This window comes from uncultured Rummeliibacillus sp. (genome assembly GCF_934216135.1).
Taxonomy (GTDB): domain Bacteria; phylum Bacillota; class Bacilli; order Bacillales_A; family Planococcaceae; genus Rummeliibacillus.
The window spans coordinates 1-57,671 of record NZ_CAKQBI010000020.1 but is presented as its reverse complement, the minus strand read 5'-3'; the positions used below and the strand labels follow the sequence as shown (position 1 = coordinate 57,671).

At 34.4% G+C, this 57,671-nt stretch carries 46 protein-coding genes, 1 CRISPR repeat array and 2 riboswitches (1 of these 49 running past the window's edge); of the genes, 35 read left to right on the top strand and 11 right to left on the bottom strand.

Annotated elements, in window-relative coordinates; genetic code table 11:
* A CRISPR array of direct repeats spans positions 1-241; the repeat unit is 29 nt; unit sequence GTTTTATCTGAACATAGAGGGATTTAAAG (it extends 116 nt beyond the left edge of the window).
* A gap of 157 nt (positions 242-398) precedes the next feature.
* Entirely contained in the window at positions 399-848 is a 450-nt protein-coding gene (locus Q0977_RS12665; RefSeq protein WP_299514534.1) for a hypothetical protein, read from the bottom strand.
* 191 nt (positions 849-1,039) lie between these two features.
* On the opposite strand from Q0977_RS12665, the gene Q0977_RS18270 reads away from it, so the two are divergent.
* Entirely contained in the window at positions 1,040-1,126 is an 87-nt protein-coding gene (locus tag Q0977_RS18270; protein WP_367269477.1) for a putative holin-like toxin, read from the top strand.
* A 371-nt stretch (positions 1,127-1,497) separates the two neighbouring features.
* On the opposite strand, the gene Q0977_RS12660 is transcribed toward Q0977_RS18270, so the two are convergent.
* Positions 1,498-3,117 carry an SWIM zinc finger domain-containing protein gene (locus Q0977_RS12660; RefSeq protein ID WP_299514531.1) on the bottom strand — a complete coding sequence of 540 codons (1,620 nt, stop codon included), beginning with the start codon at positions 3,115-3,117 and terminating at the stop codon, positions 1,498-1,500.
* Between the two features lie 271 nt (positions 3,118-3,388).
* On the opposite strand from Q0977_RS12660, the gene Q0977_RS12655 reads away from it, so the two are divergent.
* From Q0977_RS12655 to Q0977_RS12635, 5 genes are all read left to right on the top strand, one after another.
* On the top strand, positions 3,389-6,544 hold the full coding sequence (locus Q0977_RS12655; RefSeq protein WP_299514528.1) for a DUF3427 domain-containing protein: 3,156 nt from the start codon (positions 3,389-3,391) through the stop codon (positions 6,542-6,544).
* Positions 6,545-7,002: 458 nt separating this feature from the next.
* Complete coding sequence (locus tag Q0977_RS12650) at positions 7,003-8,988, top strand: hypothetical protein (RefSeq protein WP_299514525.1); 1,986 nt, start codon at positions 7,003-7,005, stop codon at positions 8,986-8,988.
* Positions 8,988-9,854: an ATP-binding cassette domain-containing protein gene (locus Q0977_RS12645; protein WP_299514522.1), complete on the top strand. Its 867-nt coding sequence runs from the start codon at positions 8,988-8,990 to the stop codon at positions 9,852-9,854. The genes Q0977_RS12650 and Q0977_RS12645 overlap by 1 nt, the downstream gene beginning before the upstream one ends.
* A complete protein-coding gene (locus Q0977_RS12640; protein WP_124217650.1) occupies positions 9,851-10,462 on the top strand; it encodes a hypothetical protein in 612 nt (203 codons plus the stop codon). Before Q0977_RS12645 ends, Q0977_RS12640 begins: the two co-directional genes overlap by 4 nt.
* A gap of 223 nt (positions 10,463-10,685) precedes the next feature.
* Entirely contained in the window at positions 10,686-12,710 is a 2,025-nt protein-coding gene (locus tag Q0977_RS12635; protein WP_299514515.1) for a UvrD-helicase domain-containing protein, read from the top strand.
* Here the strand turns inward: Q0977_RS12635 and Q0977_RS12630 are convergent.
* Positions 12,702-13,424 carry a MerR family transcriptional regulator gene (locus tag Q0977_RS12630; RefSeq protein WP_299514512.1) on the bottom strand — a complete coding sequence of 241 codons (723 nt, stop codon included), beginning with the start codon at positions 13,422-13,424 and terminating at the stop codon, positions 12,702-12,704. The two genes, Q0977_RS12635 and Q0977_RS12630, sit on opposite strands and share 9 nt — an antisense overlap.
* 226 nt (positions 13,425-13,650) lie before the next feature.
* Between Q0977_RS12630 and Q0977_RS12625 the strand changes: the two genes are divergently transcribed.
* Positions 13,651-14,835: an iron-containing alcohol dehydrogenase gene (locus tag Q0977_RS12625; RefSeq protein WP_299514509.1), complete on the top strand. Its 1,185-nt coding sequence runs from the start codon at positions 13,651-13,653 to the stop codon at positions 14,833-14,835.
* A gap of 373 nt (positions 14,836-15,208) precedes the next feature.
* Here the strand turns inward: Q0977_RS12625 and Q0977_RS12620 are convergent, their stop codons facing one another.
* A complete protein-coding gene (locus tag Q0977_RS12620; RefSeq protein WP_164489613.1) occupies positions 15,209-15,610 on the bottom strand; it encodes a hypothetical protein in 402 nt (133 codons plus the stop codon).
* Between the two features lie 417 nt (positions 15,611-16,027).
* Here Q0977_RS12620 and sstT point away from each other — a divergent pair, with 417 nt between their 5' ends.
* From sstT to Q0977_RS12600, 4 genes are all read left to right on the top strand, one after another.
* Positions 16,028-17,236: a serine/threonine transporter SstT gene (sstT, locus tag Q0977_RS12615; RefSeq protein ID WP_299514506.1), complete on the top strand. Its 1,209-nt coding sequence runs from the start codon at positions 16,028-16,030 to the stop codon at positions 17,234-17,236.
* 245 nt (positions 17,237-17,481) lie between these two features.
* Positions 17,482-18,939 carry an aldehyde dehydrogenase family protein gene (locus Q0977_RS12610; RefSeq protein WP_299514502.1) on the top strand — a complete coding sequence of 486 codons (1,458 nt, stop codon included), beginning with the start codon at positions 17,482-17,484 and terminating at the stop codon, positions 18,937-18,939.
* 23 nt (positions 18,940-18,962) lie between these two features.
* On the top strand, positions 18,963-19,832 hold the full coding sequence (locus Q0977_RS12605; protein WP_299514499.1) for a methyl-accepting chemotaxis protein: 870 nt from the start codon (positions 18,963-18,965) through the stop codon (positions 19,830-19,832).
* Between the two features lie 284 nt (positions 19,833-20,116).
* Entirely contained in the window at positions 20,117-20,773 is a 657-nt protein-coding gene (locus Q0977_RS12600) for an AAA family ATPase (RefSeq protein ID WP_299514545.1), read from the top strand.
* A 93-nt stretch (positions 20,774-20,866) separates the two neighbouring features.
* Here Q0977_RS12600 and Q0977_RS12595 read toward each other — a convergent pair whose 3' ends face one another.
* Positions 20,867-21,070 (bottom strand): zinc ribbon domain-containing protein, encoded by a 204-nt coding sequence (locus tag Q0977_RS12595; RefSeq protein ID WP_299514496.1) that lies wholly within the window; start codon positions 21,068-21,070, stop codon positions 20,867-20,869.
* A gap of 723 nt (positions 21,071-21,793) precedes the next feature.
* On the opposite strand from Q0977_RS12595, the gene Q0977_RS12590 reads away from it, so the two are divergent.
* On the top strand, positions 21,794-22,687 hold the full coding sequence (locus Q0977_RS12590) for a TauD/TfdA family dioxygenase (RefSeq protein ID WP_299514493.1): 894 nt from the start codon (positions 21,794-21,796) through the stop codon (positions 22,685-22,687).
* 147 nt (positions 22,688-22,834) lie between these two features.
* On the top strand, positions 22,835-23,005 hold the full coding sequence (locus Q0977_RS12585; protein WP_299514490.1) for a hypothetical protein: 171 nt from the start codon (positions 22,835-22,837) through the stop codon (positions 23,003-23,005).
* Between the two features lie 69 nt (positions 23,006-23,074).
* Here the strand turns inward: Q0977_RS12585 and Q0977_RS12580 are convergent, their stop codons facing one another.
* The gene (locus Q0977_RS12580; RefSeq protein ID WP_299514487.1) at positions 23,075-23,731 is read right to left on the bottom strand and encodes an MBL fold metallo-hydrolase; all 657 of its coding nucleotides are present in this window, start codon (positions 23,729-23,731) and stop codon (positions 23,075-23,077) included.
* Between the two features lie 225 nt (positions 23,732-23,956).
* Here Q0977_RS12580 and adhP point away from each other — a divergent pair, with 225 nt between their 5' ends.
* The 11 genes from adhP to cobT all read left to right on the top strand — a co-directional run bounded on the left by adhP (position 23,957) and on the right by cobT (position 41,022).
* Positions 23,957-24,979, top strand: coding sequence for an alcohol dehydrogenase AdhP (adhP, locus tag Q0977_RS12575; RefSeq protein WP_299514484.1), 1,023 nt, complete (start codon positions 23,957-23,959; stop codon positions 24,977-24,979).
* An 814-nt stretch (positions 24,980-25,793) separates the two neighbouring features.
* Complete coding sequence (locus Q0977_RS12570) at positions 25,794-27,434, top strand: (2,3-dihydroxybenzoyl)adenylate synthase (RefSeq protein WP_299514481.1); 1,641 nt, start codon at positions 25,794-25,796, stop codon at positions 27,432-27,434.
* Positions 27,435-27,441: 7 nt separating this feature from the next.
* The gene (locus tag Q0977_RS12565) at positions 27,442-27,666 is read left to right on the top strand and encodes a phosphopantetheine-binding protein (protein WP_299514478.1); all 225 of its coding nucleotides are present in this window, start codon (positions 27,442-27,444) and stop codon (positions 27,664-27,666) included.
* 14 nt (positions 27,667-27,680) lie between these two features.
* Positions 27,681-34,700, top strand: a complete 7,020-nt coding sequence (locus Q0977_RS12560) for a non-ribosomal peptide synthetase (protein WP_299514476.1) — start codon at positions 27,681-27,683, stop codon at positions 34,698-34,700.
* Positions 34,684-34,890 carry an MbtH family NRPS accessory protein gene (locus Q0977_RS12555; protein ID WP_299514473.1) on the top strand — a complete coding sequence of 69 codons (207 nt, stop codon included), beginning with the start codon at positions 34,684-34,686 and terminating at the stop codon, positions 34,888-34,890. Before Q0977_RS12560 ends, Q0977_RS12555 begins: the two co-directional genes overlap by 17 nt.
* Before the next feature lie 7 nt (positions 34,891-34,897).
* Positions 34,898-35,575, top strand: a complete 678-nt coding sequence (locus tag Q0977_RS12550; protein ID WP_299514471.1) for a 4'-phosphopantetheinyl transferase superfamily protein — start codon at positions 34,898-34,900, stop codon at positions 35,573-35,575.
* Positions 35,572-36,906, top strand: coding sequence for an MFS transporter (locus Q0977_RS12545; RefSeq protein ID WP_299514469.1), 1,335 nt, complete (start codon positions 35,572-35,574; stop codon positions 36,904-36,906). Before Q0977_RS12550 ends, Q0977_RS12545 begins: the two co-directional genes overlap by 4 nt.
* A 26-nt stretch (positions 36,907-36,932) precedes the next feature.
* Complete coding sequence (locus Q0977_RS12540; RefSeq protein ID WP_367269476.1) at positions 36,933-37,715, top strand: 2,3-dihydro-2,3-dihydroxybenzoate dehydrogenase; 783 nt, start codon at positions 36,933-36,935, stop codon at positions 37,713-37,715.
* Between the two features lie 13 nt (positions 37,716-37,728).
* Positions 37,729-38,913 (top strand): isochorismate synthase, encoded by a 1,185-nt coding sequence (locus Q0977_RS12535; protein ID WP_299514466.1) that lies wholly within the window; start codon positions 37,729-37,731, stop codon positions 38,911-38,913.
* 42 nt (positions 38,914-38,955) lie between these two features.
* On the top strand, positions 38,956-39,591 hold the full coding sequence (locus Q0977_RS12530; RefSeq protein WP_299514463.1) for an isochorismatase family protein: 636 nt from the start codon (positions 38,956-38,958) through the stop codon (positions 39,589-39,591).
* Positions 39,592-39,714: 123 nt separating this feature from the next.
* Positions 39,715-39,895, top strand: a riboswitch (cobalamin riboswitch).
* Positions 39,896-39,972: 77 nt separating this feature from the next.
* The gene (gene cobT, locus Q0977_RS12525) at positions 39,973-41,022 is read left to right on the top strand and encodes a nicotinate-nucleotide--dimethylbenzimidazole phosphoribosyltransferase (protein ID WP_299514460.1); all 1,050 of its coding nucleotides are present in this window, start codon (positions 39,973-39,975) and stop codon (positions 41,020-41,022) included.
* A 168-nt stretch (positions 41,023-41,190) separates the two neighbouring features.
* Here the strand turns inward: cobT and Q0977_RS12520 are convergent, their stop codons facing one another.
* The gene (locus Q0977_RS12520; RefSeq protein ID WP_299514457.1) at positions 41,191-44,715 is read right to left on the bottom strand and encodes a bifunctional 2',3'-cyclic-nucleotide 2'-phosphodiesterase/3'-nucleotidase; all 3,525 of its coding nucleotides are present in this window, start codon (positions 44,713-44,715) and stop codon (positions 41,191-41,193) included.
* A 292-nt stretch (positions 44,716-45,007) separates the two neighbouring features.
* Complete coding sequence (locus Q0977_RS12515; RefSeq protein ID WP_119417194.1) at positions 45,008-45,643, bottom strand: hypothetical protein; 636 nt, start codon at positions 45,641-45,643, stop codon at positions 45,008-45,010.
* A gap of 475 nt (positions 45,644-46,118) precedes the next feature.
* On the opposite strand from Q0977_RS12515, the gene Q0977_RS12510 reads away from it, so the two are divergent.
* Genes Q0977_RS12510 through Q0977_RS12500 form a run of 3 tightly spaced genes read left to right on the top strand, consistent with a single transcriptional unit; the run spans position 46,119 to position 48,384 of the window.
* Positions 46,119-46,910, top strand: a complete 792-nt coding sequence (locus Q0977_RS12510; RefSeq protein WP_299514450.1) for a basic amino acid ABC transporter substrate-binding protein — start codon at positions 46,119-46,121, stop codon at positions 46,908-46,910.
* 14 nt (positions 46,911-46,924) lie between these two features.
* Complete coding sequence (locus tag Q0977_RS12505; RefSeq protein ID WP_299514447.1) at positions 46,925-47,665, top strand: amino acid ABC transporter permease; 741 nt, start codon at positions 46,925-46,927, stop codon at positions 47,663-47,665.
* Complete coding sequence (locus tag Q0977_RS12500; protein WP_299514444.1) at positions 47,662-48,384, top strand: amino acid ABC transporter ATP-binding protein; 723 nt, start codon at positions 47,662-47,664, stop codon at positions 48,382-48,384. The genes Q0977_RS12505 and Q0977_RS12500 overlap by 4 nt, the downstream gene beginning before the upstream one ends.
* Before the next feature lie 64 nt (positions 48,385-48,448).
* On the opposite strand, the gene Q0977_RS12495 is transcribed toward Q0977_RS12500, so the two are convergent.
* Complete coding sequence (locus Q0977_RS12495; RefSeq protein ID WP_299514441.1) at positions 48,449-48,982, bottom strand: ribonuclease H-like YkuK family protein; 534 nt, start codon at positions 48,980-48,982, stop codon at positions 48,449-48,451.
* 314 nt (positions 48,983-49,296) lie between these two features.
* Here Q0977_RS12495 and purU point away from each other — a divergent pair, with 314 nt between their 5' ends.
* Positions 49,297-50,175, top strand: a complete 879-nt coding sequence (gene purU / locus Q0977_RS12490; RefSeq protein WP_299514438.1) for a formyltetrahydrofolate deformylase — start codon at positions 49,297-49,299, stop codon at positions 50,173-50,175.
* An 83-nt stretch (positions 50,176-50,258) separates the two neighbouring features.
* On the top strand, positions 50,259-50,618 hold the full coding sequence (locus tag Q0977_RS12485; protein WP_299514435.1) for a DUF4181 domain-containing protein: 360 nt from the start codon (positions 50,259-50,261) through the stop codon (positions 50,616-50,618).
* Positions 50,619-50,681: 63 nt separating this feature from the next.
* Here Q0977_RS12485 and queC read toward each other — a convergent pair whose 3' ends face one another.
* The gene (gene queC / locus Q0977_RS12480) at positions 50,682-51,335 is read right to left on the bottom strand and encodes a 7-cyano-7-deazaguanine synthase QueC (RefSeq protein ID WP_119417179.1); all 654 of its coding nucleotides are present in this window, start codon (positions 51,333-51,335) and stop codon (positions 50,682-50,684) included.
* A gap of 17 nt (positions 51,336-51,352) precedes the next feature.
* Complete coding sequence (locus tag Q0977_RS12475) at positions 51,353-51,886, bottom strand: VUT family protein (RefSeq protein ID WP_119417178.1); 534 nt, start codon at positions 51,884-51,886, stop codon at positions 51,353-51,355.
* 166 nt (positions 51,887-52,052) lie between these two features.
* A riboswitch (PreQ1 riboswitch) is annotated at positions 52,053-52,097 on the bottom strand.
* 704 nt (positions 52,098-52,801) lie between these two features.
* Here Q0977_RS12475 and Q0977_RS12470 point away from each other — a divergent pair.
* The 6 genes from Q0977_RS12470 to Q0977_RS12445 form a co-directional block, all read left to right on the top strand.
* Complete coding sequence (locus Q0977_RS12470) at positions 52,802-54,283, top strand: aldehyde dehydrogenase family protein (protein ID WP_124218398.1); 1,482 nt, start codon at positions 52,802-52,804, stop codon at positions 54,281-54,283.
* Between the two features lie 68 nt (positions 54,284-54,351).
* Positions 54,352-55,200 (top strand): 3-hydroxyacyl-CoA dehydrogenase, encoded by an 849-nt coding sequence (locus Q0977_RS12465; protein ID WP_299514427.1) that lies wholly within the window; start codon positions 54,352-54,354, stop codon positions 55,198-55,200.
* 24 nt (positions 55,201-55,224) lie between these two features.
* Positions 55,225-55,929, top strand: coding sequence for a CoA transferase subunit A (locus Q0977_RS12460; protein ID WP_255416331.1), 705 nt, complete (start codon positions 55,225-55,227; stop codon positions 55,927-55,929).
* Positions 55,913-56,590 (top strand): 3-oxoacid CoA-transferase subunit B, encoded by a 678-nt coding sequence (locus Q0977_RS12455; RefSeq protein WP_299514424.1) that lies wholly within the window; start codon positions 55,913-55,915, stop codon positions 56,588-56,590. The genes Q0977_RS12460 and Q0977_RS12455 overlap by 17 nt, the downstream gene beginning before the upstream one ends.
* Before the next feature lie 12 nt (positions 56,591-56,602).
* A complete protein-coding gene (locus Q0977_RS12450; protein ID WP_299514421.1) occupies positions 56,603-57,379 on the top strand; it encodes an enoyl-CoA hydratase/isomerase family protein in 777 nt (258 codons plus the stop codon).
* A 10-nt stretch (positions 57,380-57,389) separates the two neighbouring features.
* On the top strand, positions 57,390-57,671 hold a 282-nt coding region (locus Q0977_RS12445), incomplete at its 3' end, for an acyl-CoA dehydrogenase family protein (RefSeq protein ID WP_299514418.1).

Genomic DNA, 57,671 nt, shown 5'->3' with positions numbered 1-57,671 from the left:
CTCAACAAAGAAAGCGTTTTATCTGAACATAGAGGGATTTAAAGCATCGTCGGACTCAATTAGTTTTTTGCGTCTTCGATTGTATTATCTGAACATAGAGGGATTTAAAGCATGATCGCAATTTAAAGATTACGAAGATAGCGAATGGTTTTATCTGAACATAGAGGGATTTAAAGTTAGTTAGCGTGAAAGAGCCATATGATACGTTATAAGTTTTATCTGAACGTAGAGGGATTTAAAGATTAATTCAATCAAGAGTGGCAATTTGCACATTGATTGAATTAATACTTTTATTTAAAAAACATAAAAAAATAACCCATCCTTGAGTTAGATGCTCGAATGTGAGGCACCTCATATCTGAAGTCATATACTAAAAAGACTTAAATTGCGTTGGATGCCTAGCATTTTTCACTACACCGTGAATCATTAAAAAGACTTAGTATTAAAGATAAACCTGCAACTATTCCAAAAATATTTGAAGAAGACCTAACATTTATAAGCCAATACAAAATAGAGGAATTAGCGATAACCTCAGGTAAATTATTAAAAGATGCGAGTGTTGCAGTGATTGGATATGTAAAAGATAGTAGTAAGGATGGAATTGATACACACCATATTAAAGATGGATTTATTTTAAATGACCATTTCTTCACTAATATAAGAGAAAGATAGAGACCAAATAGAATGGAGATAATTACTTTAAACCAAATTAAAGGAATTAAATTAAATGTTGCATCCGCAGATTGTTTTGATTGAATTTCATAACTGAAACTGAGTCTAGCTAATATGATTAGCCCGATAATCCATAAAATTTTCCAAAAATAAGATAGCCATTTGTTTCTTATCATGCAAATCCCTCCTTTTCTACTATACGTTAAAAGAGGAGATAAAGTTTCAAAATTCTATAATAAATCCGATATATGGAACTTATAGAATTAGAGATTTTGCTTTTTAAGAATGTATGTTTGGTATTATCTATTTAAGATAGTTGGAACTCAAGGGTGGTTGGCTCACTCCCGTTAGAAAGGGGGTGGTGCCTATGACAGTATATGAAGCATTAATGTTTGCAATTGCATTTGCTGTATTGATGTTGTCGATACTTTCATTTAAAAACCATAAAAAATAACCCATCCTTGAGTTAGCGGCTCAGATGGGTTATTCCCTCATTTAGCCAATCCCCTTAAGGGAACCAACTATCTACTTGACCGTTCGATGCCACAACATCGGCGGTCTTTTTAAGTTATGCTCTTACTAATTTTAGTATACGTAGAGATTATATAATTTTCAAGAAAAGCAAATTCCGAGTAGTTGCGGACACATTTCAATAATTTTCAAGAATATAGTTTAATGTCATGTCCAATCCTATATTTTAATAAAGAATTGGATATCCACGAATTTTATCCGAACTCCCGCGGTTTTGAGTGAAACTCCCGCGATTTCCATCCAAACTCCCGCGATTTCAAAATCTCACATTCTAGGATACCCTGTCACTTAATCTCATTTTATCTTCCGAAGCTCTTCATGTAATGCTGTCCTTCTCGGATACATATCCTTTAATTGCTCGATAATTTCTGTTACATCAGTTCTAAATCCAGCATCACAGAATTGTTGTAGAGCATTCCGCAATATTTGGTAATCACTACGATTGGCTATAGTTATCGCTTGTTTTTTGATGTCTTGATAGAATAATGCTTTAACTTCTTCCGAAAAATCCTCTTTTAGATAAGTGGAATAAGTATAAATGCGACTCGGAGATTGTTGACAATAGATGAGCAGTTTTGCAAATTTCTTCTCATCAATAAGAAGATCTGGGTACCAAGAAGGAAAGTTAGCTAGTTCATCAAATGCAACGATTAAATCTTGGACGATGTTGTTCCATTCTGCATGATTATATAATTTTTTTAGTTCTTGATAAAAATACAAGTCTCCTTCAGCAGCAAGCATAAAGGCTATTCCACGCATAGCTTCTTGATTTCCTAACTTTTGATGTGCATTATAAGCATATTGCTCCCATTTTGAGCGTAGTTTTACTTTTCCAAAATCACTGTCAATTCCTTCTGATGCTAGTTTAAGTGCTTTTTCGAAATCTTCATCCTCAAATGCAATGTGGATTAATGTTTCGCGAACGTGCGGATTTTGTTGATGCTTATCTATAAATAATTGAATCTGTTCTTCATCTTGTGAAATAATGAGCGCACGGAGTATTAAAGCTTCTGCTTGTTCTCCAAAATCTTCACTATTGAAAGATATCTTTGGAATAGTTGTGCAATAAGCGTTTGAAAATACTGGGTCTTCACAAAATGGTAATGCCTGTTTCAAAAGTTCAAGCTTCCAATAATCCTCTTCTGTTTCAATGGCAACGTCGAAAAGTTTTCTTAAGATATCTTCTTGCTGTTCGATGGAACAACTAGTAACTCCAGGAATAACCTCATCTAAAAGGCTAACGCACAATTCTAACACTTCATCTATCATCAATGTATGATTTGAAATGTCATAAAGTTTAGCTGTTTTTGAAAAGCAGAGTAGCGTAAGCTCACTGGCTAAATGAAGTTCTCCTTGTTTGATCAAATCATGCACTTGGTTAATCACTTCTTCTACACCAATTAATACTAAGTCCTCTTCATTTGATGAGATATACCCTTTTTTTATTGCATTTTTCATTGGTTTTAATATAGTCTTTTCTGCTTTTTTTAATAGATTTGTTTGCGAAATAGTATCATTCATAAAAGATTTAAAAATTCTTTGCTGGAAATGTGAATCCTCATGAGCTACATCTAGTAGAAAGTGAACAAGTGAATCTTTTGTTTGTTCATTAAGAATCGTTTCTAGTGGTGGATGGTTGAGCACCATTTTTGGTTCGTCTTGCAATGCGTAGAAAACAGCAACTTCGTGTTTGCAATAAGTACCATCATAAGGACAGTTGCATCTTGAAGATGTAATCTCTTCTTCAGATGATAATTTCACATGAACTGTATAATCATCCGTTCCTTCTACGGTTGCTTCCCAATCTGTGTTTGTCAATTGAGTAAGTTCAACTATATGCCCATTCTTAAAATAATTTTTCCCTCGTTTCACGATTGTACTGGAAATATAATTTTGGAAATTCGTTAAATTCATGTACAGTATATCCTTTCAGTTTTATTCATTTTCATAATATAAAAAATTAGTCGTAAAGAAGGCAATCGATTGAAATTTATAAATATATAATACACTATTCAAATTAGAAGGTTTTACTTTACGTGCAAGTCCAGGTTTAGAACTAGTAGATCTTGAGGCTTTTTCATATTATTGCTAAGATATTTTTAAGTAATATCGCCAAAATACATATTTCTAAAAACAAAAGTAAATAAAAATTCTAAATCTAACGCCAAGAAATCGGGGTCTGACAATGCTAAAACAAGGAATCTACGAGGAAATTATAAATCAAAAACTAAAACAAGAAATGCAAGTTTTAGATATAACAACCTTTGATATTGGAAAGGAAAAATTAGATGTAGAAGAAGCTAGAAAATTACTTTCTTCCTATATTTCACTAGTTACGAGAAAAGCACTTCGTTTTGTACGAGACAACGAAAAGAATGACCCAAAGCAAGCACTTATTAATCAGATTCGTACATGTAATGACATTATTAGAACGTTGAGTGAGCGTTTGGATGATGAGGAGTTCCGTCAGTTGCAAATCGAAGAAGAAGGGGAGGTCCTTACTTCCATCTATTCACGACTTAACTCTGCAAGAAGCTTGAAAAAGCGTGATGTCATACGTCCTGTTACGCCACTTTCACAAAGTTCTTTATTTACTGGTTCTAAATATGAACCCAATATGTTGGAAGAAATGAAGAAGGAAATTGTAACAGCTAATTCCATTGATATGTTGGTTTCGTTTATTAAATGGAGTGGTCTTCGCTGTATTATGGAGGATCTTCGAACGTTTACCTCAAATCCGAAAAATAGACTTAGGATTATCACAACTTCTTATATGGAAGCAACAGATTTTAAAGCTATCCAAGAATTAAGTAAATTGCCTAATACCGAGATCAAAATATCATACGACGTGGATCGCACAAGACTTCATGCAAAAGCATATTTATTTGAAAGAGAAACAGGATTTAGTACGGCGTATATTGGATCGTCCAATTTATCTAATCCTGCTTTAACATCAGGATTAGAGTGGAATATGAAAGTAACGGAAAAGGATTCTTTTGATATTCTTGAAAAATTTAGAGCGACTTTTGAAAGCTATTGGAATGACAATGAGTTCAAACTGTACAGTGCTGAAAGTCAGGAAGATCAGCTTATATTAAAAAGGGCATTATCAAAAGCTAAAGTAAAAGAGGAAGAGGAACGCTATTACTTATTTGATATTCAACCTTATTTTTATCAAAAAGAAATATTAGAGAAGTTACAAGTAGAAAGAGAAGTATATGGGCGAAATAAAAATCTACTAGTTGCTGCAACTGGTGTAGGGAAAACAGTTATTTCGGCTTTTGATTTCAAACAATTTAGAAAAACGCATCCGTCTGCAAAATTATTATTTGTTGCCCATCGAGAAGAAATTTTGAAACAAAGTTTAGAAACCTTCCGCGTTATTTTAAAAGATCCGAACTTTGGAGACTTACTGGTACGGAATTATCAACCAGACTCATTTGACCATCTATTTGTTTCAATCCAAAGTTTTAATAGTAAAAAGATGTATGAACGAATTACTCCGGATTATTATGATTTTATCATCGTGGATGAGTTTCATCATGCAGCTGCGAACTCGTACCAGAAATTATTAGAACATTATCAACCTAAAATTCTACTAGGTTTAACAGCAACACCAGAACGTATGGATGGAAAAAGTATATTATCTTACTTTGATGAAAGAATATCTGCTGAGATGCGATTAACAGAAGCGATTGATCGAAAGTTACTAAGTCCATTTCAGTATTTTTGTGTGAGTGACACTGTCGATTTGGACCAATTAAAATGGAGTCGAAGAGGTTACGACATTAAAGAACTTGAAAATGTTTATATTTCAAATGATTTACGAAGTCGTCATATTATCAAAAGTATCTATAAATATGTAACGGATATCAATGAGGTAAAGGGACTTGGATTTTGTGTTTCTATTGACCACGCCAAATATATGGCGAAATTCTTTTGCGATGCGGGGATTCCGGCCGAGGCTCTATATGGGAATGTTGACTCGAAAATTCGAAATGAAGTACAAAATCGACTAGTTAGTGGAGAGATAAGCTTTATCTTTGTTGTCGATCTATATAACGAAGGGGTAGACATTCCGGAAATCAATACTATTTTGTTTTTACGGCCTACAGAGAGCTTGACGGTGTTTTTACAACAGCTTGGTCGAGGACTACGGTTAGCGGATGAAAAAGAATGTTTAACGGTTTTAGATTTTGTAGGACAAGCTCACAAAAACTATAACTTTGAGGATAAATTTAAAGCGTTAATAGGGAAAACAAAACATTCCGTACGTCATTATGTTGAGAATGGATTTTCACAACTACCGAAAGGATGCTTTATTCAATTAGAAAAACAAGCTAAAGAATATATCTTAAGGAATGTAAAGAGTAGCCAAAATACGCGTAACAATCTAATGGCGAAGATGAAATATTTTGAAGCAAATACGGAGCAAGAATTGACACTGGCTAATTTTTTAAATTATTACCATCTTTCTCTTTATGATTTTTACGGAAAAAGTGGAGATCGTAGTTTTTGTCGTATGAAAGTACAAGCTAGTTTAGCTGATGATTTTGAATTTCCGAATGAAAAGACATTAACTAAACGACTTTCAAAATTATTTCATCTGAACTCAAGAAAGTTTTTACAATTTATCATTAACTATATAAAAAACTCGACGATCCAATCATCTGAAGAACAATTAATGCTTGCAATGTTGTATTACACTTTCTATCAAAAACATCCAAAAGATGAAGGTTTCGAATCAATTGAAGCAGGTATGGACAGTATCTTATCCATTGAACAATTTAAACGAGAAATTTTAGAAATTGTTGAATATCTATATGAATCTATTGATTTGATGGAAAAAGAAAATGATTTGCATTTTGAATGTCCGTTAGGTGTCCATAGTAAGTATACGACTGCTCAAGTACTTGCAGCTTTAGGGTATTATAACGAAGAGAAAAGTCCAACATTCCGAGAAGGTGTAAAACATTTTGCAGATCATCATCTAGATATCTTTTTCATCACATTAAACAAGTCTGAAAAAGAATTTTCTCCTTCCACTTTGTATGAAGATTATGCGATTAACGAACGACTTTTCCATTGGCAAACACAAAGTGGTGTGAAAGCTGATAGTAAAACTGCGAAACGTTATATCACACATAAAAGAAATCATCACCAAATCGCATTGTTTGTACGAAATTATAAAACCGAAAATGGTTATACTTCACCATTTGTATTTCTTGGAACAGCCGAATATGTAAGTCATTCAGGAAGCCAACCTATGAGCATCATCTGGCGATTAAATGAAGAAATGCCAGCTTATTTGGTTCCAGTAGCGAATAAAAATATATTATAAATAGCATTAAATCTAGAAAATGGGGAATTGTTTCAATCAGGAATGATTCTCCTTTTTTATATGGGAAATTAAATACCGGTTTTGCTTGGAAGGATTCTTTTCATGACGGGATTGAATTGAGAAGATCTGTAAAACAGCCAAAATAAAAAGGCATTTATTTCTAACAGTACTTCGTGATTTTATAAATAGATTAACTCTTGTAAAGAAGATGAAGATTTGTCAGTAAATACATATTGACATGTAGATAAAATGTATCTTAATCTATAAATGTAATATATTAGAAAAAAAGTGTATTATTAAAATTTTTAAATGTTATTATGAACTATTTTTAGTAAAAAAGTAAATGTAATCGTTTTAATTGTCTTTATGAAAATAACAGTAAACTAATATGCTAAAAAAGAGATGCATTCTTTCCAAGAGTACCGTGCAACTCTTTTTGCCTAAAAAGGAGAATGGTGATGCGGTGGAAATGGTTATATTACTTTTATAGTAAGCAATTTGTTAAAAGTAAGTTATATATGGGTGCGAGTATAGCGCTGATTATCCTTGTCATAAGCCGGATCATGTTGCATAAATTTGATCAATTTCATATACAGAATTTTGGCAATTTACCGTCTGAAATCAGCGGCGTTGTCCAAATTGTTTCCATTTTTTATATGATTTATGCCTATCAAGTCGTTTCCAATGAGCTTCAATATGGGATTCAGACCTTTTTTACAGATGGGCATCGGATTATGGTTGAAAAAATTTCAGCGATGTGGGTGGTGCATAGCCTTTTTCAACTAGCATTAGCCATTATTACATATGGATTCTATAGTTTTTATTTTTTAATCAATGGGCTAGGCATGACTTTTTTATATGCAGAATTGTTTCGCTTCATCATGACCTTTTTGTTAGAACCGATGATTCTCTATTTCTTTATGGGGGTCCTTGTCGCGATTATTTGTGGCAAGCGTAAAATCAGCTTCTTTTTTATCGCAGTTGGATGGATTGTCACAGGCGGGATGAATTCAGAATTTTTAGGGTCTATTTTTGATAACATCACGGCAAAGGATTGGAAGATTCTGCTTTCATTTAGTATGAGCAACATAAATAGTGTTTATGAATCATTTATTGGTTATGATATTAGCTTGGCATATGAATTACGTTTTCTATTTTGGTTGCTTTTATTGAGTGAGTTCTTTTTTATTCTCTCCCTTCGATGGGCACAGGATTTTGCCTTACGAGAGCGGATCCGAAATCTCTTAATTGTTCTTCCGATAGTGCTACTGATCGTAGGAAAAATGGCTATCTTATGGATGCCAAATATGTGGAATAATGCGAATTACGATCAAGAAACCAAATATTATCAAAAACTTTCCCAGTCAAAAGCCCAGAAAAATGATGCGTATGATATCCATCAGTATGTGATGCAACTAGATGGGAATCAGCTACAAGTAACAGTGTCACTAAAGAATATGAGGACAATAAGGCCTACTTTTCAGCTTTATCACGCGTACGATATTCAGTCGATCACCAATAATCATCGAGCTGTTTCATATGATCGTTATGGGGATATGGTTACCCTCCATTTAAAGAAACCTGTTGATCAATTACAATTTACCTATACCCTCCGATCAACTAATTTTCATCCTATTTTAAGAAATCGAAAGTTACTCATTGGAAATATAGCTTGGTATCCAAAGAAAAATAATGATCAAATGTATCGTATAAATAGAGATGGAATTGGTGTCGGTTTTATTTCCAATAAGAATAGCAAAGCAGTTAAGATGACCATTCAAACGAAAGACAATCTATTGTTTATCAATTTACCGAAAAAGGGTGGCGTTTATGAAGGAAAGGCTCAGGCGGTCACATTGATCGTGGGGCAAGGGAAAACGTTGGAAACAGGGGGTTACCACATAACGTATCCTAGTGATTGGCCAGATATTACAGAAAGTGCGCCCACCTTTCTTACCTTTCAGGAAAAGCTATTGACATATGCCAAAGAAATTGGTCCAACCGTTGTGAATCGATTGCCTTCGAAGATTGTGTTAACTCAGAATATAACTAATGGAGTAGCTAAATTAATAAATGAGGATCATTTCGTTTATGATACTAGCTCATTGTATCCATTAGCATCTAAGGATACTTTGGAAGGAATTCCTACAGAGATGATACCGATCATCATTGCACCGAAAAAAAGCCCATTCTATGATGCTTGGCGCCTTCCAGCAACCAGTTGGATGAATCGTAAAATCAATGTATTAGATCAAATTCAATTTAGGTGGGATTTAGAGGATTTCAATGTCCCATCTGTAAAGGAAGGTACGAAAGTTTTAGAGGAATTTCAAGGGGAACCATTGAAAGAGCAACAGGAATTTTTGAAATACTGGTATGCACATATGGAGGAAGCGACTACCTGGAAGGAAATTCATAGTTGGCTAAAGGGGAATCGAAAATAATGGACCTATATATTAAAAATCTTTCAAAAAAGATAAAAAAACAACCGATATTATCGCAATTATCGCTTCATATAACGGGGATTTATGGCCTCTTAGGACCAAATGGAGCAGGAAAAACAACCGTTATGAAAATTATTGCAGGACTATCCAAGATGGATGATGGCGAAGTTTTTTTAAATGAGGAACTCATAAGTAGAGGAACTTATGTCAAACGAGTAGGTTCCATTGGTTATCTACCACAAGATTTTCAGTTTTATCCGCAGCTAACGATTTTTGAAGTTTTAGAACATATTGCAGTTCTACAAGGAATTGTCGATCCTTCTCTTATTGCAACAGAAATTGATGCAGTATTAGAAGTGGTCAATCTTTCTGAACAAAGACATAAAAAAATTCATGAATTGTCTGGCGGAATGCGTAGAAGAGTGGGAATCGCCCAGCTTCTGCTAAGAAAGCCATCTATTTTGATATTCGATGAACCAACAGCAGGGCTAGATATTGAGGAACGAATTCGCTTTCGCAACTTATTAAAAGTATTGGGCTGTAATCATACGATTATCATTTCCTCACATATCGTAGAGGATATTGAATTTTTATGTACGAAAATTGGTGTCATAAGAAAAGGAAAGAAATTATTTGAGGGTGCACCGGATGCGTTAAAAGATTATGCCAAACACAAAACATTTGATCTGCTTATTTCAAAAGAGGACTTGGATGATTTTATTCTAAAGCATGAGGTTGTCTATTTGGAAGAACAAGAAGAGAAAATTCGTGTAAGGATTTTGAGTGAGGATGATGACATTGGAAAGTCAGTTAGTCCTCGTTTGATGGATGGATATCTAGCGCTATTACAAGAGGATTCGCTATGAAGAAATTTTCCTACTTATTCACGTTTGATCTAAAATTACAGCAGTTTTTCTTCTTTCTTCCATTTGTTGCATATGCTTTAGCCATTCTTTGTATCTATATATCGCCAGATGAGAATCGTGACTATATTTTTTTCCAAGTATTAGCCGTTAGCTTTTGTGGAGTCCATTTACTCTTACATTATAGTTATTTATTTGATGAGGGAGCAAATGAAATTCTTTTGCCCTATTATCGTCAAACTGCTTGGTTAGATCTTTTACGTTATGGGTTAGTAGATGGGCTTTGTATAGCGATTGTTTTTTGTTTTGTTGATCCTTTTTTTCATACCCCACAGGTAGTGGCACATACGATTCTTTTAGCATTATGCTACTTTTTAGGAAGTAGTGCATTGCTTATGATCATAAAAAACTTAGAGATTACCATTTCCTGCATATTAGTTTATACAATCATGGAAATTAGTACACAGGGGACCTTTATGCCATGGCCTCATATTTTCTTCTTTGTCTATCCTTATGTCGATTTATGGGTGAGATTGACGTATATCTCACTTGTCATAGGTTTAATTTTATCAATTGTTATCATTAGTAGATTTTATATAACAAGAAAGTAGATTCGTAAAACGTCATTAAAATAATTTTTTATCATGTGAGGGAAAAGACTTCACCCATTCTTATAATACATTTAGGAACACAATCTAGTAGACGGAGAATTGTTTCAATCAGGAACAATTCTCCTTTTTTGCTGTAAAAATTATAATCCAAACCCTCCACTTATACACCAGCGAAAAAGACTTTGCTAAACTAGCGATACGGTTTTAAAAGGAGGGCTTATGAATGATTGATACAAAGGAAATGAAGTATTTTGAAAATACATTATTGAGCCTTGAAAAAGCATATAAAAGGTTATCGAAGGATATAACAAATCAAGATCAAAGCTTCAAAAATTTACAAAAATATATGATTGACTATAAAAGTGAATTGGATAAATTTGAAGTATATGATTATCAGCAAACGTTAAGCATGATTGATCAGCAAGGGTTTGCGCAAGTAGTGGAAAGAGAGAATATTAAAAAGTTAATCGATTCTCCATATTTCGGCCGTTTTGACTTTGTCTATGAAGGAGAAGAAAGAGAGGACGCAGAAAGCTTTTATATTGGAAGATTTGGTTTTAGAGATGAAGAAGGGAATCCACTTATCTATGATTGGCGTGCACCTGTTTGTAATATGTACTATGAATTTGAACTCGGTGAAGCATATTATGATGCGATGGACCGACGTTTTCATGGCGAAATTATTGGAAAACGTCAGTTCAAAATTGAAAACTCGAAGATTATTTATGCGATAGATAGTTCTCTTACCATTCAAGATGCTGTTTTACAAAAGACGTTAAATGAACATGCAAATGAAAAAATGAAAACAATCGTCACATCTATTCAAAAAGAGCAAAACAAAATTGTGCGGAACGAATCGGCTTATAATGTCATTATTCAAGGAGTGGCGGGATCAGGGAAAACAGCGGTTGCCTTACATCGAATTGCATATTACTTGTATAAGTATAGGGATACCCTGCAAGCAAGTCGAATTTTCATCTTGTCTCCAAATAAGGTATTTGGTGATTATATTTCTTCTGTATTACCAGAACTTGGGGAACAACCAATTCGTTCATTTACCTTAGATGAGTTGACGACAAATCTATTGTCAAAAACGTATACTTTCACATCGTTTGAAGAAGAAACGAAAAGGATATTAACAGATCCAACAGGAGAGTTGGCAAAAAGAGCAGGGGCAAAAGCAAACGGTCAATTTGTACAGCAATTACAGACATTCTTAGAAAATTTGAATGCGCATTTATTTAAGAATGAAACTATATCGATTGCAGATGTTGAGTTTACAGGGGAGTATCTGTTACGTCGCTTCGTACAGTATGCTAAAGAACCGGTTTTTACACGTTTGGAACTAATGGCTGATGATGTGATTCAAGTTCTTAAATCTAAGCGGAACGGAGAAGGAAAATTCCCAAGTAAAAATGAAATTATAAAGCGTTTAAAGAAACGCTTAACTTATACAACACCCTTCGATGTGTACGAAGCTTTTATACATGAACTAGGGGACGAGCTATTTCATTTCAATAAAAAGCATTTTGAATTTAACGATGTGTATCCTTATCTATATGTGAAAATATTTTTTGAAGGAATCAAAACATATGAATTGGTGCAGCACTTCGTATTAGATGAGATGCAGGATTACACACCCATTCAATATGCAGTTCTTGAAAAAGTGTTTACGTGTAAACGAACAATTATCGGAGATTTTAGTCAGGCACTTCTACCATATGAAACGATTTCAAAGAAAGCATTTGAAGAGATTTTCGCGAATTTGGAGTATGTGGAACTTACAACAACGTACCGATCTTCTTATGAAATTGCGATGTATGCAAAGAAATTCATGCGAACCGGTGATATTCATCCAATTGCTCGTCATGGAGAAGAACCAAAAGAACTACCATATGAAACACTCAATGAAATGATGACAAGTATTCATAAAGCTATACAAAATGATTATAAAACAACCGCCATTATTTGTAAGACAGAAGCGGATTTAAAAATCATTAAAGAACAGCTTAAAAGTGTCCCGTATCATCTATTAGACGGACAAACAGAGAAGTTTGAAACAGGATTACTTTTAACAACGATTCAATATGCAAAGGGATTAGAATTCGACGCAGTCATAGTTCCATTTGTCAACGAAACGAACTATAAAACAGCATTTGACCAAGGGTTACTTTATATTGCTACAACAAGAGCGATGCACCAGCTAACGATGTTAGTAGAAACAAATAATCCTTCCCCACTACTGTAGTTTTTCTAAAATTGCAATGATCGACAATACGTCTTTCATTGCTTTTTTTATATTCAGTTCAAGTTCATCTGTTACGTGATAAAATTCATCTTTGAATTTTGGTGAGTTTAAAAGAGTATGAATATCTATCTCTTGTTCAACTGTTTCAATTTCTTCAAAAAGATGATGGATGCTCGAAATAGAAAAATGGGCACTACGAAGCGTGCGAATGACAAGTAATTTTTGGATATCTTCCATACCATATTGCCGACGATTTTGTGTATTTCTTTTTACAGAATATAATCCATTACGTTCCCAATTACGAAGTGTCTCTTCTGTTAATTGGAGATGATTAGCGACTTCTTTATGGGTGAATACTTTTGTAGAAACTGCTTTCTCATGTAGGATTTTATTGGCAATTTGAACAGCCTTTCGTGTGTAGTCAAGCTCGGATTTTAAAAATTTTAAATAGACATTTGCGGCCTCTATGCTTTCCGTAAACTTTTCTTGTCCACTGAGACGAACAATTTCCGTCGCCATTTTTCGCAAATTATTTTGTATAAACTCTTGTTTAAAGGCAAGCCGTGCAATATACATTTGTTGTAAATGTATATTCGAATACTCTCGATATCCATTTGCTTTTCGAGGAACTGGCGAGATAAAATGCCACTCTTCATAAAGTCGAACAGTATTCGGATGAACTTGTGCTTTTTTTGCAATATCAATTGTTCGCATTTACAAAACCCCTCATTAGATTTCCTTGTAGAATGTTTATTTTAAAAATTAATTTTAGCATATTTTGCACTTTAACTATCACTCCAGAGTAAATATTAATATATAGTAGTTGGAATTCATAAAATGATATAGCCACTACAAAGTGACTTAATGAAACAAGTGTTTTTAATAATTAAATAAAATTATGAAACCGCTTAAATTTATGAATTCTAGGAGGCTAAATAAAATGATTCAACCCCAAAAAATTTTTACAGTCAATTCACCAAGCACCATCATATACGGAAGAAACTCATTTGAAAGGGTAGGAGAATATGCAAAAAAATTAGGTGCGAAAGCTTTAATCATTAGTGACCCCATTATGGAGAGTCTAGGTTATGTGGTTCAATGTTCTTCTTATTTAAAAGAACAAGGGTTAGAAGCTGTTTCATACCTTGGTGTTAAATCAGAGCCGGTGGATACGTATGTATCGGAAGGCCTTGAATTATTTCAAGCGGAAGATTGCGAGGTCATTATTTCTGTTGGTGGAGGCAGTTGTATCGATGTTGCAAAAGCCATTGCAGTTGTGGCCACAAATGGTGGATATATCGGAGACTACATGAAAATGCAGAAGATAGCTGAAATAACACCGATTCCTCATATCGCTATACCGACTACAGCAGGAACGGGATCAGAGGCAACAGATGCGACCGTCATTACAAACACGACAAATGATGTGAAAATGATGATTAAGCAACCTGTTTTTTTACCGAATGTCGCGATTGTGGATCCTGTTTTAACGTTAACATCTCCACCATCTATTACTGCAGCAACTGGAATAGATGCACTTAGTCATGCGATTGAAAGTTATATTTCAAGATTAGCTCACCCATATTCAGATATGCTTGCATTATCTGCAGTTGAACTAATCGTAAAAAATATCTTGCAGGTGTATGAAAATGGGGATGATCTTGGTGCACGCGAGGCGATGTCGATTGGTTCATTGCAAGCTGGACTATCTTTTTCAAATGCTTCTGTTGCATTAGTTCATGGCATGTCGCGTCCGATTGGAGCACTTTTCCATGTCTCACACGGAATTTCCAATGCGATGTTACTTCCGGCTGTTTTGGAATATTCAAAAGATGCATGTATTGAGAGATTAGCTGATTTAGGAAAATTCTTTAATAAAGAAGAAAAGGATTTATCGAAAGAAGAATTAGCGAATCTATTCATTGATTCGATCAAAGAATTATGTAAAAAGATGAAAATCGGTAATTTGCAGGAGTGGGGGATAGAAAAGGATACCTTCTATGCTGCAATTCCAAAAATGACTGTCGATGCCTTGGCAAGTGGCAGCCCTGGAAATAACCCGAAAATACCTACAGATGAAGAGTTAGTAGAGTTATATAAAAAGGTATATGACTATGAATTTTAAATATAATAATAACCAAGTATGATACAAAAGTGAAATAGATAACCCATCATTGCTACTTGATGGGTTATTTCTAATTTAGATAGTTTTTTTGGACAAAAGGGAAACGTGAGTTGTACAAAAGGAAGTTTGAGTTGTGCAAAAGAGAGTCCGAGTTGTGCAAAAGGAACTGAGTTGTGCAAAAGGGAGTTTGAGTTGTGCAAAAGGAGTCCCGAGTTGTGCAAAAGGAAGCCTGAGTTGTGCAAAAGGAAGTCCGAGTTGTGCAAAAGGAAGCCTGAGTTGTGCAAAAGAGAGTCCAGAGTTGTCAAAAGCAATCCTAAGTAACAACTAATTCTCGTTCCAAAAAGATGGAAGGTTCGAAATACGATAAACGGATTTATTTCAAGCTTTTAATTGCATAATATAATCCCGTTTCTTGATCGACAATAGGAGTTATCCCTTCATCTTCGATTATTACATCAGGCTTTTCTGGATTTTTTTCAACCCCGGTATACAGTTTAAATTGTTGCCCCTTTTTACTTTCTACCTCAATTTTTGCATCTAAGCTTCCTTGCTTCGATTTGACGACAATTCTATTTGTAATCGTGTACCAACTATATTTTTTCTTCTTTTTAGCAATTTGTGCGACGTTGATACCTTCTCCTTCAGATACTTTGAATTTAAAAACGACAAATCTTTCACCATTCAAATCTAATATTTCTAATATATCACTTTCTTTAATCTTTTCATTTTGCAATCCATACTCTATCGCTTTTTCTTCACTATTAAACCACTTCAAATCATCTTTTTCCTTTGCTTTAGTAGAACATCCTATGAGTAAAAATAACATAAGTATAGGATAAAAAATTTTTAGAAATTTAATCTGCTAGCAACTCCTTTCACATTTAATTTATCTATAATATATTTTACCCTTATTTTTACATAATTAGAATAATTTTTTAGGTTTTAATAAAAAATACTAAAGGAATGCATCGGTAAAAACGAACAATTCTAATAAAAAAAGCCCCTTAATATACAAATATTCCATATTTTCTATCAAATTAAATAAGATATAAAAAGAACATAAATTTAAAAAATTATGTCACAATTCTAATATTTCATGATAGAATGTATTTTATACAAAAACAAAGTGTTTTCTTGGGTGGAAAGACATCATGTTTTTTGCATTAGAAGCACAAGAAAAAGGGGTAACAGCATGAAAAAACTAATTAGTAAATGGAATGCTATTAGTCTCGTAACTCGTATTATTATCGGTATTATTGTCGGCGTTATTGTAGCTTTAGTATTTCCAAAAGCATCATGGGTTCCTATTCTAGGTACTTTATTTGTAGGAGCACTAAAAGCAGTTGCACCAATATTAGTATTATTACTTGTGATGAATGCTATTGCTGGTCACAAAAGTGGTAAAAAGACAAATATGTCTACGATCATTGTTCTTTATGCAATTGGTACATTTTTGGCAGGAACTGTAGCAGTTATTGTAACTGCCATCTTCCCGGTTCACCTTACATTGAAGGAAAGTTCAGGAGATTTAAAACCACCAGGTAGTGTTTGGGAGGTTCTTCAAACCCTTCTACAAAATGTAGTTGCAAATCCCGTAGATGCATTGATGAATGCAAATTATATTGGTATTTTAGCTTGGGCAATTGTCTTAGGTGTAGCATTAAAACAAGCTAGTGAAACAACAAAAGGTGTATTAGTTAACTTTTCAGATGCTATTTCTAAGGTAGTACAATGGGTTATTAACTTAGCACCATTCGGTATTATCGGTATTGTATTCGATGCGATTGTAACAAACGGTCTGTCTTCACTATTAGAATATGGAAGACTGTTAATCATTTTAGTAGGAGCTATGCTATTTATCGCATTAGTGGTCAACCCATTAATCGTTTTTGTGGCAACACGTCGCAATCCTTATCCACTTGTTTTGACTTCACTAAAGGAAAGTGGGATTACAGCGTTCTTTACTCGTAGTTCTGCAGCGAATATTCCGGTGAATATTAAACTTTGTGAAAAACTAGGACTGGATCGTGATACGTATGCAGTATCTATTCCGCTAGGCGCGACTATTAATATGGCAGGAGCAGCTGTTACTATTTCTGTATTAACTTTAGCAGCAGCTCAAACATTAAATATTCATGTAGATATTCCAACTTCAATTATTTTAATGGTCGTAGCAGCCGTTTCTGCTGCAGGTGCTTCTGGTGTTGCAGGTGGTTCATTGTTATTAATACCTCTTGCATGTAGCTTATTTGGTATTCCAAATGATATCGCCATGCAAGTTGTTGGTATTGGTTTTATCATTGGGGTAATCCAAGACTCTTGCGAAACAGCATTGAACTCATCTTCAGATGTTGTCTTTACAGCAACAGCACAATATGCGCAAGAACGTAAAAATAAATAATATAAAAAAACTAGAGATTGTGACCGTGTAAAGGTAGACAGTCTCTAGTTTTTTAAAATGATAAAAATTCGGCTCTAATCACTGTATTGGTTAGGGTTTTTATTGTTTATTAATATTTTACAAAAAATGAGCAACCTTACAATATATTATAAAAAATAAACAAAACTAAAATATTTAACTTTTTGTGGAAAAATATCAAATTTAGTCGATGGTAATAACAGAGTTAACTTTAGGAGGAATTGCTCATGTTATCAAAAGATATTTTCGAGAAACAATATATTGCAGGTGAGTGGAGAGAAGGTAAAAGTGCCAATAAGCTAGTCAATACAAATCCATATAATGGTGAAGTAATAGGTACATACAAAATGGCGAACGTTGAAGACATAGATTTAGCTTACGAAGCAGCAAAAAGTGCGAAAGAAGAATGGGATCAAGTCAACCCTTATCATAAACGGACAATTTTAGAAAATGCAGTGAACTATATTGAAGCAAATGAAGAAGAAATAACAACAATTATTATCGAAGAATTGGGTGGAACACGTTTAAAAGCAGCATTTGAAATAGGGCTAGTCAAAAACATCATTAAAGAAGCTGCTACTTTCCCAATAAGAATGGAAGGAAAGATTTTACCTTCAACTATTGATGATGTAGAAAATCGCCTTTATCGTATTCCAGCAGGAGTTGTTGGTGTTATTAGTCCATTTAACTTCCCATTCTTCCTTACTATGAAGTCAGTTGCTCCCGCATTAGGAGCTGGTAATGGAGTTGTATTAAAGCCACATGAAAATACACCAATTATGGGTGGTACATTAATAGCGAAGATTTTTGAGGAAGCAGGTATTCCTAAAGGTTTACTGAATGTTGTCGTAACAGATATAAGTGAAATAGGGGATAGTTTTGTTGAGCACCCAATTCCAAGAATTATTTCCTTTACTGGTTCTACAAAAGTAGGTAGTCATATTGGTCAATTAGCGATTCAAAACTTTAAAAAACCATTATTAGAACTTGGTGGCAATAGTCCTTTCATCGTTTTAGATGATGCAGATTTAGATTATGCAGTCAATGCAGCCGTATTTAGTCGTTTTACACATCAAGGTCAAATTTGTATGTCAGCAAACAGAGTATTCGTACATCGTTCTCTATATGATGCATTTTTAACGAAATTTGTGGATAAAGTATCGCAACTAAAAGTAGGGGATCCACAAGATCCGTCAACAATCATTGGACCAGTGATCAATGAACGCCAAGCAAAAGGTTTAAATGATTTAATCGACAGTGCAATTGCAGATGGAGCCAAAGCCATTTTAAAAGGAAACACTGTGGGCAATCTTGTAGAACCTACCGTTTTGATAGACGTAACACCTGATATGAAAGTCGCACAAGAAGAGTTATTTGGACCTGTTATTTCAATTACTCCATTTGATACAGAGGAAGAAGCTATTCATATGGCAAATGATACGAAGTTTGGGTTAAGCGGCGCAGTTCACACTTCAAATATTGAAAGAGGTGTTCAGTTTGCCAAAAAAGTTCATACAGGTATGATTCACGTAAACGATATTACGATTAATGATGAGCCAATTGTTGCATTTGGTGGCGAAAAACAATCAGGAATTGGTCGTTTAAATGGGGAATGGAGTTTAGAGGAATTTACGACTTTAAAATGGATTGCTGTTAACTTTGGAAAACGTATATTGCCATACTAATTAGATATATTGGGGGAATAACAATGAGTCAAATTTTAGAAGAAGAAGTTTTAAACAAAGAAGAAAGAAATGAAATTCTAGACGCATTTATAAAGGTTGCACCTTATTTAAAAAGATTAGTCCAAGATGATATTACAATTGGTATTTATGATACAGAAAAGCTCATTATCAATGTACCAGGAGATACATTTAATCTAAATGTGAAGCCTGGTGACCCATTGGTTGAGGGAGACGTTATAACAGATGCTATTAGATTAAACAAAGATACTGCCATGATTGTACCTAAAGAATTATTTGGATTTCCTTTAGTAGCTAAAGCGATTCCTATTCAAGACCATACTGGTAAAGTCGTTGGAGGAATCGGACTTGGTACAAGTTTAGCATCTGCTAACAAATTGTCAGAAGTAGCCGAAAGCCTTTCAGCAATCACAGAACAAACAACATCTTCTATCAATGAGATTGCCAATTCTGTTACTAATCTAGCAAACCAAATGGGAGATGTATCGGAACAATTAAAAACAGTAACTGCACACTCAGGTGAAATCAAACAAATCTCTGTTACAGTTAAAAACCTTTCAGATCAAAGCAATTTACTTGGCTTAAATGCATCGATTGAGGCAGCTAGAGCTGGTGAATACGGAAAAGGATTCTCCGTTGTAGCAAGTGAAATAAGAAAACTTGCACTTAACTCAAAAGAAAATGTTGGTAAAATTGATGTGATTATTCAAGAAATTAATGATTCCATTAAACAACTAGATCATTCTTTCTCAGAGATTAATACAGTAACTGATGGTCAAGCCTCAGCAATTGAAGAAATTTCAGCTACAATGCAAGAACTAAGCAGTAATGCTATGGCACTATCTAAAATGACAGAAGATCTTATCAAAGCTTAAGTAGTGTAAACTAATATCATCATCTAAAACGTCCCGTAGTGAACAAGCATTACGGGACATTTTGCTGTCCAAAAAAATAATAGAAATAATGTTGATAAAGATTTATCAACCATTCTTAAATTTTTGAAAAAGACTATACAAGTTATTTAATTTTATTTAAACTTAATTTTCATAAAGATACAAAAAGGATTATTATAAAATGAAAGGAGGAGAATAGGTGTATCTAAAACGAGTATCATATTTGAAAAAATCAGGTATTAGATTCTTCTAATTATCCTTTTAATATTCCCTGGTTAAGGAATTTTGAATATCTGGATTTTCCAAGTAATGTAACGTTCTTTGTAGGGGAAAATGGAACTGGAAAATCTACACTATTAGAAGCAATTGCGGATAAATGTGAATTTAACGCGGCTGGTGGAAGTAGAAACATTCTTTTTGAAGTGGATAAAGCCGAGTCCGTATTAGGAGATTATACTCGCTTATCTTGGAGTCCTAAAGTAAATAGGGGCTTTTTTCTTCGCGCGGAAACATTCTATCATTTTGCGAGTTACATTGATGCATTAGAAAATCCAAACAAATACGCTGCTTATGGAGGGAAATCACTCCACCACCAATCACATGGTGAATCGTATCTTTCACTGTTTATGAATTCATTTGGAGGAAAAGCGATCTATTTATTGGACGAGCCGGAAGCAGCCCTTTCGCCATTAAGGCAACTAAGTCTTATGAAGATCATCAAAGATCTAGAAAACGAATCGCAATTTATTATTGCCACCCATTCACCAATTTTGCTTGGTTATCCAAATGCTACAATCTATAATTTTGATCATGCAGAAATAGAAATGATTAGATATGAAGAGACAATGCACTATATTTTAACGAAACGTTTTATAGAAGCGCCTGAGCTAGTCCTAAAAGAATTGTTCAGAGATGATGATTGATTCATTATTTTATCCACTTCTTACTGTGTTCAAAGATTGACAATGGTGCAAGATCCAACTCAAGTATCGAACTTGCACCCCATTTTTCACTGATTAACCAAAGAATAAATCAAGTATATTCGATCCAGTCGAAGATTTTTTATTATAAAACTCAGAATAGCCACAATCCCTACAGTAGACAACGATAAACTGATTGTGCTGTATATCAAACATTTTAGACAAACCCGTTCCGGTCATCGCCACTTCTTTCTTCTCTGCATTTCTACTGCCACATTTAATACAACCTTTGTCTTCCATAAAGTCGCCTCCCTTTCTATAATTCATATACGTAAGAAAGGCAAGTTTCGTTTCAAAATTTTAGCGCAAGTAATACAATTTCACTGATTAACTATTAAAAAATAAATCTAAACAATCGGGGAGAGAAACAGTGAAACTAAAGACATTGCTAATGATAATTATCTACTCTACTTGTTTGATTGTAGTACACCATTTGGTGATATTGATAAGTGTCCTACTTTCGAATTTTTCAGACTTTTGCATATTAAAATAACCCCTTTCAAAAAAATAAGAGAACCAGCAAAAGAACGTATGTCTTTTACTGAATCTCCAGTTGACTAGTTGATTCATTTAAGAATTCTATATGAATTGATTAATAATTTATCATCTATTGGATTATAAATCAATATCTTATTCCAACTAAATTTATATGAATAATAAAATTAATGGTTGACATACAATTTAATCATCTGGTAATATCCATAATCAAAGATGGTTGTTGAATAAACCAGATTTAAAATAGTTGAACAAATCGACTGGAAAACCGGAGATTTAATAAGGAGTTCACTTTGAGCTCTTTGTTGAATCTCTTTTTATTTTCCAAAGATGTTCACAGTAGAATGGAGGTTTTGATTAATTTTTCATCTGTAGTAGTTATTCTAAAAGTCTTTTCAAATTGTAAGCGTATTAACAGCAATTATTTACTGCAACAAAAAATAAAATGATGATTAGGAGGAGATTTAAATGACAGTAACTCAAACAAATCTAATTCAAGTAATTCCAGTGGCAGGTAGAATAGGAGCAGAAATTAGAGGGGTTAAATTAACTGAAAATATCGATAATAATATTTTAAAAGAAATTAAAGAAGCATTAAATCAATACAAAGTACTGTTCTTCAAAGGTCAAACTCATTTGGATGATACAAGTCAGGAAGCTTTTGCACGATTACTAGGTGAGCCATATGCTCATCCAACAGTTCCAGTTAAAGATCAAACGAATTTTATTTTTGAGTTAGATTCAGAACAAGGTGCTAAAGCTAATCACTGGCATACAGATGTAACGTTTGTACCTGAAGTTCCAAAATATTCAATCTTGAGAGGCGTAACAATCCCTGAATATGGAGGAGATACAGTTTGGGCTAATACAAATACAGCTTATGAAGAATTACCAGAAAGCTTGAAACAATTAGCGGATCAACTATGGGCAGTGCATACAAATGAATTCGATTATGCACGCGTTCCATTAGCTAATAAAAATGATGATAACAAGCAATTAAATAACTATCGTTCTGTATTTGAATCAACAATCTTTAAAACAAAACACCCAGTTGTTCATGTACATGAAGAAACAGGCAAAAAGCACTTATTATTAGGGGGCTTTGTTCGACACTTGGAAGGCTTTTCGACTAGTGAATCTCAAAAACTATTCAATATACTACAAGATCACGTAACTCGTTTAGAAAATACAGTTCGTTGGCAATGGTCTGAAGGTGATGTTGTTATTTGGGATAATCTAGCTACACAGCATTATGCAGTTGCAGACTATAATCAGCACCGTGTAGTTCGTCGAGTTACTGTAGGGAAAAGCGTTCCAGTCAATATTCATAAGCAAGAAAGCAATTTACTGCAAAAAAAATAGCACTAAGATAACAACAAAAACCCGCTGAAAGCTGATATAACAGCTTTAGTGGGTTTCTCATTTTTAGTATAAATTTAATTTATATTTTTGAAAAATATGAAAATATATTATAGACTAATTTTATACAATATTAGGGAGGATACACTAATGATTACCTATACAACCACTTGCATGATCTGTAAAGAAAAGTTCGAACTAATAGAAGGAACAAAGAAGTATCGTGAATATAAAGTAAATCGAGATAAAAAATTTTGGTGTGATCCTTGTGAAGAAAAAATTTTAGAACAAGCTCGAAAAGGGTTTATAAGTAGATTTTAAAATGGATTTCTACACATAAAAACATAGTAATGTATCTAAGTCGAGTGTTATTTAAAATAAAATCACAGTTTATGAATAAGTAGCTAGATAGTTTTTCATTTGTTTATAAGGTTCTTTTACATCATTACCATGACAAATGCTTACAATATTTGGCTTCAAGTCTTCAATAACATGACTACTTTTTATAGCTTCATCCATATCAGCAGTAAACATAGCCATCGGTTTTCTGAGTTGACCGTTTTTAGAAGTGAATAAATCGCCACTAATTAATACCCCATCTTTTTTATGATAGTACACTACATGACCTGGGGAATGCCCTGGCGTGTGAATAGGGGTTAAATCTTCGATATCATTTAATTTTCTATTTGTCATTTCTAATGGCTGTACAATACCTGATTGAACAAGAAACTCTGCCTTTTTTCTACTAGGGAAAGGTTCTTTTCCTTCCATATATTTGATATCAGCTTCATGAGAAAATACAGGAACTTCATTTATTTCTAGGATTTTTTTCAACCCACCTACATGATCAGAATGACCGTGTGTTAATAAAATAGCTTTTAGGTTACCAAGTTTCTCCGCTTCTTTTAAAATCCTTTTCCCCATAAAAGACATACCTGTATCTATAATATATACACCATCATCAACCGTTACAATCCATGCACTCATTTTAAATATAAACCAGGTCTCGACTTTGTAAATATTTTGGGATACCTTAAGTATTTTCATATTTTCACTCCTAAGTTTTAAAGTAGGGAAACAATATTGGTATATAAAACACTTCCACTTAATTCCTTCGAATCTACGCTACCATCCATCTATAAGACTATTCTTTTTATTTTGACTTTATGTAAATAATATATATTACTTGAAAATATATCAAATTTTATATAAGGAATAGTCATAGCATCTACCATCATATATATAACTGAAAAGCGAAAGGAGTGGAAGGTCGTGAAAGCTGCAATTGTGAATGAGTTTTCAAAAGAGTTAGAGATTAAAGAAGTTTCGAAACCCCAATTAGAAGAGGGAGAAGTTTTAGTGAAAATTGAAGCTTGTGGTGTATGTCATACAGATTTACACGCAGCACATGGGGACTGGCCTATAAAACCAAAATTACCATTAATCCCTGGTCATGAAGGGGTAGGTATTGTTGTTGAAGTAGCAAACGGTGTGAAATCTATTAATGTTGGTGATCGTGTAGGAATTCCATGGTTATATTCTGCATGCGGAGAATGTGAGTATTGTATAGATGGTAAAGAAACATTATGTCTTAATCAACTAAATGGTGGATACTCTGTGGACGGTGGATACGCAGAATATTGTAAAGCACCTGCAGATTATGTAGCAAGAATTCCTGACAATGTTGACCCGATTGAAATTGCACCAATTTTATGTGCAGGTGTAACAACATACAAAGCATTAAAAGTATCAGGTGCAAAGCCGGGTGAATGGGTTGCCATTTATGGAATTGGTGGACTGGGGCATATTGCATTACAATACGCGAAAGCAATGGGACTCAATGTAGTGGCCATAGATATTAGCGATGATAAGTCAAAACTTGCAAAAGAATTAGGGGCAGACATTGTCATTAATGGTTTAAAAGAAGACCCTGTACAAGTTATTCAAGAACAATTAGGTGGTGTACAAGCTGCAATTAGCGTAGCTGTAACAAAGAAAGCCTTTGAACAAGCATATGAATCTGTAAAACGTGGAGGCTGTTTAGTAGTTGTTGGACTACCAAACGAAGAGCTACCAATTCCAATCTTTAACACAGTATTAAATGGAGTTACCGTAAAAGGCTCAATTGTTGGGACAAGAAAAGATATGCAAGAGGCGCTTGATTTTGCAGCACGAGGAAAAGTCCGCGCCATCATTGAAACAGCTAAGTTAGAAGAAATCAATGACGTGTTCAATAAGATGGAAGAAGGTAAGATTAACGGACGAATCGTACTAAAAATAGCAGATGAAGGGTAATAAGTACTCGATGTAATCGTTATATTGAAATAGAATAAAAAGCTGCTTCATTTAATAGAAATTATTAAATGAAGCAGCTTTTTTTTATTCTTTTCTCGGATATCCTAAAAAGCCATAATGATTTATAAAAATTGATAGAGATTGAAGTAAGGTAATTTGAATTAAATTTTGTAAAATGACTATTTTGATGTTTATTAAAATCCCAAAAACTAAACATTCATTGAATTTAATCTGAAAATCGACTTTATAAGCTGTTATTTTATTAAATAAAAGCACAAATCTTAAATAGATAAATGCTATAAATTGTAAATTTATGGATTAATTTAGTGCGAAAATAGTCAATTAATTCATTGGAAAAACAAAAATTGATAAATGAAAATAAAATGGAGTGAAAAAAGTAGTGGAAAGTGTCTTTTCTTCAATATTTGTAAAAAATTTATACACAAAAAGTATAGGGTGGAAATTAAAAAATAAGTATTTAGACTGGAATCTTGTGGAAGCTCTTGACGAAAAAAAAACCAAGCGCTATGCTAGTTAATGCTCAAGTGATAATGATTATCATTACCAATTGAGTTGCAACTTTCAATTAGAAAGTTCTATTACAGTTAATTGTTGATTAAGGTGTTCATCGAGAGGAAATCAGTAGTCAAAGCCCTGGACTAATTGTTGTGTCATTTAAAGAATACATACAGTTTATTTTAAATTATTAAGAGCTTTAGTTACACTTCCTACTCTATTGGGGCATTTTATTTGAGATGATGAACAATCAACAAGTTTACGATAGAGCAGTTTTTATAAAGACAGGAGGAGAATTATGCTAGAAGGTTTTGTACCTTGGCCGGAGAATCGTGCCAAACAATATCGTGAGAATGGATGTTGGGAAGGTATTACATTAGGGGAAATGCTTACAGAGCGTGCTAAACAATTTCCAAATCGTATTGCTGTTTTGGCATATGGAAAAACATTCACTTATCAACAATTAGAAGAAAGAACAAATGCTTTAGCAAGTGGTTTTCAATCTTTAGGGATAAAAAAAGAAGATCGAGTAATTCTTCAATTACCAAACTGGATCGAATTTATCGAATCTTGCTTCGCACTTTATAAAATTGGGGCACTTCCTGTTTTTGCACTTCCATCTCATCGTTATGCTGAGATTTCATATTTTTGTAAGTTTACAGAAGCAAAAGCATATATTTGTCCGAAAAACTATAGCTCATTTGATTATGAAAAATTAGCAAAAAGAGTGAAAGACGAAACAGAATCTTTACAGCATATTATTCTTGTTGGAGATCAAGGCGAAGATTATATATCTTTTGTATCCCTTTATGAGGATAAACCACTAAAAAATAATGATGTGAAAAGCAGCGATGTAGCATTTTTACAATTATCAGGTGGTAGCACAGGTTTATCTAAACTTATTCCACGTACACATGATGAATATATCTATACGCTAAAAAAGAGTGTAGAGATTTGTCATGTAACAGAAAACACAAGATTTTTGATTGTATTACCAATTGCTCACAATTATCCGATGAGTTCGCCAGGTTTTTTAGGAACCATTTATGGCGGTGGTCGAATTATTCTTAGTGATGGATCAAGCCCAGATGAGGCCTTTTCACTTATTGAAAAAGAAAAAGTTACAATGTGTGCGTTGGTACCACCCATTGCAATCCATTGGTTAAATGTCGTAGAAAAAAGACAAAAAGACTTATCTAGTCTAGAAGTTCTACTTGTTGGCGGTTCTAAGTTAAGTGCTGAGATTGCTAAGAGAATTAGGCCTGCGTTTAACTGTCAATTACAACAAGTATTTGGAATGGCAGAAGGATTAGTGAATTATACAAGATTAGATGATCCAGATGAGTTGGTCGTTCATACGCAAGGTCGTCCACTTTCTCCTTATGATGAAGTGATTGTAGTAGATGATAACGATCAAGAAGTTCCTAGAAATGAAGTGGGTCATTTATTGACAAGAGGGCCATATACCATTCATGGGTATTATAAAGCAGATGAGCACAACAAGAAAGCTTTTACAAAGGATGGATTCTATCGTACAGGTGATCTTGTAAGTATAAATGATTTAGGCTATTTGACGGTTGAAGGAAGAGATAAAGACCAGATTAACCGTGGCGGAGAAAAAGTTGCCGCAGAAGAGGTTGAAAATCATCTATTAGCTCATCCAAGTGTACTTGATGTCGCAATTGTTGCAATGCCTGATGATTATTTAGGTGAGAAAAGTTGTGCTTTTGTTATTTTGAATGATGATAATATTAAAAAACGTGATTTAAAAGCATTTCTACGAGAAAGAGGTCTAGCTTCTTACAAAATTCCAGATCGTATTGAATGGATCGATTCATTTCCAAAAACACATTTGGGTAAAGTTAGCAAAAAGGATCTTCGCGTTTATATACAAGACATATTAAAACAAAAAAAGAACGAAATTTCTGTGAAAGGTTGATATTGAAATGACAAAAGAAGAATTGATGAAATTAATTGAAAAGTATTTGGATGAAGATTTAGAAGAAATCGAATGGACAGAATCATTGCTTGATGTCGGTATGGATTCAATTCGCATGATGACAATCGTTGAAGATATTAGAGAATTAGGCATCAACGTGAATTTTATGGAGTTTGCAGAAAACCCATCTCTAGAAGGTTGGAAAAAAGCAATCGAAATCCATGCAAATTAATAGGAGTTGATCAAATGTTTTTACTGACAGAAGCACAACAATCCATTTGGTATGCACAACAGATGAAAGAAGAAAATGCAGCTTATAACACGGGTGAATATTTGGAGATAAAAGGACCAATTGATATTCAATTACTTCAAAAAGCTGTTTCTCAAACGATTCAGGAAGCAACCGCTTTACACTGTCGATTCATTCCAAAAAATGGAACGCTATATCAAGAATGGAGTATTCCAGAAAAGATAGATATTCCTTATTATGACTATTCGATGAAAAAGGATTCTGGAAAATTCGTCGTGAATCTGATGGAGCAATCAGTTAACAAGCCATTGGATTTAGAACATGGTCCGATTTATAGAACAGCGTTATTCAAAATAGATGAGCAGACACATTATTGGTTTTTAATGATTCATCATATTGTTAGTGATGCATATAGTTATCAATTACTAGAACGTGCAGTACAAGAAAAATATAAAGCGTTCTTAAAACAAACTACTGCGAAACAATCGTTTGGTTCCTACGAAGAGGTAATTCGTGAATCATTAGACTATCAATCTACTGAGCGATACAAAGAAGCTCGCACATTTTGGAAATCTGACTTAAGCGACCTAGAAAATCTAGCAACTTTAAGTGAGAAAAAACCAATATTATTTGCACCTGTTATTCGTTATCATGATCGATTTCTTTCTGAGTTTGTGCAAACAATAAAACATTTTGCAAAGACAAATAAAATGACATTTCATGATGTGCTAATTGCTAGTTGGGCTTTATATATTGCAAGATATAGTCAAAAAGATGAAGTGGTCTTAAATATTCCCTTTATGAATCGTTTTGGAAATGCTTCGATGAATGTACCTTGTACAGTGATGAATATGTTGCCACTGCGCTTTACGGTTGATAAACAAATGGATTTTAAATCTTTCGTTGCTTTAATCCAAAGAAAAATGCAAGAGACAAAATCATTTGGAGAATATCGATATGAGCAAGTACGAAGAGATTTACAAATACCAAAAGAGGAGCGCTTTTGCTCAGCCCAAATAAACATCATGCCATTTTACCATGAGTTTAGATTTGGTGAAGCAAGTGCAACAACGAAAAAAATTGCCATTGGTCCCATAGAGGATATTTCATTAAACATTTTTGCAGAGGAAAATGGTCATTATACGGCAGATTTACTGGGGAATAGTGGAAGCTTTGATCAACAATCATTAGCAGAACATTTTGAACATTATTTGTATTTATTGAAAGATGTAATTGAAAATCCTGACAAGCCTATGTTTTTATTGCATCTGATGAGCGAAACAGAACGAAACCGTGTAACTCAACAATGGAATAAGAATGGAAATAAGTTCATCCATCAAGATGTAATTGATTTATTGGAACAACAGGTAAAACGTACTCCACATGAAATAGCAATACAATATAAGGATGAAAGTCTTACTTATGAAGAGTTGTGGAAGGCTACGAACCAATGTGCAAGATGGTTAGGAAAACAAAATCTAAAAGCAGGCGATTTTGTTGCTATTATAGCCGATCGTTCTATTGAAATGCTTATAGCAATGATCGCTACTTTAAAAATGCGCGCAGCATATATTCCGATTGATCCCATATATCCAAAAGAAAGAATCGAATATATGTGTGAAGATGCTAAACCTACATGTATTTTAACATCGGAAGAGGACAGTCCGTTTCCAAATGCTTTCATGTTAAATCGAGATTCTTGGTGTAACATGTCTTCAGAAAATCTTGAGATAGAAAGATCTGTTTATGATGCAGCCTATATGATTTATACATCTGGTTCTACAGGTAAACCAAAAGGTGTTTTAGTAGAGATGCATAATCTATCCAATTTCTTAGATGCAATGACTTCTGTATTAACGTTAAAGAATGATGATGCGTGGTTAGCAACAACTACAATTTCGTTTGATATTTCAATTCTAGAGTTTTATTTTCCATTAATAAATGGTGCGAAACTTGTGATTGCAACATCCGATACGATTCACGATCCACTATTATTAGAGACTGCCATATCGAAGAATTCAATTACGGTGATGCAAGGTACACCAACTTTGTGGAAGATGATGGTAAAACATTCACCAGATGCATTGAAGAATTTGACTATTTTAGTAGGTGGAGAAGCGTTGTCTATTTCATTGGCAAATGATTTAAAATCATGTGGCGCTTTAGTAAGAAATATGTATGGACCCACTGAAACAACTATTTGGTCAACAACGCAAGAAATTGATGGCATGATAGAAGATATGCCATCACTTGGTAAACCTCTATCGCAAACTCAGTTATATGTATTAGATGAATACCTACAACCTGTACCAGTAGGTGTGATTGGCGAATTATATATAGCTGGGCAAGGGGTAACACGAGGGTATCATCATCGTAGTCAACTGACAGCAGAGCGATTTATCGCTAATCCTTTTGGTGAACCAGGCTCAAGAATGTATCGTACAGGTGATTTAGTCGCATGGAATCATTCTGGAACGCTTGACTATATCAGTAGAGCAGATTTTCAAACGAAAATTCGAGGGTTCCGAATCGAATTGGGAGAAATCGAAAACAAACTGGAAGAACTTGATCATATCGAGCAAGCTCTTGTAATGATTCATCTAGATAAAAAAGAACAACAGCAATTAGTTGCATATGTGATTGGGAAGAACATTAATACAGAAGATGTTAAACAACAACTTTCTAAAACATTACCTAATTACATGGTTCCGATGTTCATCATGCCATTAGATGAATTTCCACTAACTAATAATGGAAAGATAGATCGCAAATTACTACCGGCTCCTCAATGGGTAGAACATGATTATGTTGCACCAACAACTGATCGTGAAAAAATGCTCTGTGATATGTTTTCTGAAGTTTTAGGAGTAGAGAAAGTTGGTATAACAGACGACTTCTTTGCACTTGGTGGACATTCGTTAATTGCAACAGAACTTATTATTAAAATACGTGAAATATATAAGGTGAACTTATCAATTGCTTCCATTTTCGAAGCATCAACTGTCCAAAAATTAGCAGAAATGCTAGATAGCTATAGTGATCTTCTTCCGAATGTAAAGAGAACAAATGTAGTAGAAGCACCACTAACAGCTGCTCAAAAAAGACTTTGGTTTGTTGAACAACTTGAAGGCCCAAGTGCAGTTTACAATATACCACTTGTCATTACGTTCCAATCTTTAATTGATGAGTATGTTTTAAAAGAAGCGATAACTCAAGTCATCAACAAATATGCTCTTTTAAGAACTCTTTATATAACAAAAGATGGCGAACCAAAACAAATTATTGTAAAAAATCCGAATTTACAATATGTTTCAAAAGAAATTCGTTCAGATAAACTTGAAACAGAGAAGCTAATCGCTGCAAGACATACAATTTCTTTAGAGACAGAAACGAGTTTGTTTACAACTATTTTAAATGTGGAACATCAATATCATGTTGTTATTTTTACGTTTCATCATATTAGTATTGATGGCTGGTCTTTAAGTACTTTCTTAAAAGAAATTGAAAATGCCTATCATCAGACAATGATTGAAAACAATCCTTTTCAATATACAGATTATACGTTATGGCAAGAAGAGGTATTTCGTTTGCCGATGAAGGGCTATTCAAGTCTACTTGAAAAAGAACGGAATTATTGGAAACAACAACTTCAGGATTTACCAGAAGAACTCAATCTCCCATATGATTATAAACGTCCAAAACAATCATCTGTAGAAGGGGATTCGATTGAATATACAATTTCGCCTAATATACATGTGCAATTGCAACAATTAGCAAAATCGCATGAAGTTAGTATGTTCGTCATTTTACAAGCAGCCTTTGCAATATTACTAACAAAATTGGGCGCAGGTGAAGATATACCAATTGGTAGTCCTGTTGCGGGTCGTTCGAAAGCAGAATTACAAGATATGATTGGTTTATTGATCAATACGATTGTATTACGTTTTGATACTTCAGGAAACCCTACTTTTAAAGAACTTGTTCAACGTATTCGTCAGATGAATCTAGAGGCTTATCAAAATGAGCATATTCCATTTGATCAACTGGTGGAACTACAAAATCCAACACGTGTACCTGGTAGACACCCGTTGTTCCAAGTTATGTTTGCTTTACAAAATACGCCAGAGATGAACATTACTTTGGAAGGAGAAAATGGAAAAGCGCAAGTTATTTCTGCTAAGACTTCTAAATTTGATCTGTCTATTGATATGCGAGAAAAATATAGTCAAGACAAAGCACAAGGTATTGAAGTAATGGCTGAATATCGTACAGACTTATTTAAACAAAAGACTATTGAACAATTATTACTTCGATTCAATACAATTCTAGAACAGATTATTGAAAATGCTCAAACAACCATTTCTAATTATTCAATTTTGTTAGATGGTGAGTTTGAAAAAATCACACATGATTGGGATCCTAAAACGCCAACTATCGGTTCTTCATCTATTATTCAACGATTTGAAGAAATGGTAGAACAGTATCCAAATCATGTAGCAGTGAAACTGGGTAAAGAGGAATTAACTTATTGTACCTTAAATGCAAAAGCAAACCAATTTGCTCACTATTTAAAACAAAATGGCGTGGGAACAGAGGACTATATTGCAATCATTATGTCTAGATCGGTTGATTTAATCGTAGCAATAGTCGGTGTATTGAAAACTGGTGCAGCTTATGTACCGATTGACCCAATGTATCCTGAAGATCGTATTCGATATATCGTTCAAAATACGAACCCTCGTTTCATCATTAGTGAGGATCAGAGAGAAAGTAAGAGCGTTCATACAATTGTTTGGCATGACCAAGAGTTTTTGAAGGATATGAGTAAACAATCTATCTCAAATTTATTAATTGCTATTCATCCTCAACAAGCAGCTTATGTCATTTATACATCAGGTTCAACAGGTGTACCAAAAGGTGTTATTGTTCCTCACCAAAACGTGATTCGATTATTAGATGCAACAGATGATTGGTATCACTTTAACGAAGCAGATGCTTGGACACTTTTCCATTCGTATGCATTTGATTTTTCAGTTTGGGAAATCTGGGGAGCACTTTTATATGGTGGCCGATTAATCGTTGTTCCATTTGAGACTAGTCGCGCACCAGAGGCGTTTTTAGAATTACTTATTCAAGAAAAAGTAACTGTATTAAATCAAACACCTTCAGCATTTTATCAATTGATCGAAGCAGATGCCAATGTTCTTCAACAAAGTGGAGAATTATCTTTGCGCTATGTCATTTTTGGTGGAGAAGCATTATCGTTTGATCGACTAAAAAAATGGTATCAAAACCATCCATTTGATAAACCACAGCTTATTAATATGTATGGTATTACTGAAACGACAGTCCATGTAAGTTATCGAAAAGTCGAGGAGACATTATTAGATAGTGATAATCAGAGTCTTATTGGAAATGCAATTCCTGACTTAAAAATATTTGTATTAGATGAATGGCTCAAACCAGTTCCACCAGGTGTAATTGGAGAAATGTATGTTGCTGGTGCAGGCCTTGCGCGAGGATACATGGGACGAAGTGCGTTAACAGCAGAGAGATTTATCGCCAATCCATTTGGAGAAGCGGGGTCTAGACTGTATCGTACAGGTGATTTAGCACGTTGGACCAGTGATGGAGAACTTGACTATATTGGCCGTATCGATCATCAAGTGAAAATTAGAGGTTTCCGAATCGAATTAGGTGAGATAGAAGAAGTTCTATTACGTCAGCCAAGCGTTAACCAAGTGGCTGTCATTGTAAGAGAAGATCAAGTAGACGATTTACGCATAATCGCTTATGTGGTTGCATCGGATTTTGATGAAGATTCAATACGTAAAGCCATTCAAAAGGATTTGCCAGACTATATGTTACCTAGTGCATTTGTAGAGTTAGAAGCATTACCTTTAACGAATAATGGAAAATTAGATAAAAAGGCTTTACCAAAGCCTTCTTATCATTCAAAATCTAACAAGTTGCCTAGAACGCCAAACGAAGAACTAATGTGTCAGTTATTTAAAGAAGTATTAAATATAGAAAAAATAGCTATAGATGATCATTTCTTCGAGTTAGGTGGGCATTCTCTATTGGCTGTTCTACTGATGTCACGGATTAAAGAATTATTTGGAAAAGAATTAACGATTGGTCATTTATTTGAAGCCCCAACTGTTGAGAAACTTTGTCAACGACTTGATCATGATCAAGAACACTCGGCATTAAATAATCTATTGCCATTGAGAGAAGGAACAACTCAAAAGCAACCACTATTTTGTGTCCATCCAGCTGGCGGTTTGAGTTGGTGTTATGCAGGATTAATGCAGCATGTAGATATTCAACAACCAATTTACGGAATTCAAGCAAGTGGCATAGCCAAAGAGGAGAAATTACCTACAACTCTATCTGAAATGGCGACAGAATATATCCAACATATAAAGCGTATTCAACCTACTGCTCCATACTATTTATTGGGTTGGTCATTGGGTGGAAATGTTGTACATGAAATGGCGGTCCAACTGGAAAGTGCAGGAGAAGAAGTTGGTTTACTAGCTATACTAGACGCTTATCCACATCATAAAGAAAGAAAAGATCAACCAAGTAATATTTCTGAGGAATCACTTGTTGCTTTATTAGCTTTAGGCGGTTATGATCCGGAATTGGTTGAAGGAGAATTAACCTTATCAAATGTCATTAGCTTATTGAAAAAAGACGGTAGTGCATTAGCCAGTTTATCTGAAGAGACGATGAAGCGATTAATGACTACTTACCAAAATTCAATCGCATTACTAAAGAAACACAGTCCAAGAAGAACGACATGTGAAATGCATTTGTTCCAATCTACAATAGTACCAGAGTGGTTTGAAGCTATTGATATATCAGATTGGCAACCATATGTTGGAACAATTTCGGTGTATCCTGTCAATTGTCGTCATAAAGACATGTGTCAACCAGAACCTTTAAAAGTAATAGGAAAAGAATTACAAAAATTATTGAAAGGGAGAGTTTATCATGAACAATCCATTTGATCACGAAGACGCACAATTTATCGTTTTAAAAAATGAAGAAGATCAATACTCAATGTGGCCAGTATTTTTGGCCATTCCTAATGGATGGAAGTTAGTATTTGGTCCTGCTCAAAAGAAGGATTGTCAACAATACATTGGCGATAATTGGACGGATTTAAGACCAAAATCTTTGAAAGAACAATTGATTTAGAACGAATATGAATTGGATATATTTCAATATTAACGAGCTAAAAGATGAACAATATCAATCTTTTTTGAAGTATGTATCGAAAGAAAAACAATTTCGCCTCGATCAGTATAGGTTTATAGAAGATTCAAAACGGTCCTTACTAGCAGATTTGCTAGTAAGGATCGAATTGATAAAGAATTTACAGTGCTCAAATAATGACTTGAGATTCTCAAAAAATAACTATGGAAAACCAATATGCCTAAACAAAAATTCACTCTATTTCAATGTCTCTCATTCAGGAGATTATGTTGTAGCTGCTTTTTCAAAACAACCAATCGGGATTGACATTGAGAAGCATAAGAACATGAACTATTTAAAATTTGAGTCTATTTTGAATAGACAAGAATTTGAAGAGATTGGAAAAAGTGATCAACCACTGAAAATGTTTTATCGATTTTGGACAGCGAAAGAGAGCTATGTAAAAGCTATTGGTACTGGATTGGCGATGAAATCTCTTAAAGAGATTAACATTCTTTCAAATGGAAGTATAGAACAATCACAAATTCTTACACCCTACCATATCAGTCATTATGTTGGCGATCACTATACGGTGTCTATATGTATGAAGAATGAGCATAAATATAAAAAAGGGAAAAGCGTATCTATTGAATACCTTAAAACTTTTTTGGAGGAAAATATCCGATGAAAGTTAACATCTCAGAAATAATAGATAATAGTAAATTTGGTAAAATTCATTTTACGGTACTAGCATGGTGTATCGTTCTGATATTATTTGATGGTTATGATTTAGCTGTATTAGGTGCGATCATTCCAACTTTACACGCTGAATGGGGAGTTTCTACAACCGTTCTAGGCTTTGTTGGAAGTTTAACATTAATCGGTAGTTTAATAGGATCTCTTATTTGTGGTGTTGTAGCAGATAAAATAGGGAGAAAAAATGTAATAGTCTCATGTATTGCTATTTTCGGTATATTTACATGCTTCAATGGATTTGCTACGAATATTACACAATTTGCAGTTTTTAGATTTTTAGCAGGGATAGGGTTAGGAGGCATTCCACCCCTACTTGTTACGTTAACATCTGAATATTCACCTAAAAAGATAAGAAATGTAATGATTGGAATTATGTTTAGCGGCTATTCAATTGGTGGTATTTTGGTTTCGCTATTAGGCATGAAACTAATGCCAATATACGGTTGGCAATCCTTATTTTATATTGGAGCACTTCCAATGATAGCATTACCTTTTATAGTAAAGTCGCTACCGGAATCTTTATATTATATGGTCAATAAGGGAGAACAAGAAAAAGCAAAGACATTATTAAGCGTTTTAAACCCTTCCTATAAGTTGAATGATCAGTCTGTACTAATCACAGAAATGGAAACGACAGGTGTACCGATTAAGAGATTATTTCAAGAGAAAAGAACAAGGGTAACGATACTCTTTTGGATCATTTGTTTTATGGGACTTCTATTAGTATATGGATTGACGACTTGGTTACCACAGATCATGGTTGCTTCAGGATTTAAATTATCGTCCAGTTTAAGTTTTTTACTTTGCCTAAATATCGGTGCCATTATAGGATCAATTATTGGAGGTGTTATTGCAGATAAAATAGGTTCAAAAAGAGTATTAATGCTGTTTTATCTAGTGGGAGGAATCAGCTTAATATGCCTTGCGTTTAATCCGAACAATCTAGTCTTGTACCTCTTAATCAGTTGTTGCGGTGCTGCTTCGATTGGAGCACAAAATCTTAATAATGCTTGTATCTCAACTTATTTCCCCCCCAATATGAAATCTACAGCATTAGGAACAGCGCTTGGGGTAGGCCGATTAGGTGCGATAGTTGGTCCAACTATTGGAGGATTACTACTATCGTCTGAAGGACAAAGCTACTGGAGTTTTATCGTTTTTTCAATCCCTGCGTTTTTAGCGTTTGTAGCTTATGCATGTATGCCATTAAAAAAGACGAAAGAATATGTTTCGTTACCAACAGAAATATCAATTTCGAAATAACAGTATTATTAAATCAATAGAAATGGGTGTTAATCTTGCGAAAAGTTGTGTTAGTTGTCGGAGGAGCAAAAGGAATTGGTGGAGAAGTTGTTGAACAGGTTTCGGAATTTTTTGAAGACATAGTAGTTCTAGATTATAACAAAAATGCATTGGAACAAAGTAAAAATAAAATGTTAGAAAAAGGCAAGAAAATTCACACATATCATATAGACATCCGTGATAGAAAAAAAGTTCAAAGCATCGTTCAACAAGTGGAAAATGAAATAGGAGCGATTCAAGCTTTAATCCATGTTGCGGGTGTTCTTCATGAAGGGAATCTCTGTGATCTTGAGGAACAGGAATGGGACGATATGTTTGATATTAATGTAAAAGGCGTATTCAATGTGACACAGGCAGTAAGTCGTATGATGAAGGAGCGCAAGGAAGGTGTCATTGTTACTGTTGGATCAAATGCTGCTTCGGTGCCTCGACTTGGAATAGGAGCTTATGGTGCTTCAAAGGCAGCGACTATCATGTATATGAAGAGTTTAGGCTTAGAATTGGCACCTTATAATATTCGCTGCAATATCGTATCACCTGGTTCAACTTATACAGACATGCAGACTTCTCTTTGGACGGATGAGTCAAGTGAACAAAAAGTAATTGAAGGAAATCTTGAAAATTATAAAGTAGGAATTCCTTTAAGAAAAATAGCCAAGCCTTCTGATATCGTTGGGGTTATTTTGTTTCTAATATCTGAGTATTCAAATCATATTACTATGAGCAACATTGTCGTTGATGGTGGAGCTACATTAGGGGCCAATGCATAAGGAGGAGCGGTATATGAAAGTGACCAAAGAAAAGAAGGAATTATCAGAACTTATTAGATCCTATCAAGAAGGAGATAGCTTTTTAAAGACACCGATTAAAACAATTTTGGGTAGAGGATGTAAGAAGAAGATTAAAGTAGATGAGCCTTGTACTTTTAATGATTTGGAATCAGCTATTCAAAATGCGCTGTCCACCATTGTTGAAAATGGAGAGGAAAAGCCGGTAGTTATTGGTGCTATACCTTTTGATACGACAAGACAACCAGCTTTAATAGTGCCGAAAGAAACGTTAATATTTGATAGCAAATCGTTAAATAAGGAGTTGACTGTTTCGCCATGTATGAAAGGTGCAAAAAGAATTGAACAAGTACCTTCCGGCAAAACTTTTGAAAAAATGGTCCAACAATCAGTTCAACATATTCATGAAACAACCCTTAAAAAAGTGGTACTCGCTAGAACATTAGACATTTCATCTGAAGGAAAAGTAAGTGTACCTTTATTGATTGAGTCTTTAGCGAAAAGCAATACAAAAGGATACACCTTTGCTATAAATACGGGGGATAAAGAGGTAGCTACACTTGTAGGGGCTAGTCCAGAGCTTCTAATACGCAAAAGTGGCAATACCGTAATCGCTAATCCTCTAGCGGGATCTAGAAAAAGAACACATAACAAAGAACAAGATCAAAAATTAGCTGAGAGCTTATTAAATTCAGAGAAAGATTTGCATGAACATAAAGTAGTAGTTGATATGGTATGTAGAGAATTAAAACCTTTCTTTAAAACAATAGAAGTACCAAATCATCCTTCCATTTTATATACGGATTCAATGATTCACCTATCAACAGTCATTTCTGGAGAACTTTTAAATCCACAAATTTCTTCATTAACTCTAGCAAGTGCTCTTCATCCAACACCAGCGGTTTGTGGAGAACCAAGAAGAGAAGCTTTTCAATTGATTCAAGATATTGAGCCATTTGATCGTAGCTTTTTCACTGGGATTGTAGGATATATGGAGGCTAGTGGTGATGGTGAATGGATAGTCACAATACGTTGTGCCCAAGTAAAAGAACAACATATCACAGTTTATGCTGGAGCTGGAATTGTTGAGTCCTCAGTACCACAAGATGAAAAGAATGAAACGGGAGCAAAATTCCAAACGATGCTACATGCAATGGGGATACAAAAGGAAGAAATTTAATAGTCATGGTTTGAATCTAGAAATTTATCTATATATAGGGGAGTGTTTATATTGTCAATACCAAAGATTAAATCATATGAAATGCCGAAATCTGATATAGAAAATAAAGTTCACTGGAAACCACAAGCTGACAAGGCAGTTTTACTTATACATGATATGCAACAATACTTTCTTAACTATTATGATCAACAGCAATCACCTATACCTGAGTTAATTGCAAATATTAAAAAAATAAAAGAAAAATGTGAATCACTAAAAATACCGATTATTTACACTGCTCAACCTGGAAACCAAAAGGCTGAAGATCGTGCACTTCTAACGGATTTTTGGGGCACCGGTCTTGAAGAAAAGAAAGAACAAACAGCTATTATTTCTCAACTTTCTCCAAGTGATAATGATATGGTGTTAACTAAATGGCGTTATAGTGCATTCAAAAAAAGTGAATTACAAGATTTGATGAAAACTTGGGGAAGAGATCAGCTTATTATCTGTGGGGTATATGCACATATTGGCTGTTTACTAACAGCAGCAGATGCTTTTATGTATGATATAAAACCATTCTTTGTAAAAGATGCTGTTGCAGATTTCACAAGAGAAGATCACCAAATGGCAATTCGATATGCAGCCGAAAGATGTTCAACGACCATCTCAACAAATCAGTTAGTGGAAGAGCTATAAAAGTTGCAGACATAATATATTTCAAGCCTTGTGAAAAAAACTAATAAATTATAACTCGGATAACATAATATTTTCTAAAAAATATTGATTTACAAACATTCTACGAGTATCATAATGATAGAAAATTCAATAAAAGTACAAGGTGCCTTTTACAAAAGGAGAATAGGGAATGAAGTGAAAATCTTCAGCGGACCCACCACTGTAGAGGAAAGTTTGAACGAAAATGCCACTGGACAATGTCTGGGAAGGCCTATTCAAATGTAGACCCTGAGCCAGGAGACCTGCCTTGATACTTGTTGACACAGATGATGGAAAAGTCTGCGGTTTATTTGTAATACAAATAAACTGCAGGCTTTTAATTTTATTCGGGAGAGATGAAAAATGAACTTACTAAAACAAACTGTTGGGAAAATTAAAGACCTTGATGGAGAAATGATGGCAAAGGCAAGACAAAGAGTGGATAATTTGATTAAACCACCTAATAGTCTTGGCAAATTAGAAAGTCTAGCTATACAATTATCAGGGATTACAGGAGAACTTTTCCCAGCGATTGATCAAAAAGCGATTATTGTAATGGCTGCAGATCACGGTGTTTACGAAGAAGGCGTTACAAGTAATCCACAAGAAGTAACATTTGCGCAAACTCTTAATATTGCAAAAGGAATCACAGGGGTAGGGACTATTGCAAAAGTTTCAAACGCAAAAATTGTCACTGTTGACGTTGGTGTAAAAGTGGATATTCCGACTGATGCTGGCGTGATTAATCGTAAAATTAGAAGAGGTACTGCCAATTTTACAAAAGGGCCAGCTATGACAAAAGAAGAAGCCATTCAATCATTAGAAGTAGGGATTGAAATTGCCAATGCAGAAATTCAAAATGGGGTGAATTTGTTAGGAACAGGTGAAATGGGTATTAGTAATACAACACCAAGTACTGCTATATTATCGGTATTGGCGGGTTGTGATCCAAAAGAAATTACAGGTAGAGGGGCAGGTCTCGGACATGGCGGTTTAGCCCGTAAAATAGAAGTGATTCGAAATGCCATTGCAACAAATCAACCAGATTCAACTGATGCAATCGATATACTAGCAAAAGTTGGAGGATTAGAAATTGGTGGTATGGCAGGGGTTATGCTTGCAGCAGCTGCCAATCGAGTACCAGTAGTCGTTGATGGCTATATTTCAACAGCTTCCGCACTTATCGCCACAACGATTGAACCGAAAGTGAAGGATTATCTCATCACATCTCACGCAACAGATGAGCCAGGTGGTAAAAAAGCTAGTGAACTACTAGGCAAAGAACCAATGCTCAAAATGGATATGTGTCTAGGTGAAGGTTCTGGAGCAGCATTAGCTTTTCCAATCATCGATGCAGCATGCAGCATGATGAAAAACATGCCAACCTTTGAAGAAGTAGGGATGGAAATATAAAATTTCATCTCGTGATTAGCATTGAATGCCTGAAAGCTGCCTTTGTATAGAACAAGGCAGCTTTTCTAATTCAACAGGATTGAAAGACGCATTGAAATACATATTGTTGCAAAAAAGGCTATCCCGTAATGGAACAGCCTCGGCCTTTAAATCTCTTAATCTAAAATATTAATTTACTCGTTGAATTCTTCCTTCCACTTTATACTCGAATGGAGAAGATAATGTTTTTACAAATTCAACTGTTGCATCTAAGTCAGTTGGTCCAACTTCCATGTCTTTAGAAAGTGCACCAAAACTAGTATCGATATTACCATACATATAGTTGTTTACGACAACTGTGTATTCTTTTGTTGGGTCAATTTTACTGCCGTCTGGCAAAATAATATCGACTACTTTTCCGGCTTTTGTTGTATCGTCATACGTGTAAGTGTATTTGAAGCCAGAAACATGATAATCAAGACCTCTTGCAGTAATTTGTTCATCTAGTATAACGCGTAAGTCCGCGCCACTGAGTTTAACTTTATTAAGAACATTGCCAAATGGTTGAATGGCAAATAAGTCGCCGAAAGTAACTTTACCAGCATTTAATGGAGCGCGCACTCCACCGCCATTCATTAAGGCAAAATCTGCATTCATAGCATTTTTCATACCATCAGCGATTAAATTTCCTAAAGCTATATCACTGTTTTTCCTTGTAACAGTTGGATATCCTTTTTCAAGGAATGTTGTTGAAGCACCAACTTCCTGTGCTTTAATCGGTTCAGCTTTATCCGCGTACTTTTTCATAATCGCGGATACTTGTGGATCTGGTGTGTAGTCGTTTTGGTATACTGTTTTAATCTCCGCAGATTTGTTAATAATATCGCCTGTCTTTGGATCAATTTCGACCTCTACATCAGAGAAAGCAGAGCCGTATGAGTATGCTTGGACGATTAATTTGTTATCTACTACACGATTTACTTTAACATGATTATGTGCTGAGAAAATAACATCTACCTCATCATCAATTTGTTCTGCAATCTTACTTGCATCAAATGCATCTGTATAGCCTGTTTGTGAAGCAGGATTGTGTGCAAGAATTACGATTGATTTGATTCCTTTTTTCTTCAATTCTTCCGTGTATTTATTAATCGCTTCTACTTCATCTGTGAATTTCAGCGTTTCATTTCCTTTTTGGACAATCATAGAAGGCGTTTCTTGTGTAACTACACCAATAACACCAATTTTTTGACCACCAGAAGTAAGAATTGTATAAGGATCTGTGATTAGTTTTCCGTCACGAGTGTCATATGCATTTGCAGCAACTTGTGGAAAATTCATCCCGTCATAACCAGGTGTACCGTTTGGATGGTCGCCACCTTTGATCATTCGTTTTAGTTCATCAATTCCTTCATCAAACTCATGATTACCAAATGTTCCTGCGTCAAAGCCAATTGATTCTAATACTTCAATTGTTGGTTCATCTTGGAAAAGTGCCGAAATTAATGGGCTACCACCAATCATGTCTCCAGAATGTAAGATAAGTGTATTTGGATTAGTAGCTTCTTCTTTTCTTAATGCTGCAGTAGTATATTCCATACTTCCTGTATTTAAATTTCCAAGCTTAGTAATTGTATCAAGTTGACCATGTAAATCATTTACACCCAATAGTTGAACTTTAACTGGGTCACTACTATTATCTTTATTTTTTAAATTTATATTAAAAATTCCGAAGCCTTTTGAATCTGTTTTACCTGTGTAATAGAATGGGCTTCCGTTTTTAATATATTGTTCAGCTTTTGGAGAAGTTGTGAACGTTACATTGACATCGGCATTGATTGGAGCAAGGGACCAGTTTTGATCAGCTGTTGGTGTAATTTCGTTTTGTTCTGAAATGTAATCCATCAAAATTTGGCGGTTTTCATCTGCAGAATCTACAACTAACTCACTGCCTTTAAGTCCTGGGAAGTTACCACCACCACCAGCACGATAATTATTTGTAACAACTACAAATTCCTGATTTGGATCGATTGGTTTTCCGTTATATTTTAGATTAATAACACGACTTGAATTTGGATTTTCTAATGCTCCAGTCGTTGAGTATTTAGCTGGTTTTGTCACATCAATTTGGTATTCAATGCCGTCAATAACATCAAAGTTATATACTCGGAAATCTGGATTAAGTAACTCTTGTTTATCTGTTTTATTTGGATCAATTGTATTAAATTGACCTGCAGACATTTCAATCCACTCTTTTACGACAGAACCTTTAATTTTCACAGCTTTTAAAGTGTTGTCATAGAGATATAGATCACCAGCACTACGGATCGTTAAATCACCTTTTTTGATCTCAGTGTACTCATCTACACCGTTACGACCAGCTTTAAATGGTGCACCTACTGATAATATAGGTAATTCTTTCAGTTCAGGCTTGTTCAGTTTTATATACTTTTCGACATACCATTTTTGTGCATTTGTTACAACTTGAATTGAAGGATCATCTTGAACAAGGGCAAAGTAGCTGTAAATATCATCAGTCGTTTTACCGATTGGCGTATTCACATAATTTATTGTTTTTTCATGAGTAGATTTTACAGCTTTTACGATCTTGGCATCAGGTTTTACAGTATCAATCTCTCTTGTGGAAGATTGAGAAGTAGAAACAGACCATTTACCGTTCACTTTCTTTAAGGAAAGATCAATAATACCTAATGAACCACCGCCATATCCAGCTTGCACAGCAGGGACACCGTTAATCGTACCTTTTTTGTTGTCAACACCAGGAAGAGGTTGGCCATTTGCATCTTTGAACAAAGCATCTAGACTGGCAATGTCTTTTGCAGGAAATACTTTATGCGTATGTGAGAAAGTAATTGCATCGATTCCAGGCACTTTAGTTAAAGAGTATACAGTGTCTTCAGTATTTACTTTTGAACCATTGAATCCGGAGTGGGCAAGAGCAATTACGATATCAGCACCTTTTTTTCTCATAGTAGGTACATATTTTTTCGCTGTTTCAATAATGTCTTTTGTGATTACTTTGCCATCAAGATTTGCTTTATCCCATTCGTTGATTTGTGGAGGAACAAAACCTATGTAGCCAATTTTAATGACATTTGTTTTACCTGATTCATCTTTTACTTTCTTCTTGATAATTTTATAAGGTGTGTATTTATTTTTATCATTCTTTGGATTTTTGTCGTGGTCATCCACATATACATTTGCGTTTACAACTGGAAAATCAGCATCATCATATACTTCATCAAGATATTTTAAACCATAGTTGAATTCATGATTTCCAAATGTTGCAATATCATAATCCATAATATTCATAGCTTTTATAGCTGGATGCACTTCTTTATCCTTTAAAGGTTTAATTTTTGCTTTATAAGTGCCAAGTGGTGTTCCTTGAATGAGATCTCCGTTATCTACTAACACGGAGTTTTTAACTTGTGATCTTGCCTTTTTTACAAGTGTAGCTGTTTTAGCTAATCCTAATTTAGGAGCATCACTATTTTTGTAGTAGTCAAAGTCAAGTAGGTTCGTGTGTACATCTGTTGTTTCCATAATGCGTAGATTTACTTTCGATTGGACTTTTTGTTTGGAAGATTTAGCTGCCTCCGCATCAAAAGTCATAAAGGATGAGGCTAACAAACTAATTGCAAGTGCACTAGATAAGACCTTAAAACCTTGAAATTTCCCATTAAATTTCAAACATACCACCCATTCTTTTGTGAATTTTGAGACCGAATCTCTCCTAGAATATAGCATTAAAATTGTTAATATGGTGTATATTATTTATTAAATGGTAAAATTAAACCTAATATTCTTCCTTATTAGACAAAAGATAGTAATATATAATTGTTTCTCTAAATGAAATTTTATAGGATAAAAGTATAACTTTGGCGATTTTTATAGAAATAATACGTTTTAACGAGAAAAAGTAGTGAATCGTAAACGCTTCAAAAATACCCATATGAGTTCAGGCTCACATGGGTTAAATAAATTATCTTAATATGAAATTGTATTTTCGTGAAGGGAAATCAGCCCCTAATTTATTGATTTCAACTTTTGCATTTTCGATGAGATTCCGCGCTTTTGCTTTTGTGGCATCATCTAGTTTTTTGATTTTTTCACTAGGATGGTTCTTCGGCAAAGTAATGCCTAAAGCTTTTAATTGTCGATCAGCTTCCTCTTTGGAAATAGTTCCGTTCTTTACTTTCTGGAAAATTTCTTTGACTTTAGCTTTGGTGTTGTCATCCAATTTTGAGAATTGATCACTCTTTGGATGGTGTTTCGGTAAAATGATGCCCAATTTCTTTAGTTGAGCTAATCCTTCTTCTTTTGTAATCTTCCCATCCTTCATTTGTTTCATAATTTCTTTAACTTTTACTTTTGTTTCGTCATCCAATTTCTCGAACGTTTTACAATGTGGCTTTTTTGGTACCGTAACCCCTAATTTCGTTAAATCCTCATCCAACTTGTTTAGAACAGTCTTCACTTTTTGCTGAGTAACTGCATCGAGCTTTGAATTTTTTTCGGATGCAAATACATCTTGTTGAGCGGTTGTAGTACTAAACATCATGCTAAATGTAAGAGCACAAGTTAGTAAAAAGGCACTTAGTATATTATTTCTTTTCATATGATGTTCACTCCTTCATGTAAGATTTAAATATCTCTTGATAAAATTTTTGGTTAAAATGAACTCTCTTAAATAAGGTTCACTTTATATTGCCCAATAATAATAAAAATAAAAGGGGAAAATGGATTTCTTCTATATAACATAAATACGTTAAAATTCAGCGAGAATATTAAAGCATTAATATAGAAGAAACTCAATAACAAAAGAATTTTTAGTATAAGAATTCAAACATTAGTTATCCCATTTGTGAGATCTCCATGAAATTACACAACCAGGTCAACTACGAATACATCAAATTTAAAAAAATCTAAAATTAATATTGTATTTTTATAAATAACATAGTATATTTATTCTATAATATGAAAAATTAATATTGTTTTAATATTCTTAATTTTATATAATAAAATTTAACTAGAAATAGTTATTTAATATTGGGGATATTTCAAAAAAATATTAACATCTAGGGGGTTATTTAATGAAAAAGAGAAAAAAATTATTATCAATGTTCATATCAGCGCTTGCAGTATCAATGCTATTAGCAGCATGTGGTTCAGATCCAAAAGAATCAAGTTCAGGTGATGGATCAGGAGCAAAAGATAAACTAGTAGCAGGAACAGAAGCTACATTTGCACCATTCGAATTGTTGGATGATAATGGTAAAGTTGTAGGTATTGATGTAGATATTTTAAATGCTATTGGTGATGAAACAGGCAAAAATTTTGAGGTTAAAAATATTGGTTGGGAACCAGTTTTCCAACAAGTAACAAATGGTGAAATCGATTTAGGTGCATCAGGTATTACAATTACAAAAGAACGTAAAGAATCATATGATTTTACAGATCCTTATTTCGAAGCAACTCAATTAATTGTTGTTAAAAAAGACTCAAAAATAAAATCTATTGAGAATTTAAAAGATAAAAAAATTGCCGTTCAAATTAACACAACAGGGCATATAGCCGCAAAAAAAATATTAGGAAAATCAAGTTCTAAAATCAAAGCTTACGAAAATCAACCACTTGCATACCAAGAAGTTATTAATGGATCAGTCGATGCTGCAATTGGTGATAATGCCGTTATACACGAATATTTGAAAAATAATCCAAATGCAAAATTGAAAACAATCGAGGACGATGCTTTTGAAAAAGAATATTATGGATTTATGGTGAAAAAGGGTAATAAAGAAGTACTAGATCTATTAAATAATGGTCTTAAGAAAATAAAAGAAAATGGTAAACTAGCTGAAATTACAGGCCAAGAACTTAAATAATTGGAGGTATCCAGATGAACTTCTTTGATATGCGCTGGGATATTATCTGGAATTATCGTGAGATATTTTTACATGGTATCTGGGTAACCATTTCTTTAACCATTTGTGGTTATTTAGGTGGTCTTATACTGGGAATCTTATTAGGTCTTGGTAAAACGTCAAAAAGAAAGTGGATTTATTGGCCAGCGAAATTATATGTAGATTTATTTCGCGGCACACCGATGCTTGTTCAAATTTTAATCATCCATTTAGCTCTGATTCCTTCTATTTTTGGTCAGTCTTATGGCTTTATGGTATCGGGAATTATTACACTTATATTAAATAGTGGGGCATATATTGCAGAAATTATGCGTGCAGGTATAGAGTCAATTGATAAAGGACAAATGGAGGCAGCTCGTTCTCTTGGTTTAACGAAAAATAAGGCAATGATCAAAGTGATTTTGCCCCAAGCATTTCGTCGAATGATACCGCCATTAGGAAACGAGCTAATCGCACTTTTAAAAGACTCATCACTTGTAACTGTGATTGCAGCTAATGATATTTTATATGCAAGTAAAGTTGTGGCAGGAGCTTCTTTCCGAATTTGGGAGCCATATATAGCTGCTGCAGTTTTATATCTAATCCTAACTTTTGTCTTGACGAAAATTATTGCTTTTATTGAAAAAAGATTTAGCAATAACTTCAATCCTAGAAAGAAAAATAATGGTAAAAAAGGTCATTCGCAAAGCAAAGATGAAGGGCGGGTTGCGGCATGATCAAGATTAAAAATTTACACAAAAATTATGGTAACCTGGAAGTTTTAAAAGGTATCGATTACGACATAAAAGAGAAAGAAGTAGTTTGTGTCATCGGACCTTCTGGTTCAGGGAAAAGTACGTTTTTAAGATGTTTAAATTTACTTGAAGAAGTTTCAGATGGTGAAGTTTTTATTGGTGATGTAAAGGTAAATGATCCAAAAACAGATATCAATGAAATACGTACAGAAGTAGGGATGGTTTTTCAACAGTTTAATCTATTCCCACATATGACTGTTATCGATAACATTACAATGGCGCCGATACAAGTTCGTAAAATGGCAAAAAAAGATGCGGAGAAATTAGCATTAGAGTTATTAGAAAAAGTAGGACTTCAAGCAAAGGCAGACAATTATCCAGAGCAACTTTCTGGTGGCCAACAACAGCGTGTGGCTATTGCACGTGCCCTTGCCATGAAACCGAAAGTTATGCTATTTGATGAACCAACATCTGCGCTAGATCCAGAGATGGTGAAAGAAGTTTTGGATGTTATGAAACAATTAGCTGAAGAAGGAATGACAATGGTGATCGTAACACATGAAATGGGATTTGCTCGTGAAGTAGCTGATCGGGTTATTTTCATGGATGGTGGATATATTGTAGAAGAAGGTCATCCTGAAGAAGTGTTCGGTAATACTCAAAACGAACGTACTAAGTCATTTTTAGGTAAAGTTTTATAAATGCGAAAATCCATTCAGTGAAGTTCTGCTGAATGGATATTTCTTTTTAAGGCATATATACGTGCTACCTTGTAAATCGATTAGCATAACAGGAGGCAACGAAAGCTTCTGGTTTAATCTTTGGCTCTACGCCGATGGACTCTATTCTGGCTACCATTTCATTTACAAATTCTCGTGTCTTATTTCGTTTTCCAGCTCCAATATCAATATGTCCCTCCATCGTAAATGTTGAACCTTCATATAAATATGGGAGTACAATGTCAATAAGCTGTTTCTTTTTCTCCTCTGTGAAAAGTGCAACAATTTCTTCAGTAAATGACAATTCTAACGAAATTCTTTCATGTAAATGTAGCATTTTACGTGGTACAATCACTCTTCTAATACATGCCCATACCCCGTGCCCTTCTTCTAAAATTACGATACCTGTTATAAACACAGTATGAGATTTATGAACTTGCGAATCAGTGCCTACAATTAGCCGATAATGGCCTCTTGGATTTTGATTCATAAATTGAATAATATGTTGAAAAACATCTTCAAACGTCATATTTTTTTCTTGCAGATTTTGAAAAGGATCGTAACGAAATGAGGTCCCCATTTTTCACCGCTTCTTTCCTTAAATAAGATAAATATGTGTTATACAGTATATCCAAATGTTTTTTATTTCGTGCAAGTGAAAAAATACAGTCTATTGATTTGCATAACACCCCGTATCAATATTTCCTCTATAAAATAATTATATTTTTTGTAATGTATTTTATTCAGAAATAACATAGTAAATTGCTATAGAATGTATCTTTAGATGGGATTTTTATTTTTTTAACAAATTAATCAATTAAAAAGAAAAGACTTGAATATTGTTTTTAATTGTTTGATAATTTAAAATATACAAAAAGTAGGAGATGTACATAGATGGGGAATTTAAGTAATGGTTTAGAAAATCGTGCACGTTTGTTAGTGAAATGCCCGGATAAACCTGGGATTGTTTCTGTATTGTCTTCTTTTCTACACAGTCACAATGCAAATATAATTGAATCTAGTCAGTTTTCAACGGATCCAGTGAATGGAACTTTCTTTATACGAATTGAATATCATTGTGATTATTTACAAGAAAAAGCAGCTGATATGGAATTGGAATTTAAGGGAATCGCAAAAAATTATCAGATGGATTATCATTTTTATTATCTAAATATTCGCCAACGTTCTGCAATCTTTGTTTCAAAAGAAACGCACTGTTTGTTAGAATTGCTGTGGGAATGGCAAAATGGCGACTTAGATACAGATATTGCACTTGTAATCAGCAACCACGAAACAGCAAGACCAATGGTTGAAGCATTGGGTATTCCATTCTTCTATATACCTGCTAATAAGGATATTCGTAAACAAGTAGAAGAAGAGCAAATTCGTTTAATGGAAAAATATAAAGTGGATGTTCTAATTTTAGCTCGATATATGCAAATTTTAACACCTGATTTTGTTAATCATTTTAAAAATAGAATCATTAATATTCATCATTCGTTTTTACCTGCATTTATAGGGGCTGGTCCTTATGAACGCGCATTTGCAAGAGGAGTGAAATTGATTGGTGCAACTTCTCATTATGTCACAAATGATTTAGACGAAGGACCAATAATTGAGCAAGACGTTGAACGTGTAGATCACAGAGATAATGCAGCACAGTTGAAAAAAATCGGAGCCAAAATTGAACGCCGCGTCTTAGTAAAAGCGGTGAAATGGCATTTGGAAAATCGAATTATTGTAGAAGGAAATAAAACAATTGTGTTTCACTAGACATTAGGGGCTACCTAAATATAAGGTAAGCTCCTAATTTATTTGCAAATATATAAATTCTAAGCAAAGGTTTGTGAAATAAAGTGAAATTTTTAGCGATAGTTTTAATTATAATTTTATTAACGCTTGGATTAGAAGTAGTTTTTAATAAATTATTAGGTGTAGAAAAAACGAAAATTGCAGATACCCCTGGGAGAGAAGTTGATAGAAGGGGAAGAAAAATTATTCTTGTAAGTATTATATTTTTACTAATTTTAAGTAATGTATTCAATTTTAGTTTTCTGGATACCAAGTGGTGGTGGCTAGGATATTTCATCATTTTGGCTGGTTTCCAAATATTTATGGAATGGAAATATATTAAGAATTCAAAACAATATCTAACATCTATCATTCTTTCTATCATATGTCTTGTAATGTTAATATTAGCAATTAGATATATTTGAGACTAGATAAAGTAAAAAAGCTGTCCATCGTAGGTTTAAACCTTTCAGGACAGCATTGTTCTATTATTTCATTTTTAAATATTGATCATAACCTTTCAAACGTAAATGGCAAGCTGGACATGTTCCGCAGCCATCACCTTTAATGCCATTATAGCAAGTTAACGTTTTCGTCCGAACATATTCCAATTTCCCCATATCATCTGCCATTTTCCATGTCTCTGCCTTATCTAACCACATCAAAGGCGTATGAATAACAAGCTGTTCATCCATTGCAAGGTTTAAAGTTACGTTTAATGATTTCACAAAATCATCCCGGCAATCTGGATAACCGCTAAAATCTGTTTCACATACCCCTGTAATAATATGTTTTGCTCCAACTTGGTTCGCCAAAACCCCTGCAAATGATAAAAATAATAAGTTGCGTCCAGGCACAAAAGTTGAAGGTAATGCACCGTCTTCCCCAGCTTTAACCTCTATATCATCTCGAGTAAGTGCATTTGGTGCTAACTGATTTAGTAAAGACATATCTAAAATATGATGTTTTACACCAAGTTCTTCTGCTATTTCTTTTGCACAGTCAATTTCTGCTACATGGCGTTGGTTGTAATTAAATGTAACAGCCTCAACTTCTTTAAACGTTTGTAATGCCCAAAACAAGCAAGTAGTACTGTCTTGACCACCACTAAAAACGACAATTGCTTTTTCATCTTTTAACATTGATTTCACCCTCCAATTTAACTAGCAAATTCTGTTTTAGTAAAACGAGTAAAATGTAAAGCCATTACGCCAATAATTTGCATGCTAATTTTAATAATTACTTGACCTAAAATAGCCATCCAAACCGCATTCCAAGGCACCATTCCAGCACCAAGAGGGGATAAACCAATAATGACGAATATGGAAGAATCTAAAATACCCCCGAAAATGCCACTATACATAATTCTCATACTAATTGAAGCTTTTAATCTTGAATAGATTTCAGTATCCGTTGTTTCAGAAACAGCAAAGCTTACCGCACTTGCAAATACAATCCAAAGTGTATCCCCTAGAAGATAGCTAGATATTGCTGAAAGTATTAATGCTAAGCCGATAAAAAGGTAGGTCTTTTTCTTACCATATTTGTTTTGAACAAGATCACGCAGTATAAACGTAGCTCCTATTAGAAAGGATCCATAAGGTATGATGAACACGCCAAGTTGCAAAGGCGTAAAATTTGCAGTTATCACATTTGCTAACACAATTGCACAAAGATATAAAAATATTCTCATTGAAAAGTCTCCTCTGAAATTATGAATTTAAACCATCGATGAAATTACACACATTATGTAATGAACTTTTCAAAATAAAATAAACCCATATCTCACAACACCTCCCTGAATGCTAAAAATAAGGAGGATGCTAGCAAAATAAAAAACTATATCCTAAAGATATAGTTTATCCCTAGTTTTTTATAGAGGGTTGTTCTAGTACCTCTCCTACATTTAGTAAGTTTTTTTATTCAATTCAAATGTAATTTTATCATAAAATCTCATAATATTGTCTCAGTATATTGGATTTTTTTAAATTTGATTGAATAAATCTTTATAAAATGAGAAGCAAAGCAGCCTAAAATCTCCAAGAAGGTACGAGTTGATAAAGGAGACCTGAGTTGTGATAAAGGAGACCCGAGTTGTGATAAAGAGAGCCTGAGTTGTGATAAGGAGACCCGAGTTGTGATAAAGAGAGCCTGAGTTGTGATAAAGGAGACCCGAGTTGTGATAAAGGAGACCCGAGTTGTGATAAAGAGAGCCTGAGTTGTGATAAAGGAACTGAGTTGTGATAAAGAGAGCCTGAGTTGTGATAAAGGAGACCTGAGTTGTGATAAAAGAGACCTGAGTTGTGATAAACAAAGCCCCGGTTGTGATAAAAAGATCACAGTAGTCATAAACAAACTTAATTATAAAAAATCCCACCACTTTCATTCAATTTAAACCATCGTTAAATTCCTTAATAGGACATACGGTAACAAAATAATTACTACCAATTTAAAATACATCACCATAAATTACTAGAAATCATGCATATCCTTCAAAAATAAAAATATCCTAGTTTTATAAAGCTCATTAATAATGGACAAGTAAAAAATACAAAACGAAGTCAACTAAATGGTAGTTTATAAAACTAAAGTTATCGGAGGGTTCCAGATGTCAAAAGTTTTAAATTATATTAATGGTGAGTGGTTGGAAGGTTCGACAGGAAAGTTTGTACCAGTTATGAATCCTGCAAACGGAAAAGTTTTAGCGGAAGTAACACAATCTACTGATGAAGATGTCCAACTAGCGGTACAAGCTGCAAAAGAAGCACAAAAGTTATGGAGATTAGTTCCTGCTCCTGAACGAGCAGATATTTTATATAAAGTGGCTTATCTATTAAAAGAAAGAAAAGAAGAGATTGCACAAGTTTTAACGAGTGAAATGGGAAAAGTGATTGATGAAGGAAGAGGAGAAGTACAAGAAGCGATTGATATGGCTTATTACATGGCCGGAGAAGGGCGCCGACTCTTTGGTGATACAATCCCATCAGAACTTCGCAACAAATTTGCGATGAGTGTAAGAGTACCTGTAGGCGTTGTTGGCATTATAACACCGTGGAATTTCCCAATCGCGATTGCTTCTTGGAAATCGCTACCTGCGCTAGTAGCTGGCAATGCAGTGGTTTGGAAACCAGCGACAGAAACGCCGATGACAGCGCAAGAGTTTGTGAAGATCTATGAAGAAGCCGGTTTACCAAAAGGCCTTATCAATTTAGTAAATGGTTCAGGAAGCAAAGTCGGCAATGCACTGGTTGAGCATCCAGATATCGATATTATCTCGTTTACCGGTTCAAACGAAGTAGGAAAAGCAATCAATGGCCGTGCTGGGGAATTGTTAAAGAGGACATCACTTGAAATGGGTGGAAAAAATGCCATTACCGTTTTAGAAGATGCTGATTTAGACCTTGCTGTAGAAGGTATTCTTTGGGGTGCATTTGGTACAGCAGGCCAAAGATGTACAGCAACAAGCCGTGTAATTGTACATCAAGATGTAAAGAAAGCATTAGAAGAAAAGCTAATAAGCCGTATTCATGAATTAAAGATGGGCGATGGACTTGATGAAACAGTTAAAGTTGGACCTGTTATCAATAGAGAAGCTTTAGAAAGAATCGATGAATATGTCAAGATTGGCCAAGAAGAAGGGGCAATCCTATTAGCAGGCGGTAAGATCGTCACTGAAAATGGTTTAGATAGCGGCAATTACTATGCACCAACGATTTTCACAAATGTAACACCAGATATGCGTATAGCAAAAGAAGAAATCTTTGGACCAGTAGTGTCAATCATTTCTGTAGAAAATTTAGATGAAGCTGTGAAAGTGAATAACAGTGTAGAATTCGGTCTTTCAAGTGCAATTTATACAGCAGATGTCAATAAAGCCTTTAAAGCTATGCGTGATTTAGATACAGGTATCGTATATATTAACGCAGGAACAACTGGAGCAGAAATTCACTTACCATTTGGCGGTACAAAAGGTACAGGAAATGGTCATAGGGATTCAGGTGTAGCTGCATTAGATGTCTATACAGAATGGAAATCGATTTATGTTGACTACAGTGGAAAATTACAAAGAGCTCAAATAGATAACAATTAATTCAAAAAATAACCTGCAATTTCTACTTTGGGAATGCAGGTTTCTACGTTATACAAGGGGTGACTAAAGTGGAGAAATTAACCGTTGTCGGTTCAGGTATCATGGGAAGAGGAATCGCATATACAGCAGCAATTAGTGGTTTCAATGTTGTTTTAAATGATGTCAATGAAGAAAATTTAAAGAAAGCACAATTATATATAGAAAAAGAATTGCTAAAAAGTGCAGAAAGAGGCTACTTAACAAGCAAGCAAGTTGAAATAGCTATGACAAATTTAAACTATACTACAGATTTACAAACAGCTGCTCATGATGCAGACATTGTGATTGAAGCTGTTTTTGAATTAATTGACATTAAGATTGATGTATTTAAAAAACTAGATGTAATCTGTCCAGAACATACAATTTTAGCAACGAATACATCTACGATGAGCCCTACAGAAATTGCAGCTCAAACGTCAAGGCCTGATAAAGTTGTGGCCATGCACTTTTTTAATCCAGTTCATAAGATGAAACTTATCGAAATTATACGAGGGCTGGATACGTCAGATGAAACGGTAGCAAAAGTGAAAGAAATCGGAGCGAAATTAGGAAAAGAAACAGTGGAAGTAAACGAGTTTCCTGGATTCGTCACTAGTCGTATGAATTGTCTTATTGGTAACGAAGCGATGAACATGTTGATGGAAGGTATTGCTTCAGCAGAGGATATTGATAAAGCGATGAAACTAGGATTAAATCACCCAATGGGACCACTAGAACTAGCTGATTTAGTCGGATTAGACTCACGCTTGCGAAATATGGAATATCTATACAAAACATTAGGTGAAAAATATAGGCCAAGTCCCCTGCTTATTAAATATGTCAAGGCAGGTCGCTTAGGGCGTAAATCAGGAACAGGTTTTTACAATTACGAAAGTTAGTAATTGGAGGCGGAAATCGTGACAATCGGAGAATGCAAGAAGCGAATATCAGCTAAAGATGCAGTAAAGATGATTCAAAAAGGAGATAGTCTATTAGTTGGTGGATTTGGCATTTGCGGTACGCCCTTTACTTTAATCGATACGATCACTGAATCCAATCACGCCAGAGAACTAACTATTATTAGTAATAATTTAGGAGAAGCCGGGAAAGGGTTAGGAAAATTATTAATCTCAAAACATATAAAAAAAGCGATTGGTTCCTATTTCACCACCAATCGAGATGCTGTTAAAGCTTGGAACAATGGAGAACTGGAAATAGAGCTTATTCCACAAGGATCACTTGCTGAAGCAATTCGTGCAGGGGGAGCAGGGATTGCTGGGTTCTATACTAAAACAGGTGTTGGTACAGAAATTGCAAAAGGTAAAGAAGAAAGAGATTTTGAAGGTGAAACGTATATATTCGTAAGGGGAATACGAGCAAGACTGGCGCTTATTAAAGCTGATAAGGCTGATACAATGGGAAACTTAGTTTACGCGAGAACTGCTCGTAATTTCAATCCGATGATGGCCACTGCAGCTGACATTGTCATAGCAGAAGTAGATGAAATCGTAGAAGCCGGTACATTAGATCCTGAACAAATCATCACACCTCACAATTATGTAGACTATGTGGTTCTTAATGATCGATATGAAAAAATTGGTGGTGAGTATGTTGAGCGAACAAAGTAATTCAAAAGATGCTCGGATTAGAATTGCTAAAAGAATTGTAAAAGAACTCCATGCAGGTTCGGTTGTCAATCTCGGTGTCGGTATTCCATCTTTAATCCAAAATTATTTGAAACCTGATAGTCATGTTTACCTTCAATCTGAAAATGGTCTTTTAGGAATGGGACCAACACCCCCAAAAGACGAGATCGATATGAACCTCATTAGTGCTAGCAAACACCCCATCTCTTTAGGAATAGGCTCTTCCCTTTTCTCAAGTGCGGATTCTTTCGCAATGATTCGGGGTGGTCATGTAGATATAGCAGTAATGGGTGCACTTCAAATTTCCGAAAAAGGAGAAATTGCCAATTGGGCTGTACCTGGAAAGGACATTTTAGGAGTCGGTGGAGCGATGGACTTAGTTGCAAGTGCCAAGAAGATTATAATTGCCACCACTCATGTTACTAAAGATCAAACGCCTAAAATTATTCAAAAACTTACTTATCCAAGTAGTGGCACTAGAGCGGCAAACCTGATTGTAACGGAAAAAGCTTTGTTTGAGGTGAAAGATAACACACTTCTATTAAAAGAAATCGCAGAAGACTCCTCATTACAAGAGATTAAACAGCTTACAGAAGCGCATTTTATCATTTCTGATGATCTTCAAACGATGAAAATTAACTGAGGTGAAAAATAGATGACTTATAAAAATATTCTCGTTCATCAAGAGAGGGAACTAGGATTTATAAAACTTAGCCGTCCAGAACAACGGAATGCATTAAATATAGAGACATTGCAGGAAATCGAAAAAGCGCTAGAGGAGATAAAAGCCAATCAAGATATACGTGTTGTTGTTATAACTGGGTCTGGTGAAAAGTCTTTCGCAGCTGGTGCAGATATTAAAGAATTAAACAAACGAACGATGATTGAAGCACTTCAACCAAATATGACTGCAACATTTCGAAAAATAGAAGAATATGAGAAGCCTACGATAGCAGCTATTAACGGATATGCTCTAGGTGGGGGATTAGAACTGGCTCTTACTTGTGATATAAGAGTGGCATCATTGAATGCCAAAATGGGATTACCGGAAGTGGGTTTGGGGATTATCCCGGGAGCAGGAGGAACGCAACGTCTCTCACGAACAATCGGCAAAGGGAAAGCAATGGAACTAATTTTAACAGGTGAAGTTATTTCAGCAGAAGAAGCAAAAAATATTGGACTAGTAAGTGCAGCTGTACCACAAGAGGAACTAATTGAAAAAGCAAAAGAATATGCAAGTAAGATCAGTATTAAGGGGCCATTAGCTTTACGATTAGCTAAAACCGCAGTTAACAGAGGAATTGATGTTGAAATGGAAACTGCACTATATTTAGAAAAGTTATCTCAAACTATATTAATGGGTTCATATGACAAACAAGAAGGAACTCAAGCGTTTCTAGATAAAAGAAAACCTCACTTTAAAGGGGAATAGGGGGAGCATAATGGATTTTACATTACCAGAGGAAATCCAATTGTTAAAAAAAGCCGTCCATGATTTTGTGCAAGGAGAAGTTGAGAAGGTAGCGATGGAAATTGAAGAAAATGACGAAATCCCAGAATCGATTGTGGAACAGTCAAAAGAAATGGGATTATTCGGTTTAAGTATTCCTGAAGAATATGGCGGACTAGGATTAGATATGGTTGGAAAATGTGCAATCTATGAGGAGTTAGGGAAAACACATAATGGCTATACTACATTACTCGGTGCCCATACAGGGATAGGT

Bases quoted from the DNA above. Each gene is read 5' to 3' on its own strand.
- Q0977_RS12665 (WP_299514534.1), bottom strand. From the start codon at position 848: ATGATAAGAAACAAATGGCTATCTTATTTTTGGAAAATTTTATGGATT.
- Q0977_RS18270 (WP_367269477.1), top strand. From the start codon at position 1,040: ATGACAGTATATGAAGCATTAATGTTTGCAATTGCATTTGCTGTATTG.
- Q0977_RS12660 (WP_299514531.1), bottom strand. From the start codon at position 3,117: ATGAATTTAACGAATTTCCAAAATTATATTTCCAGTACAATCGTGAAA.
- Q0977_RS12655 (WP_299514528.1), top strand. From the start codon at position 3,389: ATGCTAAAACAAGGAATCTACGAGGAAATTATAAATCAAAAACTAAAA.
- Q0977_RS12650 (WP_299514525.1), top strand. From the start codon at position 7,003: ATGCGGTGGAAATGGTTATATTACTTTTATAGTAAGCAATTTGTTAAA.
- Q0977_RS12645 (WP_299514522.1), top strand. From the start codon at position 8,988: ATGGACCTATATATTAAAAATCTTTCAAAAAAGATAAAAAAACAACCG.
- Q0977_RS12640 (WP_124217650.1), top strand. From the start codon at position 9,851: ATGAAGAAATTTTCCTACTTATTCACGTTTGATCTAAAATTACAGCAG.
- Q0977_RS12635 (WP_299514515.1), top strand. From the start codon at position 10,686: ATGATTGATACAAAGGAAATGAAGTATTTTGAAAATACATTATTGAGC.
- Q0977_RS12630 (WP_299514512.1), bottom strand. From the start codon at position 13,424: ATGCGAACAATTGATATTGCAAAAAAAGCACAAGTTCATCCGAATACT.
- Q0977_RS12625 (WP_299514509.1), top strand. From the start codon at position 13,651: ATGATTCAACCCCAAAAAATTTTTACAGTCAATTCACCAAGCACCATC.
- sstT (WP_299514506.1), top strand. From the start codon at position 16,028: ATGAAAAAACTAATTAGTAAATGGAATGCTATTAGTCTCGTAACTCGT.
- Q0977_RS12610 (WP_299514502.1), top strand. From the start codon at position 17,482: ATGTTATCAAAAGATATTTTCGAGAAACAATATATTGCAGGTGAGTGG.
- Q0977_RS12605 (WP_299514499.1), top strand. From the start codon at position 18,963: ATGAGTCAAATTTTAGAAGAAGAAGTTTTAAACAAAGAAGAAAGAAAT.
- Q0977_RS12595 (WP_299514496.1), bottom strand. From the start codon at position 21,070: ATGGAAGACAAAGGTTGTATTAAATGTGGCAGTAGAAATGCAGAGAAG.
- Q0977_RS12590 (WP_299514493.1), top strand. From the start codon at position 21,794: ATGACAGTAACTCAAACAAATCTAATTCAAGTAATTCCAGTGGCAGGT.
- Q0977_RS12585 (WP_299514490.1), top strand. From the start codon at position 22,835: ATGATTACCTATACAACCACTTGCATGATCTGTAAAGAAAAGTTCGAA.
- Q0977_RS12580 (WP_299514487.1), bottom strand. From the start codon at position 23,731: ATGAAAATACTTAAGGTATCCCAAAATATTTACAAAGTCGAGACCTGG.
- Q0977_RS12570 (WP_299514481.1), top strand. From the start codon at position 25,794: ATGCTAGAAGGTTTTGTACCTTGGCCGGAGAATCGTGCCAAACAATAT.
- Q0977_RS12565 (WP_299514478.1), top strand. From the start codon at position 27,442: ATGACAAAAGAAGAATTGATGAAATTAATTGAAAAGTATTTGGATGAA.
- Q0977_RS12560 (WP_299514476.1), top strand. From the start codon at position 27,681: ATGTTTTTACTGACAGAAGCACAACAATCCATTTGGTATGCACAACAG.
- Q0977_RS12555 (WP_299514473.1), top strand. From the start codon at position 34,684: ATGAACAATCCATTTGATCACGAAGACGCACAATTTATCGTTTTAAAA.
- Q0977_RS12550 (WP_299514471.1), top strand. From the start codon at position 34,898: ATGAATTGGATATATTTCAATATTAACGAGCTAAAAGATGAACAATAT.
- Q0977_RS12545 (WP_299514469.1), top strand. From the start codon at position 35,572: ATGAAAGTTAACATCTCAGAAATAATAGATAATAGTAAATTTGGTAAA.
- Q0977_RS12535 (WP_299514466.1), top strand. From the start codon at position 37,729: ATGAAAGTGACCAAAGAAAAGAAGGAATTATCAGAACTTATTAGATCC.
- cobT (WP_299514460.1), top strand. From the start codon at position 39,973: ATGAACTTACTAAAACAAACTGTTGGGAAAATTAAAGACCTTGATGGA.
- Q0977_RS12515 (WP_119417194.1), bottom strand. From the start codon at position 45,643: ATGAAAAGAAATAATATACTAAGTGCCTTTTTACTAACTTGTGCTCTT.
- Q0977_RS12510 (WP_299514450.1), top strand. From the start codon at position 46,119: ATGAAAAAGAGAAAAAAATTATTATCAATGTTCATATCAGCGCTTGCA.
- Q0977_RS12505 (WP_299514447.1), top strand. From the start codon at position 46,925: ATGAACTTCTTTGATATGCGCTGGGATATTATCTGGAATTATCGTGAG.
- Q0977_RS12500 (WP_299514444.1), top strand. From the start codon at position 47,662: ATGATCAAGATTAAAAATTTACACAAAAATTATGGTAACCTGGAAGTT.
- Q0977_RS12495 (WP_299514441.1), bottom strand. From the start codon at position 48,982: ATGGGGACCTCATTTCGTTACGATCCTTTTCAAAATCTGCAAGAAAAA.
- purU (WP_299514438.1), top strand. From the start codon at position 49,297: ATGGGGAATTTAAGTAATGGTTTAGAAAATCGTGCACGTTTGTTAGTG.
- queC (WP_119417179.1), bottom strand. From the start codon at position 51,335: ATGTTAAAAGATGAAAAAGCAATTGTCGTTTTTAGTGGTGGTCAAGAC.
- Q0977_RS12475 (WP_119417178.1), bottom strand. From the start codon at position 51,886: ATGAGAATATTTTTATATCTTTGTGCAATTGTGTTAGCAAATGTGATA.
- Q0977_RS12470 (WP_124218398.1), top strand. From the start codon at position 52,802: ATGTCAAAAGTTTTAAATTATATTAATGGTGAGTGGTTGGAAGGTTCG.
- Q0977_RS12450 (WP_299514421.1), top strand. From the start codon at position 56,603: ATGACTTATAAAAATATTCTCGTTCATCAAGAGAGGGAACTAGGATTT.